The organism is Microterricola pindariensis (assembly GCF_002936985.1).
Classification (GTDB): domain Bacteria; phylum Actinomycetota; class Actinomycetes; order Actinomycetales; family Microbacteriaceae; genus Microterricola; species Microterricola pindariensis.
This window is the reverse complement of the sequence record NZ_MPZN01000001.1, coordinates 113,084-157,835: the sequence shown is the minus strand read 5'-3', so window position 1 is coordinate 157,835 and position 44,752 is coordinate 113,084. Positions and strand designations below refer to the sequence as shown.

43 protein-coding genes (1 of these 43 only partly in view) are annotated in these 44,752 nt (G+C 71.1%); 39 read left to right on the top strand and 4 right to left on the bottom strand.

Annotation, left to right across the window (positions count from 1 at the left end):
- Positions 1–7 precede the first annotated feature (7 nt).
- The 7 genes from GY24_RS00750 to GY24_RS00720 all read left to right on the top strand — a co-directional run bounded on the left by GY24_RS00750 (position 8) and on the right by GY24_RS00720 (position 4,668).
- Positions 8–166 (top strand): hypothetical protein, encoded by a 159-nt coding sequence (locus tag GY24_RS00750; protein WP_267892596.1) that lies wholly within the window; start codon positions 8–10, stop codon positions 164–166.
- Between the two features lie 11 nt (positions 167–177).
- Positions 178–1,032, top strand: a complete 855-nt coding sequence (locus GY24_RS00745; RefSeq protein ID WP_233279120.1) for a shikimate dehydrogenase — start codon at positions 178–180, stop codon at positions 1,030–1,032.
- A gap of 5 nt (positions 1,033–1,037) precedes the next feature.
- Positions 1,038–2,246: a chorismate synthase gene (gene aroC, locus GY24_RS00740; RefSeq protein WP_104473896.1), complete on the top strand. Its 1,209-nt coding sequence runs from the start codon at positions 1,038–1,040 to the stop codon at positions 2,244–2,246.
- A gap of 10 nt (positions 2,247–2,256) precedes the next feature.
- Complete coding sequence (locus GY24_RS00735; RefSeq protein ID WP_104473895.1) at positions 2,257–2,823, top strand: shikimate kinase; 567 nt, start codon at positions 2,257–2,259, stop codon at positions 2,821–2,823.
- Positions 2,816–3,895 carry a 3-dehydroquinate synthase gene (gene aroB / locus GY24_RS00730; protein WP_104473894.1) on the top strand — a complete coding sequence of 360 codons (1,080 nt, stop codon included), beginning with the start codon at positions 2,816–2,818 and terminating at the stop codon, positions 3,893–3,895. The genes GY24_RS00735 and aroB overlap by 8 nt, the downstream gene beginning before the upstream one ends.
- 90 nt (positions 3,896–3,985) lie before the next feature.
- Positions 3,986–4,186, top strand: a complete 201-nt coding sequence (locus GY24_RS00725) for a hypothetical protein (protein WP_104473893.1) — start codon at positions 3,986–3,988, stop codon at positions 4,184–4,186.
- A 26-nt stretch (positions 4,187–4,212) separates the two neighbouring features.
- Entirely contained in the window at positions 4,213–4,668 is a 456-nt protein-coding gene (locus GY24_RS00720; RefSeq protein WP_083363810.1) for a type II 3-dehydroquinate dehydratase, read from the top strand.
- Positions 4,669–4,677: 9 nt separating this feature from the next.
- Here the strand turns inward: GY24_RS00720 and GY24_RS00715 are convergent, their stop codons facing one another.
- The gene (locus GY24_RS00715) at positions 4,678–5,430 is read right to left on the bottom strand and encodes a CPBP family intramembrane glutamic endopeptidase (RefSeq protein ID WP_133161074.1); all 753 of its coding nucleotides are present in this window, start codon (positions 5,428–5,430) and stop codon (positions 4,678–4,680) included.
- 145 nt (positions 5,431–5,575) lie between these two features.
- Between GY24_RS00715 and efp the strand changes: the two genes are divergently transcribed.
- A complete protein-coding gene (gene efp / locus GY24_RS00710) occupies positions 5,576–6,139 on the top strand; it encodes an elongation factor P (protein ID WP_083363811.1) in 564 nt (187 codons plus the stop codon).
- On the top strand, positions 6,139–6,567 hold the full coding sequence (gene nusB, locus GY24_RS00705; RefSeq protein ID WP_104473891.1) for a transcription antitermination factor NusB: 429 nt from the start codon (positions 6,139–6,141) through the stop codon (positions 6,565–6,567). Before efp ends, nusB begins: the two co-directional genes overlap by 1 nt.
- A gap of 69 nt (positions 6,568–6,636) precedes the next feature.
- On the opposite strand, the gene GY24_RS00700 is transcribed toward nusB, so the two are convergent.
- Together GY24_RS00700 and GY24_RS00695 are read right to left on the bottom strand one after the other, a co-directional pair.
- Positions 6,637–7,392: an SDR family NAD(P)-dependent oxidoreductase gene (locus GY24_RS00700; protein ID WP_104473890.1), complete on the bottom strand. Its 756-nt coding sequence runs from the start codon at positions 7,390–7,392 to the stop codon at positions 6,637–6,639.
- Positions 7,393–7,526: 134 nt separating this feature from the next.
- The gene (locus GY24_RS00695) at positions 7,527–8,864 is read right to left on the bottom strand and encodes an MFS transporter (RefSeq protein WP_193953469.1); all 1,338 of its coding nucleotides are present in this window, start codon (positions 8,862–8,864) and stop codon (positions 7,527–7,529) included.
- A gap of 108 nt (positions 8,865–8,972) precedes the next feature.
- Between GY24_RS00695 and GY24_RS00690 the strand changes: the two genes are divergently transcribed.
- Positions 8,973–10,460, top strand: a complete 1,488-nt coding sequence (locus GY24_RS00690; protein WP_104473889.1) for an APC family permease — start codon at positions 8,973–8,975, stop codon at positions 10,458–10,460.
- Here GY24_RS00690 and GY24_RS17345 read toward each other — a convergent pair.
- Complete coding sequence (locus tag GY24_RS17345; protein ID WP_161498652.1) at positions 10,457–11,365, bottom strand: glycosyltransferase; 909 nt, start codon at positions 11,363–11,365, stop codon at positions 10,457–10,459. The two genes, GY24_RS00690 and GY24_RS17345, sit on opposite strands and share 4 nt — an antisense overlap.
- Positions 11,366–11,391: 26 nt before the next feature.
- Between GY24_RS17345 and GY24_RS17560 the strand changes: the two genes are divergently transcribed.
- The 29 genes from GY24_RS17560 to GY24_RS00540 form a co-directional block, all read left to right on the top strand.
- Complete coding sequence (locus GY24_RS17560) at positions 11,392–11,862, top strand: hypothetical protein (protein ID WP_161498651.1); 471 nt, start codon at positions 11,392–11,394, stop codon at positions 11,860–11,862.
- A 42-nt stretch (positions 11,863–11,904) separates the two neighbouring features.
- Positions 11,905–12,450 carry a bifunctional pyr operon transcriptional regulator/uracil phosphoribosyltransferase PyrR gene (gene pyrR / locus GY24_RS00675; RefSeq protein ID WP_104473886.1) on the top strand — a complete coding sequence of 182 codons (546 nt, stop codon included), beginning with the start codon at positions 11,905–11,907 and terminating at the stop codon, positions 12,448–12,450.
- Positions 12,450–13,403: an aspartate carbamoyltransferase catalytic subunit gene (locus GY24_RS00670; RefSeq protein WP_104473885.1), complete on the top strand. Its 954-nt coding sequence runs from the start codon at positions 12,450–12,452 to the stop codon at positions 13,401–13,403. Before pyrR ends, GY24_RS00670 begins: the two co-directional genes overlap by 1 nt.
- Positions 13,400–14,755 carry a dihydroorotase gene (locus tag GY24_RS00665; protein WP_104473884.1) on the top strand — a complete coding sequence of 452 codons (1,356 nt, stop codon included), beginning with the start codon at positions 13,400–13,402 and terminating at the stop codon, positions 14,753–14,755. The genes GY24_RS00670 and GY24_RS00665 overlap by 4 nt, the downstream gene beginning before the upstream one ends.
- Positions 14,752–15,297, top strand: coding sequence for a PH-like domain-containing protein (locus tag GY24_RS00660; RefSeq protein WP_104473883.1), 546 nt, complete (start codon positions 14,752–14,754; stop codon positions 15,295–15,297). Before GY24_RS00665 ends, GY24_RS00660 begins: the two co-directional genes overlap by 4 nt.
- Before the next feature lie 14 nt (positions 15,298–15,311).
- On the top strand, positions 15,312–16,487 hold the full coding sequence (gene carA, locus GY24_RS00655; RefSeq protein WP_104473906.1) for a glutamine-hydrolyzing carbamoyl-phosphate synthase small subunit: 1,176 nt from the start codon (positions 15,312–15,314) through the stop codon (positions 16,485–16,487).
- Positions 16,487–19,774 carry a carbamoyl-phosphate synthase large subunit gene (carB, locus tag GY24_RS00650; RefSeq protein WP_104473882.1) on the top strand — a complete coding sequence of 1,096 codons (3,288 nt, stop codon included), beginning with the start codon at positions 16,487–16,489 and terminating at the stop codon, positions 19,772–19,774. The genes carA and carB overlap by 1 nt, the downstream gene beginning before the upstream one ends.
- The gene (pyrF, locus tag GY24_RS00645) at positions 19,771–20,646 is read left to right on the top strand and encodes an orotidine-5'-phosphate decarboxylase (RefSeq protein WP_104473881.1); all 876 of its coding nucleotides are present in this window, start codon (positions 19,771–19,773) and stop codon (positions 20,644–20,646) included. The genes carB and pyrF overlap by 4 nt, the downstream gene beginning before the upstream one ends.
- 49 nt (positions 20,647–20,695) lie before the next feature.
- Positions 20,696–21,592, top strand: a complete 897-nt coding sequence (gene gmk / locus GY24_RS00640; RefSeq protein ID WP_083365402.1) for a guanylate kinase — start codon at positions 20,696–20,698, stop codon at positions 21,590–21,592.
- Between the two features lie 51 nt (positions 21,593–21,643).
- Entirely contained in the window at positions 21,644–21,901 is a 258-nt protein-coding gene (gene rpoZ, locus GY24_RS00635; RefSeq protein ID WP_083363823.1) for a DNA-directed RNA polymerase subunit omega, read from the top strand.
- A 22-nt stretch (positions 21,902–21,923) separates the two neighbouring features.
- Positions 21,924–23,153, top strand: a complete 1,230-nt coding sequence (gene coaBC / locus GY24_RS00630; RefSeq protein WP_104473880.1) for a bifunctional phosphopantothenoylcysteine decarboxylase/phosphopantothenate--cysteine ligase CoaBC — start codon at positions 21,924–21,926, stop codon at positions 23,151–23,153.
- Positions 23,154–23,209: 56 nt separating this feature from the next.
- Complete coding sequence (gene metK, locus GY24_RS00625; protein ID WP_083363825.1) at positions 23,210–24,403, top strand: methionine adenosyltransferase; 1,194 nt, start codon at positions 23,210–23,212, stop codon at positions 24,401–24,403.
- Between the two features lie 2 nt (positions 24,404–24,405).
- The gene (locus GY24_RS00620) at positions 24,406–26,457 is read left to right on the top strand and encodes a primosomal protein N' family DNA-binding protein (protein WP_193953467.1); all 2,052 of its coding nucleotides are present in this window, start codon (positions 24,406–24,408) and stop codon (positions 26,455–26,457) included.
- Complete coding sequence (fmt, locus tag GY24_RS00615) at positions 26,458–27,375, top strand: methionyl-tRNA formyltransferase (RefSeq protein ID WP_104473879.1); 918 nt, start codon at positions 26,458–26,460, stop codon at positions 27,373–27,375.
- Positions 27,372–28,808, top strand: a complete 1,437-nt coding sequence (locus GY24_RS00610; RefSeq protein WP_104473878.1) for an RsmB/NOP family class I SAM-dependent RNA methyltransferase — start codon at positions 27,372–27,374, stop codon at positions 28,806–28,808. Before fmt ends, GY24_RS00610 begins: the two co-directional genes overlap by 4 nt.
- Positions 28,809–29,681: 873 nt before the next feature.
- On the top strand, positions 29,682–30,362 hold the full coding sequence (rpe, locus tag GY24_RS00605; protein WP_104473877.1) for a ribulose-phosphate 3-epimerase: 681 nt from the start codon (positions 29,682–29,684) through the stop codon (positions 30,360–30,362).
- A gap of 12 nt (positions 30,363–30,374) precedes the next feature.
- A complete protein-coding gene (locus GY24_RS00600; protein WP_083363831.1) occupies positions 30,375–30,638 on the top strand; it encodes a phosphoribosyl-ATP diphosphatase in 264 nt (87 codons plus the stop codon).
- Between the two features lie 69 nt (positions 30,639–30,707).
- The gene (gene hisG, locus GY24_RS00595) at positions 30,708–31,547 is read left to right on the top strand and encodes an ATP phosphoribosyltransferase (protein WP_104473876.1); all 840 of its coding nucleotides are present in this window, start codon (positions 30,708–30,710) and stop codon (positions 31,545–31,547) included.
- Positions 31,548–31,552: 5 nt separating this feature from the next.
- A complete protein-coding gene (gene hisF / locus GY24_RS00590; RefSeq protein WP_104473875.1) occupies positions 31,553–32,317 on the top strand; it encodes an imidazole glycerol phosphate synthase subunit HisF in 765 nt (254 codons plus the stop codon).
- A complete protein-coding gene (hisI, locus tag GY24_RS00585; protein WP_104473874.1) occupies positions 32,314–32,694 on the top strand; it encodes a phosphoribosyl-AMP cyclohydrolase in 381 nt (126 codons plus the stop codon). Before hisF ends, hisI begins: the two co-directional genes overlap by 4 nt.
- A gap of 41 nt (positions 32,695–32,735) precedes the next feature.
- Positions 32,736–34,259: an anthranilate synthase component I gene (locus tag GY24_RS00580; protein ID WP_104473873.1), complete on the top strand. Its 1,524-nt coding sequence runs from the start codon at positions 32,736–32,738 to the stop codon at positions 34,257–34,259.
- 2 nt (positions 34,260–34,261) lie between these two features.
- Positions 34,262–34,855, top strand: a complete 594-nt coding sequence (locus tag GY24_RS00575) for a Trp biosynthesis-associated membrane protein (protein WP_104473872.1) — start codon at positions 34,262–34,264, stop codon at positions 34,853–34,855.
- 81 nt (positions 34,856–34,936) lie between these two features.
- Positions 34,937–35,167 carry a DUF6704 family protein gene (locus tag GY24_RS00570; RefSeq protein ID WP_104473871.1) on the top strand — a complete coding sequence of 77 codons (231 nt, stop codon included), beginning with the start codon at positions 34,937–34,939 and terminating at the stop codon, positions 35,165–35,167.
- A 3-nt stretch (positions 35,168–35,170) separates the two neighbouring features.
- Positions 35,171–35,959 (top strand): indole-3-glycerol phosphate synthase TrpC, encoded by a 789-nt coding sequence (gene trpC, locus GY24_RS00565; RefSeq protein ID WP_104473870.1) that lies wholly within the window; start codon positions 35,171–35,173, stop codon positions 35,957–35,959.
- Positions 35,956–37,197 carry a tryptophan synthase subunit beta gene (trpB, locus tag GY24_RS00560; RefSeq protein WP_104473869.1) on the top strand — a complete coding sequence of 414 codons (1,242 nt, stop codon included), beginning with the start codon at positions 35,956–35,958 and terminating at the stop codon, positions 37,195–37,197. The genes trpC and trpB overlap by 4 nt, the downstream gene beginning before the upstream one ends.
- The gene (trpA, locus tag GY24_RS00555; protein WP_104473868.1) at positions 37,194–37,979 is read left to right on the top strand and encodes a tryptophan synthase subunit alpha; all 786 of its coding nucleotides are present in this window, start codon (positions 37,194–37,196) and stop codon (positions 37,977–37,979) included. The genes trpB and trpA overlap by 4 nt, the downstream gene beginning before the upstream one ends.
- Before the next feature lie 27 nt (positions 37,980–38,006).
- The gene (gene lgt / locus GY24_RS00550; protein WP_104473867.1) at positions 38,007–38,975 is read left to right on the top strand and encodes a prolipoprotein diacylglyceryl transferase; all 969 of its coding nucleotides are present in this window, start codon (positions 38,007–38,009) and stop codon (positions 38,973–38,975) included.
- Positions 38,976–39,088: 113 nt separating this feature from the next.
- Positions 39,089–43,666: a glutamate synthase large subunit gene (gene gltB, locus GY24_RS00545; protein ID WP_104473866.1), complete on the top strand. Its 4,578-nt coding sequence runs from the start codon at positions 39,089–39,091 to the stop codon at positions 43,664–43,666.
- On the top strand, positions 43,659–44,752 hold the 5' portion of the coding sequence (locus tag GY24_RS00540) for a glutamate synthase subunit beta (protein ID WP_104473865.1). It continues 364 nt past the right edge of the window; only the first 1,094 of its 1,458 coding nucleotides appear in the window; it begins with the start codon at positions 43,659–43,661; its stop codon lies off the right edge, out of view. Before gltB ends, GY24_RS00540 begins: the two co-directional genes overlap by 8 nt.

Here is a 44,752-nt window from a genome sequence, read left to right as displayed (position 1 = left end):
CCTCGCCATCGACGCGGCGCTGCACCCGGCCGACGGCCCGTGGCTGTTCTTCGTCACCTGGAACCTGGACACCGGCGAGACGATCTTCTCCTCCACCGTCGAGGAGCACGACGCCGCCGTCGCCAAATGGCTGGACTGGATGGACGAGCACCCGGAGTACCAGTGAGCGCTGCAGCCGTGAGCCAGCCTGCCCAGAACCGGCTCGCCGTGCTCGGCTCGCCGATCGCGCACTCCCAGTCGCCGGCCATCCACGCCGCCGCCTACGCGGCCCTCGGGCTGGACTGGGACTATGACCGGGTCGAGCTGACCGAGCCGGAGCTTGCCGGATTCCTGGCCGCGCGCGGGCCGGAATGGCGCGGCTTCTCGCTCACCATGCCGCTGAAGACCGAGGCGTTCGCCCTGGCCGACGAGCTCGACCAGGCGGCGCGCGCGACCGGCGCCGTGAACACCCTGCTGCTGACGCCGTCGCCGGGCGGGCGCCGACTGCGCGGGTTCAACACGGATGTCGCCGGCATCGTCAACTCGCTCGCCCAACACGGGGTTCAGCGGGCCGGCAGCGTCTGCATCCTCGGCGGGGGAGCGACGGCCGGCTCCGCGATCCTCGCCGCCGCCGAGCTCGGCGCGCACAGCGTGACCGTCGCCGTCCGCACCCCGGCCAAGGCGGCCGGCCTGCAGCGGCAGGCCGACGCGGCCGGCGTGGCCCTGCGCATCGTGCCGCTGGGGGGCGCCGTCGCCGCGGCATCCGCCAGCGACCTGCTGCTCAGCACGCTGCCAGGCGGCAGCGACACCGGGCTGGTGTTCGACCCCGGCGTGATCGGCGGCCTGCCGCTCTACGACGTCGCCTACGCGCCCTGGCCGAGCGCGCTCGGCGCGCAGTGGCAGGCGGCCGGCGGCCAGCTGATGTCCGGGCTCGGGATGCTGCTGCACCAGGCCCTCGTGCAGGTGCGCATCTTCGTCTCCGGCGACCCGCACGCCCCGCTGCCGGACGAGGCCGGCGTGTTCCGGGCGATGGCCGACGCTGTGGAAGGATAGACACCATGCTGCGTTGGCTCACCGCCGGGGAATCCCACGGCCCAGAACTCATTGCCGTGATCGAAGGACTGCCCGCGGGCGTCCCGATCGCGTTGGACGACATCCGTGCCGACCTGGCGCGCCGCAAACTCGGCTACGGCCGGGGCGCGCGCATGAAGTTCGAGCAGGATGAGCTGAACATCTCCGGCGGTGTGCGCCACGGGCAGAGCCTCGGCAGCCCCGTCGCCCTGCGCATCGGCAACTCCGAGTGGCCGAAGTGGAAAGACGTGATGAGCGCAGAGCCCATCGACGAGTCCAAGCTGGGCCGCGGCCGCGGCGCGGCGCTCACCCGCCCGCGCCCGGGCCACGCCGACCTCGTCGGCATGCAGAAGTACGACTTCGACGAGGCCCGCCCGGTGCTCGAGCGCGCCAGCGCGCGCGAGACCGCCGCCCGCGTCGCCCTCGGCGCCGTAGCCCGCTCCTTCCTCTCCGAGCTCGGCATCCGCCTGGTCAGCCACACCCTGTCCATCGGCCCCGTGCGCGTTCCGGAGGGCAGCGCGTTGCCGACCCCGGATGACGTCGACACCCTGGACGCCGACCCGCTGCGCTGCTTCGACCCCGCCACGAGCGCGCTCATGGTGGCCGAGGTCGACGACGCCCACAAGGAGGGCGACACCCTCGGCGGCGTCGTCGAGGTGCTCGCCTACGGCGTGCCGCCGGGACTCGGCTCCTACGTGCACGGCGACCGCCGCCTGGACGCGCAGCTCTCGAGCGCGCTGATGGGCATCCAGGCGATCAAGGGCGTCGAGGTCGGCGACGGCTTCCTCACCACCACCCGCCGCGGCTCCCAGGCCCACGACGAGCTCTTCGTCGACGGCGGCGAGATCGTGCGCGCCAGCGACAAGGCCGGCGGCATCGAGGGCGGCATGAGCACCGGCACCCTGCTCCGGGTGCGGGCCGGCATGAAGCCCATCGCGACCGTGCCGCACTCGCTGCGCACCGTCGACGTGGCCACCGGCGAGGCGGCATCCGCCCACCACCAGCGCTCCGACGTCTGCGCGGTCCCCGCGGCCGGCGTCGTCGCCGAGGCGATGGTCGCCCTCACGCTGGCCAACGCCATGCTGGAGAAGTTCGGCGGCGACTCGATCGGGGAGACCCGGCGCAACTTGGCCGGATACCTGGCCGCCATCCCGAGCCGCCTGGCCACCGGAAGCGCCAGCCGCGCCGTTGACTAGCGAGCCATTGATGAGCGCGCCGGCGGGGCGAGAGCCGGTGCTGCCGCTCGTCTTCATCGGCCCGATGGCGGCGGGCAAGTCCAAGATCGGGCGCCTGGTCGCCCGCGGCCTCGACGTGCCCTTCCGCGACACCGACAAGCTGGTCAGCGCCGTGCACGGGCCGATCCCGGAGATCTTCGCCGCGCACGGCGAGTCGGAGTTCCGCCGGCTCGAGCGGGCGGCCGTCCACGACGCTCTGGCCGAGGAGGCCGTCGTCGCGCTCGGCGGGGGAGCCGTGCTGGACGCCGCGACCCAGGCCGAGCTGGCCGGGCACACCGTCGTGTTGCTGACCGTCAGCCGCGAGGCCGTCGGCCGCCGGCTCTCCGGCGGACGGCCGCTCCTCGACAGCGACGGCGATGCGGACGCGGCCGTGGAGCGCTGGGCGGCGATCGCCGCGGCCCGCACCCCCATCTACGAGTCGCTGGCGACCGTGACATTTGACACCTCCGCTCGGCCGATCTCGCACATCGCCGACGACATCGTGACCTGGGCGCGGCAGCGCGGCCTGGGCAAGGAAAGAGAAGCACAGCGTGACTGAATCGACCACCACCATCCGCGTCGGCGGCGAAGCGCCCTACGACGTGCTCGTCGGCCACGACATCCTGGACGGCATCGCCGCCCACCTCGGCACGAAGACCAGCAAGGTGCTCATCGTGCACAGCGCCAGCGTCGCCGCCAAGGCCGCGGCGCTGCGCGAGAAGCTCGCCGAGCACTACCAGGTGCTCCTGGCCGAGATCCCGGATGCCGAGACGGGCAAGCGCATGGAGGTCGCCGCCTTCTGCTGGCAGGTCATGGGCCAGGCCGACTTCACCCGCAGCGACGCCGTCATCGGCTTCGGCGGCGGGGCCGTCACCGACGTCGCCGGATTCGTTGCCTCCACCTGGCTGCGCGGCGTCACGCTCGTGCAGGTGCCGACATCCGTCGCCGGAATGGTCGACGCGGCCATCGGCGGCAAGAACGGCATCAACACCAACGAGGGCAAGAACCTGGTCGGCACCTTCTACGAGCCGAGCGCCGTGTTCTGCGACCTGGACACCCTGGACACGCTGCCGCACAACGAGGTGCTCGCCGGGTTCGCCGAGGTCGTCAAGGCCGGCTTCATCTACTACCCGGAGATCCTCGACATCATCGAGGCCGACGTGGCGCGCGTCACCGACGTGACCACACCGGAGTTCCGCCGGGTGCTGGAGCTCTCCATCGACATGAAGAGCCGCGTCGTCGCCGAGGACCTCCGCGAGAACGGCCTGCGCGAGATCCTCAACTACGGCCACACCCTCGGCCACGCCATCGAGCACGCGGAGCGCTACCAGTGGCGCCACGGCGCGGCGGTCGCCGTCGGCATGGTCTTCGCCGCCGAGCTCGGCCGCCTGACCGGGGCCCTCAGCGATGAGATCGTCGACAGGCACCGGAGCATCCTCTCCTCGCTCTCGCTGCCGATCACCTACCCGGTCGGACGCTGGAACACGCTCTTGGCCACCATGCAGCGCGACAAGAAGGCGCGCGGCGCGATGATGCGCTTCATCGTGCTGGACGACCTGGCCCGCCCCACCGTGCTGCAGGGGCCGGACACCAGCCTGCTCTTCGCCGCCTACCAGGAAGTCGGCAACTAGCCCGTTGTCTCCGGGGGCGCCGCGGCGCTTGCCGGCGACGCCCCGTTGTGCTGGGCTGGGTGACGCAGCCACGCCAGCGAGGAGGACCCCATGGGCTCGGACAGCCGATCACGCGTCATCGTCCGTGAGGGGCAGTGGGGCGTCTTCGCCTTCCTCGCCTACATCGGGGCGGCGATCTACTTCGTGTCCGTCTCCGACGGCTCCTTCTGGGGCGTCGTCCTCGGGCTGCTGCAGGCGATCGTCTGGCCGGTCTACGTCGTCTACCACGTGCTCGTCCTGCTCGGGGCGTGAACTCGGCCTGCCGCTAGGCTGATCGCATGAACCACAAGCCCGTCACCCGCATCCTCGTGCTCAACGGCCCCAACCTCGGCCGTCTCGGCTCCCGCGAGCCGGAGGTGTACGGCTCCGGCAACCTCGCCGACCTGGAGGCGCTCCTCGTGGAGTCGGTGCCGCCCGGCATCGAGATCGACCTGCGCCAGACCAACGACGAGGGCGAGCTCATCGACTGGCTGCACGAGGCCGTCGACTCCGCCACGCCCGTCGTGCTGAACCCGGCCGCGTTCACCCACTACAGCTACGGGCTGCGGGATGCCGCCGCACTCGTCACCAAGGCCGGGCTGCCCCTCATCGAGGTGCACATCAGCAACCCACACACGCGGGAGGAGTTCCGCCACGACAGCGTCATCAGCGGCGTGGCCACCGGCGTCATCGCCGGCTTCGGCTTCGACTCCTACCGGCTCGGCGTCGACCAGATCTTGCGCGCACGCTCCTAGCCGCCCGGCTCAGGCGAGCACCACGTAGAAGATGGCGGTGATCATCGCGAGGTTGAACGCCGCGTGCGCGACGATCGAACCGAGGATCGAGCCGGTCAGCACGCGGAAGCCGTAGAAGACGAGCGAGGCGAGGAACATCGCCGCGACCCACAGCAGCGCGGGCAGCGGCAGGAACGCCCAGACGCCCGCGACGAGCACGATGCCGAAATGGGCGAGATGGGTGACGGCGAAGGCGCCGGCGTCCACGAGCGCCGCTCCCCGGTTGCCCAGCCGGGGCGCCAGGGCCTCGTGCGCCATGCCGCGGTAGAGCAGCTCCTCGCCGATCGGGCTGAACAGCATCGACACCACGGCGTAGATGAGGAAGTAGATCAGCCGGTCCGCGTCCGACGGGGAGGCCGGCACGTTCGAGTACGTCCCGGCGATGTAGACGAAGGGGTTCTGCGCGGTGAGCCCCCAGAGCGCCGTGGCGGCGGCGAAGACCGCGAGCATCGAGGCGCCGCCAGCCAGCGCCGCGGGCAGCACCCAGCGCCAGCGAGACGGCCGGACGATGCCGATCCTCCGGCGCCCGTCGCGCGTGAGCACGAGCCAGGGCAGCACCGCCATGGCGACGAAGACGAGGCTGACCAGCTGATAGCTGCCGGTCACATTGGCCTGCAACACGAGGGCCATCCGCACGAGGCCGAAGAAGACCAGCAGGAGCACGCCCGTGCGCGCGTCCAGGGCCAGGCGGCGCCGCGACGCGGCGGGAACAGTGGTCAGCACGCTGACAGCATAGGGGCAGGGCACGCGTGCCGCTCGGAACTGGCCGCTTTCAGCGAAGCGCGCGGTGATCGACTAAACTTGCACGTCGGGCCGTGTGCGCGAGCATGCCGGCCGTGAAACTTTCCCAACTGAATGGACACAGACAATGGCTTCTACCGCTGACATCAAGAATGGCGTCGTTCTCAACATCGACGGCCAGCTCTGGACCATCATCGAGTTCCAGCACGTCAAGCCGGGCAAGGGTGGCGCCTTCGTGCGCACCAAGATGAAGAACGTCGTCACCGGCAAGACCGTGGACAAGACCTTCAACGCCGGCGCCAAGATCGAGACCGAGAACGTCGACCGCCGCGACTTCCAGTACCTCTACGCCGACGGCGAGTCCTACGTGTTCATGGACGTCACCGACTACGACCAGCTGCACGTTCCGGCCGCCGTCGTGGGCGACGCCGTCAACTTCATGCTGGAGAACCAGAACGTCACCCTCGGCCTGCACAACGGCAACCCGCTCTTCATCGAGCTGCCGGCATCCGTCACCCTGCTCATCACCCACACGGACCCGGGCCTGCAGGGCGACCGCTCGACCGGCGGCACCAAGCCGGCCACCGTCGAGACCGGCTACGAGATCCAGGTGCCGCTGTTCCTCGAGACCGGCACCAAGGTCAAGGTCGACACCCGCACGGGTGACTACCTCGGCCGCGTCAACGACTAATGAGCGCACGCACGAAGGCGCGCAAGCGCGCCCTGGACATCCTCTACTCCGCCGACATGCGGCAGATCTCGCTCGATGACGCCATCGCCGCCGAGGCGGCCCGCGCCGTCAGCGAGCCCGACCGTGCGGCCAGCTGGCTCTACGCCCGCGAGATCGTCGACGGCATCGTCGACAACCGGGCCGAGATCGACGAGCTCATCGAGACGTACGCCGTCGGCTGGACCCTGCACCGGATGCCGGCCATCGACCGGGCCCTGCTCCGCATCGGCATCTGGGAGATCATGCACAACGACGAGGTACCGGATGCCGTCGCCATCTCGGAGGCCGTCGAGGCGGCCACCGTGCTCTCCACCGACGACTCCGCAGGATTCATCAACGGCCTGCTGGCCAAGATCTCGCAGGTGAAGCCCGCCGGCTCGGCACGCTGAGCACGCGCTTCACCAGGCACAGACTGAAGGCCACCCCACTGGGGTGGCCTTCAGTCGTTCCGCGCGGCGTTAGACGGCCGTGTAGCCGCCGTCGATCAGCACGTAGGAGCCGGTCATGAAGCTGGCCTTGTCCGAGAGCAGGAAGGTGGCGAGGTTCGCGACCTCCTCCGCCCGGCCGAGTCGGCCGAGCGCGTGCTTCTCCTTGAGGCCGTTCAGCACGGCCTCCGGGGCGTTCTCGAGCAGCGGGGTCTGGATGTAGCCGGGCCCGATCGCGTTGACGCGCAGGCCCTGCGCGCCGTACTCGACCGCCGCGTTCTTGGTCAGGCCGACGACGCCGTGCTTGGCCGCCGTGTACGCGGCATTGCCCGGGATGGCGACGGAGCCGTGGATGGACGCCATGTTCACGATCGCGCCCTCCGCGGCGCCGGCCGCGAGGATGGCCGGGATCTGGTAGCGCATGCCGTAGAGCACGCCGCTCAGGTTGATGGCGATGACCCGGTCCCAGTCGTCCAGGTCCACATCGCCGACGGGGGCGCTGGCGCCGCCGATGCCGGCGTTGTTGACCGCGTAGTTGAGCGCGCCGAAGGTCTCGACCGCGAAGTCGACCGACTTCTTGCTGTCCTCTGCGACGGCGGTGTTCGCCTGGAATGCCGCGGCGGCGCCGCCGGCGGCGGTGATCTCGTCGGCAACGCGCTGCGCGCTCTCCAGCGAGATGTCGGCGACGACGACGTTGGCGCCCTCGCGGGCCAGGTCCTTGCTGATGGCCTCGCCGAGGCCGGAGCCGCCGCCCGTGACGAGTGCGGTCTTGCCCGTGAAGTTGCCCATGATTTCTCCTTCTTCGCGGAATTGTGTCCCGCGACTGTTCCGGTGCCCGGCCCGTTCGGTCGGCCTCCATCTACAACCCTACGCCGCCCTCCGGTATTCCATGCATCTGCATGCAAATGCGCGCGGGACCGCCGCTACGGCTGCGGGTTGCGGGCGTCGTAGTTCCGGAAGGAGGGCTGGGCGCGCATGATCAGGGCGATGAGCGCGATGATCAGCACGCCGCCGAGCAGGGGAGGGAACCAGAGCCCGACCGCCGTCGCCAGGATGCCCACGTAGAGGTCGCCGATGCGCGGCCCGCCGGTGACGACGACGGTGAAGATGCCCTGCAGGCGGCCCTGCATGGCATCCGGGGTCGCCGTCAGCATCATCGTGCTGCGGAAGATGGCGCTCACCTCGTCGGAGGCGCCCATGCCGGCCATGGCGAGCGCGGCCAGCACGAGGGCGGGCACATTGACCTCGCCGAAGTCCGCGCCGACAGCGCCGAACCAGCCCGTCTGCATGGCGCCGACGACGAGGCCGAGCAGGGCGACGCAGCCGCCGTAGACCATGATCGAGCGGGCGATGGCGACGCCGTAGCGGTGCACGTGCGCGACGGGCCCGCTGAACAGGCTGGTCAGGAAGGTGCCGAGCGCGGCGGCGGCCGTGAGCACGCCGACGGTCACGGCCCCGCCGCCGACGGCGAGCGCCGCCACGGCGGGCAGCAGGGCGAAGGGCCGGCCGAACGTCATCGCGACGATGTCGACGATGAAGCTGCTGCGGATGTTGGGGGCGTGGCGGAGGAAGTCGATGCCGTCGCGGAGCGAGCGCAGGCCGGCCCGCGTCGCCGACTTCTCCGCGGGCAGCCGCGGCAGCATCACGATGCCGAGGAACCCGGCGGTGAACAGCACGGCGTCCACCGCGAAGGTCACGGGGAAGCCGAGGGTTGCCACGAGCACGCCGGCCAGCGCCGGGCCGAGGGTGAGCTGCGCGCCGATGCTGATGCCGTTCAGGGCGGCCGCCCGCGCGATGAGGTCGGCCGGGAGGATGCGCGGGATGACGGCGGCGCGGGTGGCCCCGCTGATGGTGGCGGCGACGGTGGCGACCGTCGTGGCCAGGTAGAACGGCCAGAGCGGGACGGCCGCGTCCGTGCCGCGGGTGAGCGTGTCGGCGAGGGAGAGGCCGAGCAGGCTGAGCGTGCCGAGCCAGGCGACGATCGAGCTGACGATCAGCACCGTGCGCCGGTCGAAGGCATCCGCCAGCACGCCGCCCCAGAGGCCGGCGATGATCATCGGCAGCAGGGCGATGCCGCCGACCAGGCCGACGGCGAGTGTGGAGTGCGTCATGTCGAAGATCTGCAGCCCGACGGCGACGATCGTCATCTGCGCGCCGATGCCGGCGATGGCCCCGCCGACCCAGAGGCGGCCGAAGGCGGGAACCCGCAGGGGGGCGAGGTCGACGAGGCGGCGGCGTTGTTGGGGAGGGGCTTGGGTCACCTGAAAACGATAGCGGCATCGCGTGCGCGGTTTTGCTCGTTGTCAGCGTGGTCCCGCGGTGCTAGCTTTCACGACGAAAGCTCACTTCTCAGTGCGAGGGAGTACCCCATGGCTGACACCGACACGCCCGTGCAGCAGGCTCCGGAGCCGGAGCACCACCACGAGCTCCAGGCCGACGGGGTGACGGCGGCCGGTTCGATCGTGATGGCCGTCGCCGGCAGCGCCCCGGCCTATTCCATCGCCGCCACGACGGCGACGCTCGTGGCCGTGGCCGGCCTCGCCAGCCCGGCCGCGCTGCTCTGGTGCGCCCTGCCGATGCTCGGCATCGCCTGGGCGTTCGCCTACCTCGGCAGGGCGGACGTCAACGCCGGCGCCGCCTACTCCTGGGTGGGGCGCGCGCTGCACCCGGTCCTCGGGTTCCTCTCCGGCTGGGCGCTCGTCATCTCCGCGACGATCTTCATGGTGGCCGGCGCGCTGCCGGCCGGCGTCATGACGGTGGCGCTGTTCAGCCCGGAGAACTCCGACAACGTGCCGCTGGTGACCGCCATCGGCGCCGTCTGGTTCCTGGTGATGGCGGCGTGCGTGCTGCTCGGCGTGCGCATCACGGCCCGCGCCCAGTGGATCATGTCGACCGTGGAGGTCGCCATCCTGGTGATCTTCGCGGTCGCGGCGATCGTGACCGCGGCGACGGGCGCCCACGCCGGCCCCTCCTTCTCGTGGAGCTGGCTCGGCTTCGAGCACTTCAGCGGTACCGGGGCGTTCGTGGCCGCCGCGCTCATCGCCGCCTTCTACTACTGGGGCTGGGATGTCGCGGCGAACCTGAGCGAGGAGACGAAGAACGGGCGCAAGGCCTCCGGCATCGGCGGCATCGTCGGGGTGATCATCGTGTTCCTGCTGTTCGAGATCTTCACCATCGCCACCCTCGTCATCCTGCCCGCCGAGACGATCGAGGCCAACAGCGGCAACGTGCTCAACGTGCTCGGCGAGGCGATCTGGCCGGGGCCGGGCGGCAAGATCCTCATCATCGCCGTGATGCTCTCCACGATCGCCACCCTGGAGACGACGCTGATCCAGGTGACCCGCACCCTCTTCGCGATGGGCCGCGACCACACGATCCCCGCCGCGTTCGGCCACTCCCACCCGAAGTGGCGCACGCCCGCCTTCGCGACCCTCGTCGTCACGGGTGTCTCGCTCGTGCTGTTCATCGGCTCCAACTTCCTCGGCAGCGTCGGCGAGATCCTGAACAACGCGATCAGCTCGATCGGGCTGCAGATCGCCTTCTACTACGCCCTGGCCGGGATCGCCGTCGTCGTCGCGTATCGCCGAATCATCTTCAGCTCGGTGAAGAACTTCATCTTCATCGGCCTGTGGCCAGGCCTCGGTGCCCTGTTCATGGTGTGGATCTTCTTCGTCTCGATCCCGTCGCTGGAGACGATCGTGATCATCATCGGCCTCGGCAGCCTGGCCCTCGGCATCGTGCCGATCATCGTGTTCTGGAAGAAGGGCGCGGCCTACTTCAGCCGGCGCCCGCTGGAGCTGCCCGACGAGCTCGACGCCGCCGCGCCGGAGGACGTCGACACCGCCCCGCCCCGCTAGGCGCCCGGCACGCCCCGGGCCTCGAGCAGGCGCAGGGTGTGCCGCACCACCTCTGCCGGCCCGTCGTGCCGGCGCAGGGCGGCGCCGATCCGCTCGGCGGATGCCCGGTATGCCGGCTCGGCGGACACCCGGCGCCACGCGGCCAGGATCTGCCGCGGCGACGGGGTGCCCGTGCGCAGGTCGATGCCGGCGCCGGCCCAGGCCACCCGCGCCGCGATCTCCGGCTTGTCGAGGTCTCCGCCGGCCACGATGAGCGGGATGCCGTGCGCGAGGGAGGCCAGCACGCCGCCCCAGCCGCCGTTCGTGATCATCACATCGACGTGGGGGAGGAGGTCGGCGTAGGGGATGACATCGCTGACAGAGGCGTTCGGCGGGGCGGGGAACGGCAGCCCCGGATGCCCGCGCCGCCCCGTCACCGCGACGAGGCGCACCCGCTGCCGGCCGAGGGCGGCGAACGTCGGCTCGATCAGGTCGCGCGGCTCGGTGTTCAGGGTGCCCTGGGTCACGTGCACGACGGGGCTGCCGCCGGCTGCGGCATCCGGCAGCCAGTCCGGCCGTCGACCGGGCTGCGGCTGGCCGGACGCCGCCGGGGTGAGTGTGCCGACGTAGAAGACCTGCGGCGGCAGGTCGCTGCGCGGGTAGTCCAGCTCCGGCACGCCGCGGGCACAGACCAGCGCGGGCGAGTACCAGGCGTCGCCGAACGGCCGCCCGCCGGGCGCCAGTCCCGCATCGGAGCGGGCCAGCCGGTAGGCGCGCTCCAGGGGCGCGCTGGCCAGCGGCAGGAAGGCGCGGAGCAGCGCATCGCGGGCGCGCCCGAGCGGGCCCCGGCGGGCCGGATGCCGAGGCCGGGCGGCGGCAGGTCCCGGCTCGGAATCGTCAGCGGCACGATGCTCACGGTCGCCCACGGGGTGCCGGTGTGCTCGGAGGCCAGATGGGCGCCGAGGCTCAGCCCGTCGGCGACGATCACGTCCCACGGCTCCTCCTCGAAGGCGGCACGGAGGTCGACGCACTGCCCGGCCGCCGTGTTGATGAACACCTCCCGCACATTGGCGAGCATCTGGGCGGGCCCCTTCCGGCCCCGGAGGGCCGGAAACGCGGCGGGCAGATCCTGCTCGTCGAAGTCGGGGGCGACGTGCCACGGCACGACGTCGGCGCCGAGCGAGGAGAACGCCGCAACGTGGGCCGCGCCCGTGTACACGCGCACCCGGTGCCCGGCGGCGATGAACGCCTCGGCCACGGCGCGCATCGGCGCGACATGCCCGGCGAAGGGCATGACGGCGATCATGATGGAGGCCACGCGGCCATGCTGCACCCGGCCGGCGCACCGGGCAACGGGGCTGGCACGGAGGCCGGGCGGACGGGAGGGCCCGCGCGGGCTGCTAGTGTGGACACCGCACTTTGACAACCTTTAAGAACCGTCCTGTGAGACGGAGAAGGGAGTCGGTTGATGGCACGCACAGTGCTGCAGCAGGCTGACATCGCCCGAGCGTTGACTCGGATCTCCCACGAGATCCTGGAGTCCAACCGGGGCCCAGACAACCTCGTTATCCTCGGCATCCCGACCAGGGGCGTGATCCTCGCCCGGCGCATCGCCGAGACCATCGCCCGCATCGAGCCGGATGCCGCCCCCGTCGCCGTCGGCACGCTCGACGTGACGATGTACCGCGACGACCTCTCCCGCACCCGCACCCGCACCCCGGCGCCGACGCACGTGCCGGGCAGCATCGACGGCAAGACCGTCGTGCTCGTCGACGACGTGCTCTACTCCGGCCGCACCATCCGCTCCGCCCTGGACGCCCTGAACGACCACGGCCGGCCGAGCGCCGTGCGCCTGGCCGTGCTGGTCGACCGCGGCCACCGCGAGCTGCCGATCCGCGCCGACTACGTGGGCAAGAACCTGCCGACATCCGCCGCGGAGCGCATCAACGTGCACCTCGAGGAGATCGACGGCGACGAGTTCGTGAGCATCGAGGGGGGTGGGGCCGAGTGATGCGCCACCTGCTCTCCACGAAGGACCTCTCCCGCGAGGCCGCCATCGAGATCCTCGACATCGCCGAGGACATGGCCGACGTGCAGCAGCGCGAGGTCAAGAAGCTGCCGACGCTGCGCGGCAAGACCGTCGTCAACCTCTTCTTCGAGGACTCCACCCGCACCCGCATCTCCTTCGAGGCCGCCGCCAAGCGCCTCTCCGCGGATGTCATCAACTTCAGCGCCAAGGGCTCGAGCGTGTCCAAGGGCGAGAGCCTGAAGGACACGGCGCAGACCCTGGCCGCGATCGGCGCCGACGGCGTCGTCATCCGCCACGGAGCCTCCGGGGCCCCCGCCGTCCTGGCCGCCAGCGGCTGGATCGACGCCGGCATCATCAACGCCGGCGACGGCACCCACGAACACCCCACCCAGGCGCTGCTGGACGCGTTCACGATCCGCCGCCGCCTGCACCCCGGCGCCTCCCGCGGCCGCGACCTCGACGGCGTCACCGTCACGATCGTCGGCGACATCCTGCACTCGCGGGTCGCGCGCTCCAACGTCTGGCTGCTCAGCACCCTCGGCGCCAGCGTGCACCTGGTGGCCCCGCCCACCCTCGTCCCGGTGCACACCACGGCGTGGCCGGCGACGATCGGCTACGACCTGGACGCGGCGATCGACGCCGCGCCAGACGTCGTGATGATGCTGCGCATCCAGGCCGAGCGCATGAATGCGGCGTTTTTCCCCAGCAGTCGGGAGTATTCCCGCACATGGGGTCTGGATGATGATCGTTTCCGGCGCCTCGCGCCGAGTAGCATTGTGATGCACCCCGGGCCGATGAACCGCGGCCTGGAAATCTCGTCTGCCGCAGCCGATTCGGCGCAGTCGACGGTTCTCGAGCAGGTAGCGAATGGAGTTTCGGTGAGAATGGCCGCGTTGTACGTCTTGCTTTCTGGCGAACGTGAGGTGGCCCGATGACCTCATCAACACCGAGCGAGCGCACCCTCATCACGGGAGCCACCCTGGCCGACGGACGCCGCACCGACCTGCTGCTGGAGAACGGCCGCATCACCGAGACCGGCTCCGGCCTGAGCTCCGCGGGCGCAGCCGTCGTCGACGCCGACGGGCTGCTGGCGCTGCCGGGCCTCGTCGACCTGCACACCCACCTCCGCGAGCCCGGCTACGAGCAGAGCGAGACCGTGCTGACCGGCAGCCGCGCCGCCGCGGCCGGCGGCTTCACCAGCATCTTCGCCATGGCGAACACCTCGCCCGTGGCCGACACCGCCGGCGTCGTCGAGCAGGTGCTCTCCCTCGGTGAGCAGGCCGCCTACGCCACCGTGCGCCCGATCGGCGCCGTCACCGTTGGCCTGGCCGGCGAGAAGCTGGCCGAGCTCGGCGCCATGGCCGCCTCCCGGGCCCAGGTGCGCGTCTTCTCCGACGACGGCTTCTGCGTCTCCGACCCGCTGCTCATGCGCCGGGCCCTCGAATACGTCAAGGGCTTCGACGGCGTCATCGCCCAGCACGCCCAGGAGCCCCGCCTCACCGTCGGCGCCCAGATGAACGAGGGTGCCCTCTCCGGCGAGCTCGGCCTCACCGGCTGGCCGGCCGTCGCCGAGGAGTCGATCATCGCCCGCGATGTGCTCCTCGCCGAGCACGTCGGCTCCCGGCTGCACATCTGCCACGTCTCCACCGCCGGCTCCGTCGACGTCATCCGCTGGGCGAAGGCCCGCGGCATCAACGTCACCGCCGAGGTCACGCCGCACCACCTGCTGCTGACCGAGGAGCTCGTCGCCAGCTATGACGCCCGCTACAAGGTCAACCCGCCGCTGCGCCGGCGCGAGGACGTGGAGGCGCTGCGCGCCGCCCTCGCCGACGGCACGATCGACATCGTCGCCACCGACCACGCCCCGCACCCGGTCGAGGCCAAGGACTGCGAGTGGGACGCCGCGGCGAACGGGATGGTCGGGCTCGAGTCCGCCCTCTCCGTCGTGCACGCCTCCGTCGTGGCGAACGGCCTGCTGGACTGGAATGACGTCGCCCGCGTGCTGAGCGGTGCCCCCGCCCAGATCGGCCGCCTCGCCGGGCACAGCAGCGTGCTGGAGGTCGGCGCGATCGCCGACATCGTGCTCTACGACCCGAACGCGAGCCGCGAGTTCAGCACCCAGAACCTGGCCGGCAAGGGCGTGAACTCGCCCTACCTCGCCATGACGCTGCCCGGCCGCGTCGAGGCCACCTTCCGCCACGGCTACGCCACGGTGCTGGGCGGCGAGCTGGTCGCGGCCGAGCAGGTCGCCCGCGCCGCGTCCGTGCTGAGCGGGGCCAGCGCGTGAGCGTCGAGCGCGCGCTGCTGGCCGCCCTGCTGGTCGTCATCGTCGTCGTGCTGCTGCTCGTCATGGCGCGCAGCTGGAAGCGCCGCGGCCGCCGGGACCAGGGCCTGACCGCCTACCCGGTGCCGGCATCCGCCGCCGCGCCCAGCCTCAGCGTGCGGGCCAACTACGTCGCCACCACCCGGCACGAGCTGCCGCTGGAGCGCCTGCTGCCCGCCGGCCTGCGCTTCCGCGCGCAGGGCACGCTGGCCGTCGCCCCGGATGGTCTCACGATCGCGCTGGACGGCGGCACCCCGCTCTTCATCCCGGCCGGCGCCCTCCGCGCCGTCGGCGAGAGCAGCTGGGCGATCGACCGCGGGGTCGAGCAGGGCGGACTCTGCCTCGTGAGCTGGCAGATGCAGGGCGGCCAGGATGGCGCCGCCACCATCGCAGACAGCTACTTCCGCGTGATCGACGCCGCAGAGAGGCCGAGAATCCTCTCCGCGATCTCCACCATTCTTCCGGCCGTGAAACCGGCCGACGCCAACAGTGAGGCACCAAATTGACCATGGGAAGCGCAATGACAGCTGAAACCGCAACCACCCCGAACGCCCGGCCGGGCCAGGCAGTTCTCGTTCTCGAGGACGGCACCCGCTACGTCGGCCGCGCATACGGCGCGACCGGCCGCACCCTCGGCGAGGCGGTGTTCTCCACCGGCATGACCGGCTACCAGGAGACGCTGACCGACCCGAGCTACGCCGGACAGATCGTGCTGATGACCGCGCCGCACATCGGCAACACCGGCGCCAACGACGAGGACATGGAGTCCAGCCGCATCTGGGTCGCCGGCTTCATCGTCCGCGAGCCCTCCCGCATCGTGTCGAACTTCCGCTCCCAGCGCAGCATCGACGACGACCTGCTCGCCGGGGGAGTCGTCGGCATCAGCGGCATCGACACCCGCGCCGTCACCCGCCGCATCCGCTCGGTCGGGGCCCTGCGCGCCGGCATCTTCTCCGGGGCCGACTTCGAGCTCTCCGACGCCGAGCAGCTCGAGCTGGTGCGCTCCGGCGCCCAGATGACCGGCCTGAACCTCTCGGGCGAGGTCTCCACCAGCGAGCGCTATGAGCTGCCAGCCACCACCGAGCGCGTCGGCACGGTCGCCGTGCTCGACCTCGGCGTCAAGACCTCCACCCTCGAGTTCCTGGCCGCCCGCGGCTTCGACGTCGTGGTGCTGCCGCAGACCACCGGCGCCGCCGAGATCCTCGCGCTCGCCCCCGACGCCCTGTTCTTCTCGAACGGCCCGGGCGACCCCGGCGCCTCGGACGGCCACGTCGAGCTGCTCCGCGAGGTGCTCCGGGCGGGCGTGCCGTACTTCGGAATCTGCTTCGGCAACCAGCTGCTCGGCCGCGCCCTCGGCTTCAACACCTACAAGCTGCCCTTCGGCCACCGCGGCATCAACCAGCCGGTGCTGGACAAGGCCACCGGCCGGGTCGAGATCACCGCGCACAACCACGGCTTCGCCGTGGAGGCGCCGATCGACGTCATCAGCGAGTCCACCGAGGGCTTCGGCCGCGTCGAGGTCAGCCACTACGACCTCAACGACAACGTCGTCGAGGGCCTGAACTGCCTCGACATCCCCGCATTCTCCGTGCAGTACCACCCCGAGTCCGCCTCGGGGCCGCACGACGCCAACTACCTCTTCGACCGCTTCCGTGACATGGTCATGGCGCAGCAGCAGCAGAACGGAAACAAGTAATGCCCAAGAGAGACGACATCAAGAGCGTTCTGGTCATCGGCTCCGGCCCGATCGTCATCGGCCAGGCGTGCGAGTTTGACTACTCGGGCACCCAGGCCTGCCGCGTGCTGCGCGAGGAGGGCGTGCGCGTCATCCTGGTCAACTCGAACCCGGCCACCATCATGACCGACCCCGACTTCGCCGACGCCACCTACGTGGAGCCGATCACCTGGCAGGTCATCGAGACCATCATCGCCAAGGAGAAGCCCGACGCCATCCTGCCGACCCTCGGCGGCCAGACCGCCCTCAACGCGGCCATCCAGCTGCACGAGAACGGCATCCTGGAGAAGTACAACGTCGAGCTCATCGGTGCCAACTTCGAGGCCATCAACAAGGGCGAGGACCGCCAGATCTTCAAGGACCTGGTGCTCGCCGCCGGCGCCGACGTGGCCCGCTCCTACATTGCGACCAGCGTCGAGCAGGCTGTCGAGCAGGCCAAGGACCTCGGCTACCCGCTCGTCGTGCGCCCCTCCTTCACCATGGGCGGCCTCGGCTCCGGCTTCGCGTACACCGAGGAGGAGCTGCGCCGCATCGTCGGCGACGGCATCCACCAGAGCCCCACCAGCGAGGTGCTGCTCGAGGAGTCGATCCTCGGCTGGAAGGAGTATGAGCTCGAGCTCATGCGCGACACCAGCGACAACACCGTCGTGGTCTGCTCCATCGAGAACGTCGACCCCGTCGGCGTGCACACCGGAGACTCGATCACCGTCGCCCCCGCGCTGACCCTGACCGACCGCGAGTTCCAGAAGCTGCGCGACATCGGCATCGACATCATCCGCGCCGTCGGCGTGGACACCGGCGGCTGCAACATCCAGTTCGCGATCGACCCGGCCGACGGCCGCATCATCGTGATCGAGATGAACCCGCGCGTCTCCCGCTCCTCGGCGCTGGCCTCCAAGGCGACCGGCTTCCCGATCGCGAAGATCGCCGCCAAGCTGGCCATCGGCTACCGCCTCGACGAGATCCCCAACGACATCACCAAGGTGACGCCGTCCAGCTTCGAGCCGACACTGGACTACGTCGTCGTCAAGGTGCCGCGCTTCAACTTCGAGAAGTTCCCGGCCGCGGACGCCACCCTGACCACGACCATGAAGTCCGTCGGCGAGGCGATGGCCATCGGCCGCAACTACGCCACCGCGCTGCAGAAGGCGCTCCGCTCGATGGAGAAGAAGGGATCCTCCTTCCACTGGGGCGAGGAGCCCCGCTCGCTCGCCGAGCTGCTGGAGATCTCGAAGGTCCCCACCGACGGCCGCATCGTCACCGTGCAGCAGGCCCTCCGCAAGGGCGCCTCGATCGAGCAGGTCTTCGAGGCCACCAAGATCGACCCGTGGTTCATCGACCAGATCGTGCTGATCAACGAGGTCGCCGAGACCATCGCCACCGCGGAGACCCTCGACACCGAGGTGCTCATCCACGCCAAGGACCACGGCTTCTCCGACGCCCAGATCGGCGAGCTGCGCGGCTTCGGCGAGGCCGACGTGCGCGAGGTGCGCCACATCCTCGGCGTCCGCCCCGTCTACAAGACCGTCGACACCTGCGCAGGCGAGTTCCCCGCCCTCACCCCCTACCACTACTCCAGCTACGACCTGGAGACCGAGGTGCTGCCGAGCGACCGCAAGAAGGTCGTCATCCTGGGCTCCGGCCCGAACCGCATCGGCCAGGGCGTCGAGTTCGACTACTCCTGCGTGCACGCGTCCTTCGCCCTCTCCGACGCGGGCTTCGAGACGATCATGATCAACTGCAACCCGGAGACGGTCTCCACCGACTACGACACCTCCGACCGCCTCTACTTCGAGCCGCTCACGCTCGAGGACGTGCTCGAGGTCATCCACGCGGAGAGCCAGAGCGGCGAGCTCGTCGGCGTCGTCGTGCAGCTCGGCGGCCAGACGGCCCTCGGCCTGGCCAAGGGCCTGGAGGCCGCAGGCATCCCGATCCTCGGCACCACGCCGTCGGCCATCGACCTGGCCGAGGAGCGCGGCTTGTTCTCCGGCATCCTCGAGGCGGCCGGCCTGATGGCCCCCCGCAACGGCACCGCGACCGACGCCCCCGGCGCCATCGCGGTGGCCGAGGAGATCGGCTACCCCGTGCTGGTGCGCCCGAGCTACGTGCTCGGCGGCCGCGGCATGGAGATCATCTACGACAGCGCCTCCTTCGCCGACTACTTCGCCCGCATCGAGGGCCAGGTCGTCGTCGGACCCTCGCACCCGCTGCTGGTGGACCGCTTCCTCGACGACGCGATCGAGATCGACGTCGACGCCCTCTACGACGGCACCGAGCTCTACATCGGCGGCGTCATGGAGCACATCGAGGAGGCCGGCATCCACTCCGGCGACTCCAGCTGCACCCTCCCGCCCGTCACGCTCGGCCGCGGCCAGATCGACAAGGTGCGCGAGGCGACCCTCGCGATCGCCCAGGGCATCGGCGTGCGCGGCCTGCTGAACGTGCAGTTCGCGATCGGCGCCGGCGTGCTCTACGTGCTCGAGGCCAACCCGCGCGCCTCCCGCACCGTGCCGTTCGTCTCCAAGGCCCTCGGCATCCCGCTGGCCAAGGCCGCCTCGCTCGTCATGGTCGGCAAGACCATCGCCGAGCTCAAGGCCGACGGCCTGCTGCCGGTCAACGACGGCTCCCGCGTGCCGCTCGACTCGCCCGTCTCCGTGAAGGAGGCCGTGCTGCCCTTCAAGCGCTTCCGCACCAAGGAGGGCACCGTCGTGGACTCCGTGCTCGGCCCGGAGATGCGCTCCACCGGCGAGGTCATGGGCATCGACAAGGACTTCCCGCGGGCCTTCGCCAAGAGCCAGCTGGCCGCCTACGGCGGAATGCCGCTCTCCGGCACCGTGTTCGTCTCGGTCAGCGACCGCGACAAGCGCTCCGTCATCCTGCCGGCGCTGCGCCTGCAGGAGCTCGGCTACGAGCTGATCGGCACGGAGGGCACCGTCGAGGTGCTGCGCCGCAACGGCATCCGCGCCGAGCAGGTGGCCAAGTTCTCCGAGAAGGCCACCGAGGCGGACTCCTCGATCGTCGAGCTGATCCACAGCGGCGAGGTGCAGGTCGTCATCAACACGCCGAGCGGCCGCTCCGCCCGGGCCGACGGCTACGAGATCCGCGCCGCGGCCGTCGCCGCCGACATCCCGCTGTTCACGACGATCGCCGAGCTCAGCGCGGCCGTCGGCTCGCTGGACGCGGTGCGCACCGGCTTCGAGGTCACGAGCCTGCAGGAGTACGCGATTCAGCGGGCAGCGAACGCGTGAGCCAGCCAGAGGCACTGACTTTCGGTGACAAGCTCGGGGCGGTCTTCGACCGCTCCGGGCACCTCTGCGTTGGCATCGACCCACACGCGTGGATCCTGGACCAGTGGGGTCTCGAGGACTCCGCAGAGGGCGCCCGCGAGTTCGGCCTGCGCGTCGTGGAGGCGGCCTGGAACCGGGCCGGCATCCTCAAGCCGCAGGTGTCGTTCTTCGAGCGGCACGGCTCCGCCGGCTACGCCGCGCTGGAGCGGGTGATCGCCGAGGCGCGTGCCGCCGGCATCCTCGTCATCGCCGACGCCAAGCGCGGCGACATCGGCAGCACCCAGCAGGCGTACGGCGAGGCGTGGCTGCGGCCCGGCTCGCCGCTCGAGTCGGATGCCGTCACGCTCAGCCCGTACCTGGGGCTCGGCTCGCTGCAGAGCTCGCTCGAGCTCGCGGAGGCCGCGGGCAAGGGCGTGTTCGTGCTCGCCGCCACCTCCAACCCGGAGGCGGCCGGCCTGCAGACCGCCCGCGTCGCCGAGACCGAGCGCACCGTCGCGGCGAGCATGCTCGCCGGCGTCGCGCAGTGGAACGGCAGCCGGAAGGATCAATCCGAACGGCGCTTCGGCTCGGTGGGCGTCGTGCTCGGCGCGACCCTGGAGCTGGCGAAGTTCGGCATCAACATCAACGAGGAGCCCGTCGGCCCGGCCGTTCCCGTGCTGGCCCCCGGATTCGGGCACCAGGGCGCCGAGGTGAGCGAGACTCGCCGGCTGTTCGGCGCGCTCACCCCCGGCGTCATCGTCTCGGAATCGCGCGGCCTGCTCTCGGCCGGCCGCGACGGCATCGCCGACGCCATCGCGCGTCGCGCAGAGGAAGTGGAGGCCAAGCGTGGCTGACTCAGCTGTACAAGACACCGACGGGCAGAACGTCGACAAGCCCAAGCACCTGAACCCACCCGAGGTGGACCGGGTCGCGGCCAGCCGCGCCGCCGTCGCCGCCCGCCGGGCGCGCGCCGCCGTCAAGGCGGCGATCGCGGCGGGGGAGCGCAACCCGCTCGACGTCATGCGCACCGCCTTCGCGGAGCCGCTCGGCGCCGAGGGCAAGCTGCGCGTGACGGAGTTCCTCACCAGCATCCCCGCGATCGGCGTCACCAAGATGCACCGCATCATGGACGACCTCGGCATCTCCCCGGCGAAGCGCCTCGGCGGGCTCGGCAAGCACCAGCGGGAGCGCCTCTACGACTTCCTCTACGACCGGCTGTCCGCGCGCACCCCCGCGCCGGCGCGCCTGGTCGTGCTGGCCGGCCCGACCGCCGTCGGCAAGGGCACCGTCGCCAACCACATCCGGGAGAACCACCCGGACGTGCTGCTCTCGGTCTCCGCCACCACCCGGGCGCCCCGCCCCGGCGAGGTGGAGGGCGTCAGCTACTACTTCGTCGACGACGCCGAGTTCGACCGGATGGTCGAGGAGGGCGAGCTGCTGGAGTGGGCGACGGTGCACAACGCGCACCGCTACGGCACCCCGCGCGGCCCCGTCGATGCGGCCCTGGCCGCCGGCAACAGCGTGCTGCTGGAGATCGACATCCAGGGCGCCCGCTCGGTGCGCCGCGCCATGCCGGAGGCCAGACTGGTGTTCCTGCAGCCGCCGAGCTGGGAGGAACTGGTCCGCCGCCTGGTCGGCCGCGGCACCGAGACGGCCAGCGAGCAGGCCCGCAGGCTCGAGACGGCGAAGGTCGAATTGGCCTCCGTCGACGAGTTCGATTTCCAGGTCGTGAACAGCGACGTGGGCGAGGCCGCGCAAGAAGTCGTAGACTTGATGAAGACTCGCAAGGCGAAGCGCTGACCCAGCGCGCCCTTTTCCTCGTTTTGCTCACCCCTCACACAGGAGTTCCACATGGCTGACAAGCTCACCGGCATCATCGACCCGCCCATCGACGAGCTGCTCTCGAAGGTCGACTCCAAGTATGCCCTCGTGATCTTCGCCTCCAAGCGCGCCCGCCAGATCAACGACTACTACTCCGACCTGCACGAAGGCAGCCTGTTCGACAACGTCGGCCCCCTGGTCGACTCGTCGATCGAGGACAAGCCCCTGTCGATCGCGATGCACGAGATCAACGAGAACAAGCTGACGGTTCGCCCGAACGCCGAATAACCCTTCAGAAGGCGGCTCTTCCGTGTCCCAGCCCCTCACGATCGTCGTCGGCATCAGCGGCGGCATCGCCGCGTACAAGGCGGTCAACGTGGTGCGGGCATTCGTGCTGGCCGGGCACTCTGTGCACGTGGTCGCCACGGATGCCGCACTGCGGTTCGTGGGCCGGCCGACGCTGGAGGCCATCTCGCGCAACCCCGTGCACAGCGAGCTGTACGAGGGGGTTGCCGAGGTGCGGCACGTGGCGATCGGCCAGTCGGCCGACCTCATCGTGATCGCCCCGGCGACCGCGAACACCATCGCCAAGCTGGCCGCCGGCATCGCCGACGACCTGCTCGGCAACACCGTGCTGGCCAGCACCGCCCCGCTCGTCATCGCCCCGGCGATGCACACCGAGATGTGGCAGAACCCGGCCACCGTCGCCAACATCGCCACGCTGCGCTCGCGCGGCGTCACGGTGGTCGGCCCCGCCGTCGGCCAGCTGACCGGCGCCGACTCCGGCCCCGGCCGGCTCGAGGAGCCCGACGCGATCGTCCGCGCCGCCCTCGCCGCCTACGACGCGTCCCGCCCCGACGCCCGGGCCGCGCAGCTCGACCTGGCCGGCCGGCGCGTCGTCGTCACCGCCGGCGGCACCCGCGAGCCGCTGGACCCCGTGCGCTTCCTCGGCAACCGCTCCAGCGGCCGGCAGGGCATCGCCCTGGCCGAGGCGGCGACCGCCCGTGGCGCCGAGGTGGTGCTCATCGCGGCCCACCTCGAGGTGCCGGCACCGGCCGGCGTCGACCTGCGCGAGGTCTCCACGGCGTTGCAGATGCAGGATGCCGCCGCCCTGGCATCTGAGGGCGCCGACGTCGTCATCATGGCGGCCGCCGTCGCCGACTACCGCCCCGTCGAGGTCAGCGAGGGCAAGATCAAGAAGGACGAGCGCGGCGACACGATGACGCTCGAGCTCGTCCGCAACCCCGACATCCTGGCCGGCCTCGCCGCGGCCAAGGCGCCGGGCCAGCTCGTCGTCGGCTTCGCCGCGGAGACCGAGCCGGACCGAGCCGCCCAGCTGGAGCTCGGCCGCAGCAAGCTCGCCCGCAAGGGCGCCGACCTGCTCGTGCTGAACCGGGTCGGCTGGAGCGAGGGCTTCGCCACAGAACGCAACGACATCACGGTGCTCGATGCCGGCGCGGATATAGTGTTGGAGGCCGTCGGCAGCAAGCTGTCGGTGGCCCATCGCATACTTGATGTGATCGCGGAACGTCTGCACTAGCAGCCCCGCGCGACCACCGTTTTTCAGCACCACAACCTTCGATCAGAGACAGGCCCATGAGCGAGCTTCGGCTATTCACTTCGGAATCGGTCACCGAGGGACACCCAGACAAGATCTGCGACCAGATCTCCGACAGCATCCTCGACGCCATGCTGGCACTCGACCCGCACAGCCGGGTCGCCGTCGAGACGCTGGTGACCACCGGGCTCGTGCACGTCGCGGGTGAGGTCACCACCGAGGCGTACGTCGAGATCCCCTCCATCGTGCGCGAGCGCATCACCTCCATCGGCTACGACTCCTCCGACGTCTGGTTCGACGGGCGCTCCTGCGGGGTGTCGATCTCGATCGGCGGCCAGTCGCCGGACATCGCCCAGGGCGTCGACAAGGCCTTCGAGAGCCGCACGCTCTCCAGCCACGAGCGCTACGACCAGCAGGGTGCGGGCGACCAGGGCATCATGTTCGGCTACGCCACCACCGAGACGCCGCAGCTGATGCCGATCCCGATCTGGATCGCGCACCGCCTCGCCGAGCGCCTCGCCGAGGTGCGCAAGGCCGGGCTCGTCGACTACCTGCGGCCGGATGGCAAGACCCAGGTCACCATCGGCTACGAGGGCCAGATCCCGCGCAGCGTCGAGACCGTCGTGCTCTCCACCCAGCACTCGCCCAAGGTCAGCCAGGAGCAGCTCGCCCGCGAGATCAACGAGCTCGTCATCCGCCCCGTCCTCGACCTCGTCGAACTCGACTCCGCCGGCGCGAAGACCCTGATCAACCCGACCGGCAAATTCGAGATCGGCGGCCCGCAAGGCGACGCCGGCCTCACCGGCCGCAAGATCATCATCGACACCTACGGGGGAGCCAGCCGCCACGGCGGGGGCGCCTTCAGCGGCAAGGACCCGTCCAAGGTCGACCGCTCCGCCGCCTACGCCATGCGCTGGGTCGCCAAGAACGCCGTCGCCGCCGGCCTGGCCGAGCGGCTCGAGGTGCAGGTCGCCTACGCCATCGGCAAGGCGGCCCCCGTCGGGCTGTACGTGGAGACCTTCGGCACCGGCACGCTGCCGGACGCCGACATCACCCGCGCCATCCGCGAGGTGTTCGACCTCCGCCCCGGCGCCATCATCGACGACCTCGACCTGCTGCGCCCGATCTACGCGCAGACCGCCAGCTACGGCCACTTCGGCCGAGAGCTCCCCGACTTCACGTGGGAGCGGCTGGACCGGGTCGACGATCTGAGAAGCGCAGCCGGGCTCTGATCATGCGGTCCGGTGTGGTCGCCCGCGTCCTGATCGACAACCCGCTGCCGCAGCTGGACCACCTCTTCGACTACGGCGTGCCGGAGGCACTGGCCGGCGCCATCCGGGTGGGGCAGCGGGTCAAGGTGCCGTTCCGCTCCGGCGGGCGCATCATCGACGCATATGTGATCGAGCTGGTGGACGCCGCAGAGGCCGACGACTCCTTCTCGGGAACGCTCAGCGACATCGACTCGCTCGTGTCGACGGCCGCCGTGCTCACGCCCGAGGTCTACGAGCTGGCGCGCCGCATCGCCGACCGCGGCGCCGGCAGCGCCATCGACGTGGTGCGGCTGGCCGTGCCGCCACGCGCGGTGCGGGCAGAGAAGAAGTGGCTGGCCGCGCAGGCGGATGCCGAAGCGGCCGAGTCCGCGCCCTCGCGAGACCCGGTCGCCTCGCCCGCTGTGCCCTCGGCCGAGCCGGCGCTCCCGGGCCTCAGCGGCTACACCGACGCCGTCGTGGCCGGGGCCCTCGACCCGGACGGGCGGGTCGCGATGACCGCCGTGCCGCGGCTGGTGCAGACGGCGTCCGGCGCCTGGGTGGGCCATTGGGCCCTGACCATGGCCGAGCTGGCCGCGCGCACGCTCGCCGGCGGGCGCAGCGCCCTGCTGGCCGTTCCCGACTTCCGCGACCAGGAGCAGCTGCTCGCCGCCCTGCACGCGCTGCTGCCGGCGGAGCAGATCTCCCGCTTCGACGCCCGGCAGACCACGACGGAGCGCTACAGCGCGTTCCTGGCCTGCCTCGGCCCCGAGCCGCGCGTCGTCGTCGGCAACCGCTCCGTCGTCTACGCGCCGGCCAGCGCGCTCGGGCTCATCGCCCTCTGGGACGACGGCGACCCGCTGTACGCCGAGTCGCTCGCCCCCTACGCCAACGCCCGCGACGTCGCGCTCATCCGGCAGGGCCTGAGCGGCTCCGCTCTCGTCCTGCTCGGCCACGCCCGCAGCATCGAGGCGCAGCGCCTCGTCGAGATCGGCTGGCTGCACGAGCTCGCGCCCGAGCGCTTCTCCCGCCCCAACATCATCGCCACCGCGCAGCAGGGCCAGCCGGACGAGCACGCCCAGGCGGCGCGCATCCCGTCGCTGGCCTGGCGCGAGGCGAAGGACGGCCTCGGCCGCGGGCCCGTGCTCGTGCAGGTCGCCTCGCCCGGCTACGCGCCCGTCGTCGCCTGTGCCAGCTGCCGCGAGGCCGCCCGCTGCGCCCACTGCCAGGGGCCGCTCGGCCAGAACGCCCCGGGAGCGGCGCCCAGCTGCCGCTGGTGCGGCGCGATCGCTGCGAACTGGACCTGCGGCACCTGCGGGGGGCACGCGCTGCGCACCGTGCGGATCGGCGCCGGGCGCACCGCCGAGGAGCTCGGCCGAGCCTTCCCCGGCGCGCTCGTCGTCGTCGCCGACGGTGAGAACCCGATCCTCAGCGTGAGCGCGAAGCCCGCGCTGGTGATCGCCACCCGCGGGGCCGAGCCGGTCGCCGCCGGCGGCTACGCCGCCGTGCTGCTGCTCGACGGCGAGCGGATGCTCGGACGCGAGTCGCTGCGGGTTGCGGAGGACGCACTGCGCTGGTGGTCCAACGCGGCCGTGCTGGCCGCGCCCGGTGCCCCGGTGATCCTGGCCGGGGTGGGCGGCGCCCTCGCCTCCGCCCTCGGCACCTGGCAGCAGGCCCAGTGGGCCGCCCGCGAGTTCGCCGACCGGCGCGCCCTGCGCTTCCCACCCGCCGTGCGCACCGCCTCCGTCACCGCCGCCCCCGCCGTGCTCGACGGCGCGCTGGCCGAACTGCGGGAGCTGGATGGCGTCGACATCCTGGGGCCGGTCCCCGCCCCGCCGGCCGGGCCGGGCGCCGCGGCATCCGACGGCCTCATGCGCGCCATCGTGCGCTTCGACTACGCGGCCGGTGCCGAGGTGGCCCGGCGCCTGCGGGCCGCCATCGTCGCCGTGGCGAGCTCGCGGAGGCGGCCGCCCAAGGGGGGCGCCTTCCGGCCCGCACCTACACTGAGAGTTCGATTTGATGACCCGGAGATCTTCTAGATGAGACTTGTTTTTGCCGGAACGCCCGACGCCGCGGTGCCGAGCCTCCGACTGCTCGCGGGCGGCCCGCACGAGATCGCGGCCGTCGTCACCCGGGAGGATTCCCCGCAGGGGCGCAAGCGCATCCTGACCCCGTCGCCGGTGGCGCAGGCCGCCGCGGCCCTCGGGCTGCCGGTCATCAAGGCGAACCGCCTCGACGAGGCCGTCACCGCCCAGATCGCGGCGCTCGGCGCGGACCTCGGCGTCATCGTCGCCTACGGCGGCCTCGTGCGCGAGCCGCTGCTCTCCACGCCCCGCCTCGGCTGGATCAACCTGCACTTCTCGCTGCTGCCGCGCTGGCGCGGGGCCGCCCCGGTGCAGCGGGCGCTCATCGCCGGCGACGAGCGCACCGGCGCCGACGTCTTCCAGCTGGTTGCAGCCCTCGACGCCGGCGACGTCTTCGGCCGGATCGAGCGGCCCATCACCGAGGCAGACACGTCCGCGACGCTGCTGGCCGAGCTCGCCGTCTCCGGCGGGGCCCTGTTGGCCCGCGTCGTGGACGAGCTCGCCGACGGCAGCGCCGTCGCCGTGCCGCAGAGCGGCGAGCCCACCCCGGCCGCCAAGCTCGGCATCGACGACGCCCGGCTGCACTGGTCGGAGCCCGCCGAGACCGTCTTCCACCGCTACCAGGGCGTCACCGCCGAGCCCGGCGCGTTCACCCTGCTCGACGGCGCCCGGTTCAAGCTGCACGAGCTCCGCCACGCGCGGGATGCCGCAGCGCTGCCGCCCGGGCACATCAGATCCGTCGACGGCCGCGTGCTCGTCGGCACCGCCAGCACCCCGCTCGAGCTGCTGCGTGTGCAGCCGGCCGGCAAGACCCCGATGAACGCCGCCGACTGGTGGCGCGGCATCGCAGCAGAGGAGGTGATCGCCGAATGAGCGATCCCAGGAACAGTTCGCCCCGGCGGAACAGCCAGGCCCGGGCGCCGAAGCGCCGCCCACAGCAGCAGGTGCAGCCCGCCCGGCTCGTCGCCTACGAGGTCATCGCCGCCGTGCGCGAGTCCGACGCCTACGCCAACCTGCTGCTGCCCAGCCGCATCCAGAAGGCCGGCCTGAACTCGGCCGACGCCGCGCTGGCCACCGAGCTCACCTACGGCACGCTCCGCATGCAGGGCTTCTACGACAAGGTCATCGAGCTCGTCGCCGACCGCACCGTCGACAAGATCGACCCGGCCGTGCTCGACGTGCTGCGCCTCGGCGCCCACCAGCTGCTGGCCACCCGGGTGGCCACGCACGCCGCCGTCAACGAGTCGGTCGCGCTGGCCAGCCAGGTCGCCTCCCGCTCGGCCACCGGCTTCACCAACGGCGTGCTGCGCACCATCTCGCGCAGCTCGCTCGAGGAGTGGCAGGGCTGGGTACAGGAGGAGACCGAGGGCGCCGACGAGAAGCTCGCCGTGCTGCACTCGCACCCGGCCTGGGTGGTGCGCGCGCTCCGCGCCGCGCTGGACGCCGAGGGCCGCGCCGACGAGCTCGAGCAGCTGCTGCAGGCCGACAACGTCGCCCCCAAGGTCAACCTGGCCGCGCTGCCCGGCCTCGTCGACCAGGCGGATGCCGCCGGCCTCGGCGACGCGGACGCCTTCTCTCCGATCGGCTTCGTGCTCTCCGGCGGCGACCCCCTCGGCGTCACGGAGCGCTTCGGCGGCCGCGTGCGCGTGCAGGACGAGGGCTCCCAGCTGGCGGCACTCGCTCTCAGCCGGGCCGAGCCCGTCGTCGCAGGGGAGCGCTGGCTCGACCTCTGCGCCGGTCCTGGCGGCAAGGCGGCGCTGCTCGCCGCCGAGGCGCGACTGGGCGGCGCGGAGCTCACCGCCAACGAGTTGGTGCCCGCCCGGGCCGGCCTGGTGCGCAACGCCCTCGCCGGCGTGCCCGGCGAGGTGCCCGTGCTGGAGCTGGACGGCACGACCATCGGCGACACGCACCCCGCCGCCTTCGACCGGATCATGCTCGACGCGCCCTGCACCGGCCTCGGCGCGCTGCGCAGGCGCCCCGAGGCCCGCTGGCGGAAGACGCCGAACGACGTCGCCGAGCTGAGCGTGCTGCAGGGCAAGTTGTTCGACGCCGCCTTCGGGGCGCTGAAGCCCGGCGGCATCCTCGCCTACGTCACCTGCTCGCCGCACCTCGGCGAGACGCTCGGCACCGTCAACGGCGCCCTCGCCCGCTGGGGCGACTCGCTCGAGCAGCTGCCGACCCGCGAGGTGCTCGAGGGCATCGCCGCGAACCCGCTGGACGTCGGCGGCGACGGCCGGACCGTGCAGCTCTGGCCGCACCGCCACGGCACCGACGCCATGTTCATCGCGCTGTTCCGCAAGAACTAGCCGCACCCGCCCGCCTGCCTCCCGATCGGTCGCGGCACTCCCTCGAGCCAACGGGGTGCGCGAGGCTGGAGCTGGCCTTTTCCGTTGATCGAGTAGGCCCGCCAGGGCCGTATCGAGATCTCGCAACGGGGTCTCGATACGCGCCGCAGGCGGCGCTACTCGACCAGCGGGTGGGTGCCACCCGTGTCCCGGGGTGTTGGCTTCGGTCACCGGCGCTCCCTCGGGCAAGCGAGGGGTAGCGGATGCGGAGGCACCCGCGACATTGGGAGGCAACTTCGCGCCGGAAACGGCCTCCCTATCCGCCGTCGGCCTCCCGAACAGTGGCGCCGGGCACGGCTTCGGTCGCTGGCGCTCCCTCGAGCCAACGGGGTTGCGGGCTTCGCCGAGCGGGGTCTCTGCGCGGTCGTGTCGTCCGCCACTGTGCAGACGCCCCCGCTGGATTCCGGCGGGCACCGGCATCCGCACGGCGGCTGGAGGGCGCCGCGCCGCGAGGGACGAGCAGCGCAGCGCCCGAAGCCCTGGGCGACTTCGCGGAACGGCTGTCCGCGGCATCCGCCGGCCCGGCCACACGCGCTGGTCGGGTGTTGGCTTCGGTCGCTGGCGCTCCCTCGAGCCAACGGGGGAGTTCGCGTGGGGCGCGCGCGACGTCAGCGGGGTGGCGGAGGCATGCGGGGTGCGAGTTATGGCGGTTTCGCCCGAGCCCCGCCCGCAACCCTGGCCGCACCCGATCCCGGCAACCGGGGCTTGGGCGAAAGCGTCATTGTTTGAGTTGAGGAGCGTGCCTCCGCCACCCCGCGGTCGGCGCCGGGGGTTTCGACAGGCTCAACCAGCCGGGGAACCAACCGGGGAATGCCGCTCGCTAGCATAGGAGCCATGTCGACCAGCAGCGCCCCCCGCATCAACCCCAGCATCCTCACCGCCGATTTCGCGAACCTCGAGCACGAGCTCGGCCGCATCGCCACCGCCGACTTCGTGCACGTGGACGTCATGGACAACCATTTCGTGCCGAACCTCACCTTCGGCAAGACGATGGTGGGGCGCCTGAACGAGGTCTCCCCGATCCCGCTGGACGTGCACCTGATGATCTCGGATGCCGACCACTGGGCGCCCGGCTACGCCGAGGTGGGGGCGGCATCCGTCACCTTCCACGCCGAGGCCAGCACCGACCCCGTCACCCTGGCCCGCAGGCTGCGCCAGCGCGGCGCCCGCGCCGGGATCGCCCTGAAGCCCGGAACCGACGTCGAGCCGTACCTGGAACTGCTTCCCGAGTTCGACCAGATCCTGATCATGACCGTGGAGCCCGGCTTCGGCGGGCAGAGCTTCATGACCGACATGATGCCCAAGCTCCGACGCGCCGCCGAGGCCGTGGCCGCCAGCGGCCTGGACGTCTGGCTGCAGGTGGATGGCGGCATCAGCCTGGACACCATCGGCATCGCGGCCGAGGCCGGCGCGAACACCTTCGTCGCGGGCTCCGCCGTGTACAACGTGGGGGAGCCGGAGGCGCAGATTGCGGCCCTGCGCGCCGCCGCGGCGTCATCGGCCCACAAGCACTAGTACCCTGTAGAGGTGAAAACTTTCGACGCCCTCTTCGCCGAGCTCTCCGAGAAGGCCCGCATCCGCCCCGAAGGATCGGGAACCGTGCGTGAGCTCGACGCGGGCGTGCATGCCATTGGAAAGAAAATCGTCGAGGAGGCCGCCGAAGTGTGGATGGCCGCCGAGTACCAGAGCGACGACGAGACCGCCGAGGAGATCTCGCAGCTGCTCTACCACCTGCAGGTGCTGATGCTGGCGAAGGGTCTCAGCCCCGCCGACATCTACCGACATCTCTGATTCGCCGCGCACCAGTGCCGGCCGCTCATGTCACCGATGACTGATCCACACGAACCAGAGAGCACCACCATGCTGAGAATTGCCGTGCCCAACAAGGGCTCACTGTCCGACACCGCCTCCCAGATGCTGTTCGAGGCGGGCTACACCGGCCGCCGCGACCCGCGCGAGCTGCACACCCCCGACCCCCGCAACGACGTCGAGTTCTTCTACCTGCGCCCGCGCGACATCGCCACCTACGTCGGCTCCGGCGCCCTGGACGTCGGCATCACCGGCCGCGACCTGCTGCTGGACTCCGGCTCGCCCGCCACCGAGGTGCACGAGCTGAACTTCGCCGAGTCGACGTTCCGCTTCGCCGGCCCCGCCGAGCGCTTCCGCGAGCTCGACGACCTCGCCGGCGTCCGCGTCGCCACCAGTTACCCGGGCCTCGTCGGCGATTTCCTCCGCGAGAAGGGCATCGAGGTCGAGCTGGTCAAGCTCGACGGCGCCGTCGAGTCCGCCGTGCGGCTCGGGGTGGCGGATGCCGTCGCCGACGTCGTCTCCACCGGCGCCACGCTCCGCGCCGCCGGCCTGGCCATCTTCGGCCCCGTCATCCTGGAGTCCACCGCCGTCCTCATCCGCTCCGCGGAGGAGAAGCCCGGCGTGGCCACCCTGCTCCGCCGGCTGCAGGGCGTGCTCGTCGCCCGCCAGTACGTGATCATGGACTACGACATCCCCGTCGCACTGCTGGAGCAGGCCACCCGCGTCGCCCCCGGCATCGAGTCGCCCACCGTCTCCCCGCTGCACGACCCGGAGTGGGCGGCCGTGCGGGTGATGATCCCGCGGGCGGAGACGAACCAGATGATGGACGCGCTCTACGAGATCGGCGCCCGTGCCATCCTCGTCAGCTCGATCCACGCTGCGAGGTTGTGACGGCCATGGCACTCTCCGTGCGCGTCATCCCGTGCCTCGACGTGGCCGACGGCCGCGTCGTCAAGGGCGTCAACTTCCAGAACCTGCGCGATGCGGGCGACCCCGTCGAGCTGGCCAAGCGCTACTTCGAGCAGGGGGCGGACGAGCTCACCTTCCTCGACGTCACCGCGACGGTCGACAACCGCTCCACCACCTACGACGTGGTGCGGGCCACCGCCGAGCAAGTCTTCATCCCGCTCACCGTCGGCGGCGGCATCCGCAGCGTCGAGGACGTCTCCCGGCTCCAGGCCAACGGTGCGGACAAGGTGGGCGTGAACAGCGCCGCCATCGCCCGCCCGGCCCTGATCGCCGAGATCGCCGACCGCTTCGGCTCGCAGGTGCTCGTGCTCTCGCTCGACGTCAAGCGCAGCGGGCGCACCGAGTCCGGCTTCGTCGTGACCACCCACGGCGGCCGCACCGAGACCGACCTGGACGCGCTCGACTGGGCGCGCCAGGCCATCGAACTCGGCGTCGGCGAGCTGCTCGTCAACTCGATCGACGCCGACGGCACCAAGGCCGGCTTCGACCTCGAGCTGATCCGCATCATGCGCGAGCTCAGCACCGTGCCCGTCATCGCCTCCGGCGGCGCCGGCGCAGTGGAGCACTTCCCGCCGGCGATCGCCGCCGGCGCCGACGCCGTGCTGGCCGCCTCCGTGTTCCACAACGGCGAGCTCACCATCGGCCAGGTCAAGGCGGCCATCGCGGCCGAGGGAATGCCGGTGCGCGCATGAGCGACAACACGAACAGCGCAGGCTACTCCGACGTCGACGCCGTCATCGCCCGCGCCGCCTTCAACGCCGACGGCCTGCTCCCGGCCATCATCCAGCAGCACGACACCGGCGAGGTGCTGATGCTGGGCTGGATGGATGCCGAGGCGCTCCGCCGCACGCTGACCGAGGGACGCGTCACCTTCTGGTCGCGCTCCCGCCAGGAGTACTGGCGCAAGGGCGACACGTCCGGCCACGCCCAGTTCGTGCGCGGCGCCGCACTCGACTGCGACGACGATGCCCTGCTGGTGCAGGTCGAGCAGATCGGGGCGGCCTGCCACACCGGCGCGCACTCCTGCTTCGACGTCGACCCCCTCCAGCCCGTCATCCTGCCCGCCTGAGACACAGTTCGCCCGACGTTCGCCCCGACGAGGAGCCTGACATGAGCACCGGAACCACCACGCGCGCCGACTTCGACGCGGTCGCCGCCGAGCACCGGGTGATCCCGGTGATGCGCGAGCTCTTCGCCGACGGCGAGACGCCCGTGAACATCTACCGCAAGCTCGCCGATGGCCGCCCGGGCAGCTTCCTGCTGGAGTCGGCCGAGCAGGGCGGCATCTGGTCCCGGTTCTCCTTCGTCGGCGTCTCCTCCTTCGGAGTGCTCACGCAGAACGAGGATTCCGTCGCCTGGATCGACTACGGCGCCCCCGCAGAGCGCGTGCTCGGCGACGCGGCCGGCCTCGCGCCGCTCGCCGCGCTCGAGCAGCTGTTCGAGCGCTGGAAGACGCCGCAGCTGCCCGGCCACCCGCCGCTGACCGGCGGCCTCGTCGGCTTCATCGGCTGGGAGGCCATCCGGCAGATCGAGAAGCTGCCGAACAAGCCGCCGAAAGAGTCCGGCGTGCCCGGCCAGGCATTCAGCTTCGTCGCCGAGCTCGTCGTCATCGACCACAAGTACGGCACCGTGCAGCTGATCGCCAACGTGCTGAACGACGGCCGCGACGACGCAGACGCCCTCTGGTCCGACGCCCAGTCCCGCCTGGACGCCCTGCAGCGGCGCCTCGCCCAGCCGTCCGAGGCGTGGCTCGCCGCGGTCGACATGAACACGGCCCCGCACGGGCGCTCTCGCACCGCGGAGGCCGACTTCCTGGCATCCGTGGAGACCGCCAAGGAGTACATCCGCGACGGCGACATCTTCCAGGTCGTCATCTCGCAGCGCTTCGAGCAGGACTGCACCGCCGCCCCGATCGACGTCTACCGGGTGCTGCGCAGCCTCAACCCGAGCCCGTACATGTACCTGCTCAGCCTGGAGACCCCCGACGGCGAGCCGTACTGGATCGTCGGCTCCTCGCCGGAGGCCCTGGTCAAGGTGCAGAGCAACCGCGTCTTCACCAACCCGATCGCCGGCTCCCGGCCGCGCGGCGCGACGCCGGAGGCCGACGCAGATCTGGCCACCGAGCTGCTGGCCGACGCGAAGGAGCGCGCGGAGCACCTGATGCTCGTCGACCTGGCCCGCAACGACCTGGCCAAGGTGTGCACCCCCGGCAGCATCGAGGTGACCGAGTTCATGCGCATCGAGCGGTTCAGCCACATCATGCACATCGTCTCCGCCGTCGAGGGCGACCTCACGGAGGGCAAGAACGCGATCACGGTGTTCCGGGCCACGTTCCCGGCCGGAACCCTCTCCGGCGCGCCGAAGCCGCGCGCCCTGCAGATCATCGACGAGCTCGAGCCGGCCCAGCGCGGCGTCTACGGGGGAGTGGTGGGCTACTTCGGCCTCGCCGGCGACGCCGACCTCGCCATCGCCATCCGCACGGTCACGATCATGGGCGGCGTGGCCACGGTGCAGGCCGGGGCCGGCCTCGTGCTCGACTCCGTGCCGCAGACCGAGTTCGAAGAGACACAGAACAAGGCCGCGGCGCCGCTGCGCGCCGTCGCCGTCGCCAACGCACTACACAGGGTGGTCTGAGCATGAGTGCCGCACGAATCAAGGGGCTCCTCATCGTCGGCGGGCTGCTGTCCGCCGTCCTCGCCCTCCTCGCCTGGACCCAGACCTGGGTGGTCGCGCACGTGGAGGGCACCCCGATCGACATCGACGGGGCCGCAGCCGCCCCCGCCCTGTCCGCGCTGGCCCTGGCCGGGCTCGCCCTGGGCGGCGCGCTGGCCATCGCCGGCCCCGCCTTCCGGCTGGTGCTCGGCGTGCTCGAGGTGCTGCTCGCCGTGTCCGTGGTGATCGCCTCCGCCGCCGCCATCGCCGACCCGGCCGCCGCCGCCATCGCCGACGTCACCAAGCTCACCGGCGTGGCCGGCGACACCGCCGTTCTGGCGCTGATCTCGGATGCCGCCATCACGGTGTGGCCGTGGGTCGGCGTGGCCTCCGGCGTGCTGTTCGCCGCCGCCGGCCTCGGCGTGCTGCTCAGCTCGCGGCGCTGGCCGGGCCCCGGCCGCAAGTACCAGGCCGTGCGCCTGGACCACGCCGACGGTGCCCCCCTCAGCGCCAAGGACGCCGCCATCGACAACTGGGACGAGCTCAGCCGCGGCAGCGACCCCACCGATCAGCAGTAACCCCCTCTTCCCCGGCTGCCCGGCCGCATGCGGCGGAGCCGCTAGACTTTCACACACCCCCTTCAACCTCTAAGGAGAACCATGAGCACAGAGTCAGTCGAGCCAGGACACGGCAATTCGCCGGCCGCATGGACCTCGGTCGTCATCATGCTCCTCGCCTTCCTCATCGGAACCGTCGCGTTCTTCCTGGAGCAGGAGTGGCTCGTCTGGGCCTCCGCCGGGCTCCTCGTCGCCGGCCTCATCGTCGGCTGGGCCCTCGGCAAGGCCGGATACGGCGTCAACGGCCCGAAGTACGCCCCGAAAGCGCACTAGCGAGTGCTGACCGAGCTCACCGCCGGCTCCGTTGAAGATGCCGAGCGGCGGCGCCTGAGCCGCCCATACGCCACCGTCGAGGCCGCCGCACTGGCGCGCCCGGCGGCCCTCGACGCCCTTGCCGCGCTGGCCCCGGCCGAGCGCGTCAAGGTCATCGCCGAAGTCAAGCGGTCGAGCCCGTCGCGCGGCCAGCTGGCCGAGATCCGCGACCCCGCCGCGCTGGCATCCGCCTACGAACAGGGCGGGGCCAGCGCGATCAGCGTTCTCACCGAGGAACGCAAGTTCGGCGGCTCGCTCGCCGACCTGGAGGCCGTGCGCGCCGCGGTGAGCCTGCCGGTGCTCCGCAAGGACTTCATCGCCACGCCGTATCAGGTGCTCGAGGCCCGCGCCGCGGGAGCCGACCTGGTGCTGCTCATCGTCGCCGCGCTCGAACAGCCGCTGCTCGCCGAGCTGCACACGCTGATCCTCGAACTCGGCATGACGCCGCTGGTCGAGACGCACAGCGCCGACGAGCTGGAGCGCGCCATCGACCTCGGTGCCGCACTCATCGGCGTCAACGCGCGCAACCTCTCCACCTTCGAGATGGACAAGAACCTCTTCGGCACCCTCTCCGACCGCATCCCGGCCGGAACCATCAAGGTCGCCGAGTCCGCGGTGCTCTCCGCCGCGGATGTCGCGCACTACCGCGCGGCCGGAGCCGACGTCGTGCTGGTCGGCGAGGCGCTCGTCACGAGCGACCCGATCCGCACGCTCTCCGAATTCCTGGCGGTCCCAGTAAGGAATCAACCGTGACGAACCCCACCGAACCGACCCCCTCCCGCAACCTGCGCGACGAGCTCGGCCCGTACTTCGGCGACTTCGGCGGGCGCTTCGTGCCCGAGTCGCTCGTCGCGGCCCTGGACGAGCTCACCGCCGCCTACGAGCTGACCAAGAAGGACCCGGCGTTCGCGGCGGAGCTCGCCGAACTGCACAAGAGCTACACCGGCCGGCCCTCCATCATCACCGAGGTGCCCCGCTTCGCCGAGCACGCCGGCGGCGCGCGGATCATCCTCAAGCGCGAGGACCTGAACCACACCGGCTCGCACAAGATCAACAACGTGCTCGGTCAGGCCCTGCTCACCAAGCGGATCGGCAAGACCCGCGTCATCGCCGAGACCGGTGCGGGCCAGCACGGTGTCGCCACCGCGACGGCCGCCGCGCTGTTCGGCTTCGAGTGCGTCGTCTACATGGGCGAGGTCGACACCGAGCGCCAGGCGCTCAACGTCGCCCGCATGCGCCTGCTCGGCGCGGAGGTCGTCGCCGTCAAGGCCGGCTCCCGCACGCTCAAGGACGCCATCAACGACGCCATGCGCGACTGGGTCACCAACGTCGAGAACACCAACTACATCTTCGGCACGGTCGCCGGGCCGCACCCGTTCCCGGCCATGGTCCGCGACTTCCAGAAGATCATCGGCGAGGAGGCCCGCGCCCAGGTGCTCGAGCTGACCGGCGCCCTGCCGGATGCCGTCGCCGCCTGCGTCGGCGGTGGCTCCAACGCCATGGGCATCTTCCACGCCTTCCTCGACGACCCCTCCGTCGCCCTGTACGGCTACGAGGCGGCCGGCGAGGGCGCCGACACGCCGCGCCACGCCGCCACCATCACCAAGGGCAGCCCGGGCGTGCTGCACGGCGCCCGCAGCATGATGCTGCAGGACGAGGACGGCCAGACCTACGAGTCGCACTCCATCTCCGCCGGCCTCGACTACCCGGGCGTCGGACCGGAGCACGCCTGGCTGAACAGCATCGGCCGGGCCGACTACCGCCCCGTCACCGACGCCGCAGCCATGGACGCGCTCCTGCTGCTCAGCCGCACCGAGGGCATCATCCCCGCCATCGAGTCGGCGCACGCCCTCGCCGGCGCGCTGGAGCTCGGCCGCGAGCTCGGCCCGGACTCGACCATCCTGGTCAACCTGAGCGGCCGCGGCGACAAGGACATGGAGACCGCCGGGCGGTACTTCAAGCTGATCGACGAGGGGGCCACGCAGTCATGAGTGCTGTTGAGCAGACCATCCGCACCCGCGTGGACGCCGGCAGCGGCGCCCTGATCGGCTACCTGCCGGTCGGCTTCCCGAGCCTCGGCGGTAGCATCGACGCCGCCGTCGCGCTCGTCGAGAACGGCGTCGACATCCTCGAGATGGGCCTGCCGTACTCCGACCCCGTGATGGACGGCAGCGTCATCCAGGCCGCCACCCAGCAGGCCCTGGCCGACGGCTTCCGGCTGCGCGACGGCTTCGAGGCCGTGCGCGCCATCACCGCCCAGGTCAGCGCCCCCGTGCTGATCATGACCTACTGGAACCCGGTCGTGCAGTACGGCGTCGAGCGCTTCGCCGACGACCTGGCCGCCGCCGGCGGTGCCGGGCTGATCACGCCCGACCTGATTCCCGACGAGGGCGCGGACTGGATCGCCGCCTCCGAGCGCACCGGCCTCGACCGCGTCTTCCTCGCCGCCCCCACCTCCACGCCCGAGCGCCTGCGCCGGGTCGTCGAGTCCAGCAGGGGCTTCGTCTACGCCGTCTCCACCATGGGCATCACCGGTGCCCGCGCCGACGTCGACGCGGCCGCCCGCGGCCTCATCGAGCGTCTGCGCGAGGCGGGCTCCACGAGCGCCTGCGTCGGCGTCGGAATCTCCACGCCGGAGCAGGTGCGCGAGGTCCTCGGCTACGCCGACGGCGCCATCGTGGGCTCCGCCCTGGTCAAGGCACTCGCCGATGGGGGAGTCGACGCCGTCGGCGCCCTCGCCCGCGAGCTGGCCGCAGGCAAGAACGCACTCTAACTTTTCACCGACCGAAAGGCAGTACTGGTGTTTGCACCGTTGAGCATTCCGAGCCCCGAGTGGAGCTACTTCGACCTCGGTCCGTTCCGCATCCACGCCTACGCCCTGTGCATCCTGGCCGGCATCGTCGCCGCGACGATCATGACCAGCATGCGCCTGACCAAGCGCGGTGCAGAGCCCGGAATCGTGCTGGACATCATCCTCTGGGCGGTGCCGCTCGGCATCATCGGCGCGCGCATCTACCACGTGCTCACCCACCCCGGCGACTACTTCTACCCGGGCGCCGACCTGCTGCGCACCCTGTACATCTGGGAGGGCGGCAACGCCATCTTCGGCGCGCTCATCGGTGGCGCGATCGGAGCATACATCGGATGCCGGATGACCGGCATCCGCTTCTGGTCCTTCGCCGACGCGCTCGCACCCGGCATGCTGCTGGCACAGGCCATGGGCCGTCTCGGCAACTGGTTCAACGCCGAGCTGTTCGGCCTGCCCACCACGCTGCCGTGGGGCCTGGAGATCTCCCAGAGCAACCCGGCCTTCCCTGTCGGCCTGCCGGAGGGAACCCTGTTCCACCCCACCTTCCTCTACGAGATCGTCTGGAACCTGGCCGGCGTCGCCCTCATCCTGCTGCTGGAGCGCAAGCTCACGCTGCGCTGGGGCAAGGCCTTCGCGGTCTACCTGATCTGGTACGGCCTCGGCCGCAGCTTCTTCGAGGCCATCCGGGTCGACCCGAGCGAGATGTTCCTCGGTGTGCGCACCAACATCTGGGCAGCCTGGCTGGCCGTGGTGATCGGAATCGTGCTGTTCATCGTGCAGTCGCGCCGCCACACCGGGGTCGAAATCAGCCCCTACGTGCCGGGTCGTGAATGGAACCCCGACGACGCTGATATAGAATCTGACAACGCAGATTCTGAGGAAGACGACCACGGCGATGGAGCCGCGACCATTCAGTCCACTGCCGCCGCAGCCACAAGCACAAACGGCCCGAACTCCTAGGCTCACCCACCCAGCGAGTTCTGCTCATCTCCCCTCGCATTCGAGGGCAGCGCAACAACCCATTTGTGGGCCAATGGCGTCCCTTCGCACTTCTAGCGTGAGGACGCCCAATCGTGACGTTTCAGCAGACATTTACGAGGTTCAGTCAAATCCCGGGTCGACAGGGTCTCTACGACCCTGGGCACGAGAAAGACGCCTGCGGCCTGGCCATGGTCGCAACCCTCCGTGGCACGGCAGGCCACGACATCATCACGGCGGCGCTCAACGCGCTGCGCAATCTGGAACACCGCGGGGCCGTCGGCTCCGACGCCGGAACGGGTGACGGCGCTGGGATCATCACGCAGATCCCCGACGCCTTCCTCCGGGCGGTGACCGACTTCGAGCTTCCCGCGGTCGGCCGCTACGCGGTCGGCAACGCCTTCCTCCCCACCGATCCCACCGCCCGCAGCGCGATCAAGCGGGCCATCGCCGACATCGCCGGCGAGGAGGGCCTCACCGTCCTCGGCTGGCGCGAGGTTCCCGTCCGGCCCGACGAGGTCGGCACGCTGGCCCGCGCGGCGATGCCCGCCATCCAGGCCTTCTACGTGCAGAGCGCGCGGCTCACCGGGGCCGGTGCCCCGCTCTCCGGCATCGAGCTGGACCGCCAGGCCTACCGGCTGCGCAAGCGCGCAGAACGAGAGCTCGAGATCTACTTCGCCTCGCTCTCCTGCCGCACCCTGGTCTACAAGGGCATGGTCACCACGCTCCAGCTGGAACCGTTCTACCCCGACCTCTCCGACGAGCGCTTCACCTCCACGCTCGCGCTGGTGCACTCGCGCTACTCCACCAACACCTTCCCGTCTTGGCCGCTGGCCCAGCCGTTCCGCATGATCGCGCACAACGGCGAGATCAACACCATCCAGGGCAACCGCAACTGGATGCGCGCCCGCCAGTCCCAGCTGGAGTCGGAGCTGCTCGGCGACCTCGCCCCGCTGCTGCCGATCGTCACGCCCGGTGCCAGCGACTCCGCCTCCTTCGACGAGGTGGTCGAGCTGCTCACCCTGTCCGGGCGCTCGCTCCCGCACGCGGTGATGATGATGGTTCCGGAGGCCTGGGAGAACCAGGCCGATATGGACGCGGAGCGCCGCGACTTCTACGACTACCACTCCATGCTCATGGAGCCGTGGGACGGCCCGGCCGCCATCGTGTTCACCGACGGCTCGCTCGTCGGCGCGACGCTGGACCGCAACGGCCTCCGCCCGGGCCGCTTCGTGATCACGGATGACGGCCTCGTCGTCCTGGCCAGCGAGATCGGCGTGCTGGACTTCGACCCGGCCACCATCGTGCGGAAGGGGCGCCTGCGCCCCGGCAAGATGTTCCTCGTCGACACCGTCGCCGGCCGGCTCATCGAAGACGATGAGATCAAGGCCGAGCTGGCCGCCGCCGAGCCCTGGGGGCAGTGGCTGGAGCAGAGCCGGATCAAGCTGGCCGAGCTGCCGGAGCGCGAGCACATCGTGCACCCGCCGGCCTCCGTCGTGCGCCGCCAGCGCACCTTCGGCTACACCGAGGAGGAGCTGCGGCTTCTGCTGACCCCGATGGCCCGTTTCGGGGCGGAGCCGCTCGGCGCGATGGGCTCCGACACCCCGATCGCCGTGCTCTCCGACCGCCCGCGGCTGCTGTTCGACTACTTCACCCAGCAGTTCGCCCAGGTCACCAACCCGCCGCTGGACTCGATCCGCGAGCAGCTGGTCACCTCGCTCGGCAGCTCGGTCGGCCCGGAGCACAACCTGCTCAGCGCCGGCCCGGAGCACGCCGGCCAGGTCTCGCTCACCTTCCCGGTGATCGACAACGACGAACTGGCCAAGATCCAGCACATCGACCCGCAGCCCGGCAGCAAGAGCACCGTCACGATCCGCGGCCTGTACCGCTTCGACGAGGGCGTCAACGCCCTGCGCGACCGCCTGGCCGCGCTGAACGTCGAGGTCGACCGGGCCATCGAGGCCGGCGCCCGCTTCATCGTGCTGAGCGACCGCGACTCCAACAAGGACCTGGCGCCGATCCCGTCGCTGCTGATGACGGCATCCGTGCACCACCACCTCACCCGCTCGGAGCACCGCATGAAGGTGGGCCTGCTGGTGGAGGCCGGCGATGTGCGCGAGGTTCACCACGTGGCCCTGCTGATCGGCTACGGCGCCTCCGCCGTGAACCCGTACCTGGCCATGGAGAGCTGCGAGAACCTGGTCCGCAGCGGCGTCATCACCGACGTCACCCCGGAGAAGGCCGTCGGCAACGTCATCAAGGCGCTCGGCAAGGGCGTGCTGAAGATCATGTCCAAGATGGGCATCTCCACCATCGCCTCCTACTCCGGCGCGCAGGCCTTCGAGGCGCTCGGCCTGGACGAGGGCTTCATCGAGGAGTACTTCACCGGCACCACCTCCAAGCTCGGCGGCGTCGGCATCGAGGTCATCCAGGCGGAGAACCTCAAGCGGCACACATCCGCCTACCCGGAGGATGCCGCGGTCACCGTGCACGAGCGGCTGCAGACCGGCGGCGAGTACCAGTGGCGCCGCGACGGCTCCCCGCACCTGTTCAACCCGGAGACGGTGTTCCGGCTGCAGCACGCCACCCGCACCCGCCGCTACGACATCTTCCGCGAGTACACCAAGCTGGTCGACGACCAGGCGGAGACGCTGATGACGCTGCGCGGCATGTTCGCGCTCCGCACCGGCCGGCGCCCCGCCGTCCCGCTGGAGGAGGTCGAGTCCGTCGCCTCCATCGTCAAGCGCTTCTCCACCGGTGCGATGAGCTACGGCTCCATCTCGCAGGAGGCGCACGAGACGCTCGCCATCGCCATGAACAGCCTCGGCGCCAAGTCCAACACGGGCGAGGGCGGCGAGGACCTGGACCGGCTGCTCGACCCGGAGCGGCGCAGCGCCATCAAGCAGGTGGCCTCCGGCCGTTTCGGCGTGACGAGCATGTACCTGAGCCACGCCGACGACATCCAGATCAAGCTCGCCCAGGGCGCCAAGCCCGGCGAGGGCGGCCAGCTGCCCTCCACCAAGGTCTACCCCTGGGTGGCGCGCACCCGGCACGGCACCCCCGGCGTCGGGCTCATCTCGCCGCCGCCGCACCACGACATCTACTCGATCGAAGACCTCAAGCAGCTCATCTTCGACCTCAAGCGGGCCAACCCGAAGGCGCGCATCCACACCAAGCTGGTCAGCCAGTCCGGCATCGGCGCGGTCGCCGCCGGCGTCGCGAAGGCGCTCTCCGACGTCATCCTGGTCTCCGGCCACGACGGCGGAACCGGCGCCAGCCCGGTCAACTCGCTCAAGCACGCGGGAACCCCGTGGGAGCTCGGCCTGGCCGAGACCCAGCAGACGCTGATGCTGAACGGCATGCGCGACCGGGTGGTCGTGCAGGTCGACGGCCAGCTGAAGACCGGCCGCGACGTCGTCATCGGCGCCCTGCTCGGCGCGGAGGAGTTCGGCTTCGCCACCGCCCCGCTCATCGTCGAGGGCTGCATCATGATGCGCGTTTGCCACCTGGACACCTGCCCGGTCGGCGTCGCCACGCAGAACCCGGAGCTGCGCAAGCGCTTCACCGGCAAGCCGGAGTTCGTGGTGAACTTCTTCGAGTTCATCGCCCAGGAGGTGCGCGAGTACCTCGCGGAACTCGGGTTCCGCACCCTCGGCGAGGCCATCGGCCACCACGAGCTGCTCGACACCGCCCAGGCGATCAACCACTGGAAGGCGTCCGGCATGGACCTGACGCCGATCCTGGTCGGGCCCGACTTCTCGGATGCCGAACCGCGCCAGAGCGCGCGCGAGCAGGACCACGAGCTGGAGAGCCACTTCGACAAGCAGCTCATCCAGCAGGCGGCCGGGGTGCTGGAGCGCGGCGGCCACGTGGCCATCGAGCTGCCCATCCGCAACACGGAACGCGCCGTGGGCACCATGCTCGGCCACGAGGTGACCATGCGGCACGGCGTCAACGGCCTGCCGGAGAACTCCATCGAGGTGACGCTGCACGGCTCCGCCGGGCAGTCGCTCGGCGCCTTCCTGCCCGGCGGCATCACGCTCCGGCTCGAGGGCGACTCCAACGACTACGTCGGCAAGGGCCTCTCCGGCGGCCGCATCGCGGTGCGCCCGGATCGGCAGAGCCTGTTCCCGGCCGAGCGCAACGTCATCGCCGGCAACGTCATCGGCTACGGGGCGACCAGCGGCTCGCTGTTCCTCCGGGGCATCGTGGGGGAGCGCTTCCTGGTGCGCAACTCCGGCGCCACCGCCGTCGTCGAGGGCGTCGGCGACCACGCCCTCGAGTACATGACCGGCGGCCTCGCCCTCATCCTGGGCGGCACCGGGCGCAACCTCGGCGCCGGCATGTCCGGCGGCACCGCGTACGTCTACGAGCTGAAGCGGGAGCGGGTCAACCCCGACTCCCTGGCCAGCGGCGAGCTGGAGCTGCTCGAGCTCGGCAGCGCCGACCGTGAGATCGTGCGCGACCTGTTGGAGCAGCACCGGGCGGAGACCGGCTCCGCCGTCGCGGAGCGCATGCTGGCCGACCTCGACGGCGCGATCTCGCGCTTCGTCAAGGTGCTGCCGCGCGACTACGCCGCCGTGCAGGGCATCCGGGCGCAGGCGGAGGCCGACGGGATCGACCCCGACGGCACACATATGTGGAATCGAATCCTGGAGGTGACCGGTGGCTGACCCCAAAGGCTTCATGAAGACAACTGAGCGCGAGCTCCCCGCCCGGCGCCCCGTCTCGGTGCGCCTGATGGACTGGAAAGAGGTCTACGAGGCCGGCGACTCCGCCGTGCTCAAGCGGCAGGCCGGCCGCTGCATGGACTGCGGCGTGCCGTTCTGCCACCAGGGCTGCCCGCTCGGCAACCTGATCCCCGAGTGGAACGACCTCACCCACCGCGGTGAGGGGCACGCGGCGATCGAGCGGCTGCACGCCACGAACAACTTCCCGGAGTTCACGGGCAGGCTCTGCCCGGCCCCGTGCGAGTCGGCCTGCGTGCTCGGCATCAACCAACCGGCCGTCACCATCAAGCAGGTCGAGGTCTCCATCATCGACCAGGCCTTCGACAACGGCTGGGTGACGCCGCACCTGCCCGGCCGCCTGACCGGCAAGACGATCGCCGTCGTCGGCTCCGGCCCGGCCGGCCTGGCCGCGGCCCAGCAGCTCACCAGGGCCGGACACACCGTCGCCGTGTTCGAGCGCGACGACCGCATCGGCGGCCTGCTGCGCTACGGCATCCCCGACTTCAAGATGGAGAAGCGCCACATCGAGGGCCGGCTGGCCCAGATGAGCGCGGAGGGCACCCGGTTCCGCCCCGGCGTGAACATCGGCGTCGACATCAGCTGGGCCGAGCTGCGCCGGCGCTACGACGCCGTCGTGGTCGCCACGGGCGCCATGGTTCCCCGCGACCTGTCCATCCCCGGCCGCGACCTGCCCGGCGTGCACTTCGCCATGGAGTACCTGGTGCAGGCGAACCGGGTCGGCGCCGGCGACGAGGTCCCGGGCCAGATCAGCGCCGCCGGCAAGCATGTGGTCGTGCTCGGCGGCGGCGACACCGGCGCCGACTGCATCGGCACCGCACACCGGCAGGGCGCCGCGTCTGTGACCAACCTGGCCATCGGCAAGCAGCCGGGGCTGACGCGCCCGAGCCACCAGCCGTGGCCGATGGACCCGCTCCTCTTCGAGGTGCAGAGCGCACACGAGGAGGGCGGCAGCCGCGAGTACCTCGTCTCCACCGTCGAGTTCCTCGCCGACGAGGCCGGGGCGCTGCG

What these genes read in the sequence shown, in the direction of transcription:
- aroC (WP_104473896.1), top strand. Translation starts at nt 1,038, where the DNA reads ATGCTGCGTTGGCTCACCGCCGGGGAATCCCACGGCCCAGAACTCATT.
- GY24_RS00735 (WP_104473895.1), top strand. Translation starts at nt 2,257, where the DNA reads ATGAGCGCGCCGGCGGGGCGAGAGCCGGTGCTGCCGCTCGTCTTCATC.
- GY24_RS00725 (WP_104473893.1), top strand. Translation starts at nt 3,986, where the DNA reads ATGGGCTCGGACAGCCGATCACGCGTCATCGTCCGTGAGGGGCAGTGG.
- GY24_RS00720 (WP_083363810.1), top strand. Translation starts at nt 4,213, where the DNA reads ATGAACCACAAGCCCGTCACCCGCATCCTCGTGCTCAACGGCCCCAAC.
- efp (WP_083363811.1), top strand. Translation starts at nt 5,576, where the DNA reads ATGGCTTCTACCGCTGACATCAAGAATGGCGTCGTTCTCAACATCGAC.
- nusB (WP_104473891.1), top strand. Translation starts at nt 6,139, where the DNA reads ATGAGCGCACGCACGAAGGCGCGCAAGCGCGCCCTGGACATCCTCTAC.
- GY24_RS00700 (WP_104473890.1), bottom strand. Translation starts at nt 7,392, where the DNA reads ATGGGCAACTTCACGGGCAAGACCGCACTCGTCACGGGCGGCGGCTCC.
- GY24_RS00690 (WP_104473889.1), top strand. Translation starts at nt 8,973, where the DNA reads ATGGCTGACACCGACACGCCCGTGCAGCAGGCTCCGGAGCCGGAGCAC.
- GY24_RS17560 (WP_161498651.1), top strand. Translation starts at nt 11,392, where the DNA reads ATGGGCGCCGAGGCTCAGCCCGTCGGCGACGATCACGTCCCACGGCTC.
- GY24_RS00670 (WP_104473885.1), top strand. Translation starts at nt 12,450, where the DNA reads ATGCGCCACCTGCTCTCCACGAAGGACCTCTCCCGCGAGGCCGCCATC.
- GY24_RS00665 (WP_104473884.1), top strand. Translation starts at nt 13,400, where the DNA reads ATGACCTCATCAACACCGAGCGAGCGCACCCTCATCACGGGAGCCACC.
- carA (WP_104473906.1), top strand. Translation starts at nt 15,312, where the DNA reads ATGACAGCTGAAACCGCAACCACCCCGAACGCCCGGCCGGGCCAGGCA.
- carB (WP_104473882.1), top strand. Translation starts at nt 16,487, where the DNA reads ATGCCCAAGAGAGACGACATCAAGAGCGTTCTGGTCATCGGCTCCGGC.
- rpoZ (WP_083363823.1), top strand. Translation starts at nt 21,644, where the DNA reads ATGGCTGACAAGCTCACCGGCATCATCGACCCGCCCATCGACGAGCTG.
- metK (WP_083363825.1), top strand. Translation starts at nt 23,210, where the DNA reads ATGAGCGAGCTTCGGCTATTCACTTCGGAATCGGTCACCGAGGGACAC.
- GY24_RS00620 (WP_193953467.1), top strand. Translation starts at nt 24,406, where the DNA reads ATGCGGTCCGGTGTGGTCGCCCGCGTCCTGATCGACAACCCGCTGCCG.
- fmt (WP_104473879.1), top strand. Translation starts at nt 26,458, where the DNA reads ATGAGACTTGTTTTTGCCGGAACGCCCGACGCCGCGGTGCCGAGCCTC.
- GY24_RS00610 (WP_104473878.1), top strand. Translation starts at nt 27,372, where the DNA reads ATGAGCGATCCCAGGAACAGTTCGCCCCGGCGGAACAGCCAGGCCCGG.
- rpe (WP_104473877.1), top strand. Translation starts at nt 29,682, where the DNA reads ATGTCGACCAGCAGCGCCCCCCGCATCAACCCCAGCATCCTCACCGCC.
- hisG (WP_104473876.1), top strand. Translation starts at nt 30,708, where the DNA reads ATGCTGAGAATTGCCGTGCCCAACAAGGGCTCACTGTCCGACACCGCC.
- hisF (WP_104473875.1), top strand. Translation starts at nt 31,553, where the DNA reads ATGGCACTCTCCGTGCGCGTCATCCCGTGCCTCGACGTGGCCGACGGC.
- hisI (WP_104473874.1), top strand. Translation starts at nt 32,314, where the DNA reads ATGAGCGACAACACGAACAGCGCAGGCTACTCCGACGTCGACGCCGTC.
- GY24_RS00580 (WP_104473873.1), top strand. Translation starts at nt 32,736, where the DNA reads ATGAGCACCGGAACCACCACGCGCGCCGACTTCGACGCGGTCGCCGCC.
- GY24_RS00575 (WP_104473872.1), top strand. Translation starts at nt 34,262, where the DNA reads ATGAGTGCCGCACGAATCAAGGGGCTCCTCATCGTCGGCGGGCTGCTG.
- GY24_RS00570 (WP_104473871.1), top strand. Translation starts at nt 34,937, where the DNA reads ATGAGCACAGAGTCAGTCGAGCCAGGACACGGCAATTCGCCGGCCGCA.
- trpA (WP_104473868.1), top strand. Translation starts at nt 37,194, where the DNA reads ATGAGTGCTGTTGAGCAGACCATCCGCACCCGCGTGGACGCCGGCAGC.